The organism is Chitinophaga sp. CF418, assembly GCF_900142925.1.
In the GTDB taxonomy this organism is placed as follows: domain Bacteria; phylum Bacteroidota; class Bacteroidia; order Chitinophagales; family Chitinophagaceae; genus Chitinophaga.
The window spans coordinates 154,165-211,835 of record NZ_FRCN01000009.1 but is presented as its reverse complement, the minus strand read 5'-3'; the positions used below and the strand labels follow the sequence as shown (position 1 = coordinate 211,835).

Annotated in this window: 38 protein-coding genes (2 of these 38 only partly in view); 12 read left to right on the top strand and 26 right to left on the bottom strand. The window is 46.9% G+C overall.

Annotation, left to right across the window (positions count from 1 at the left end; translation table 11 throughout):
• The 6 genes from F3I09_RS20320 to F3I09_RS20295 form a co-directional block, all read left to right on the top strand.
• On the top strand, positions 1 to 426 hold the 3' portion of the coding sequence (locus F3I09_RS20320; RefSeq protein WP_149696876.1) for a Crp/Fnr family transcriptional regulator. The gene continues 150 nt to the left of window position 1, outside the view; 426 of the gene's 576 nt are visible here — the last part of the coding sequence; the start codon falls outside the window, past its left edge; its stop codon occupies positions 424 to 426.
• Positions 427 to 547: 121 nt separating this feature from the next.
• Positions 548 to 1,069, top strand: coding sequence for a YceI family protein (locus tag F3I09_RS20315; RefSeq protein WP_149696875.1), 522 nt, complete (start codon positions 548 to 550; stop codon positions 1,067 to 1,069).
• 30 nt (positions 1,070 to 1,099) lie between these two features.
• Entirely contained in the window at positions 1,100 to 1,318 is a 219-nt protein-coding gene (locus tag F3I09_RS20310) for a 4-oxalocrotonate tautomerase family protein (RefSeq protein ID WP_149696874.1), read from the top strand.
• 5 nt (positions 1,319 to 1,323) lie between these two features.
• Positions 1,324 to 2,058 carry an SDR family NAD(P)-dependent oxidoreductase gene (locus tag F3I09_RS20305; protein ID WP_149696873.1) on the top strand — a complete coding sequence of 245 codons (735 nt, stop codon included), beginning with the start codon at positions 1,324 to 1,326 and terminating at the stop codon, positions 2,056 to 2,058.
• 1 nt (position 2,059) lies between these two features.
• On the top strand, positions 2,060 to 2,515 hold the full coding sequence (locus tag F3I09_RS20300) for a nuclear transport factor 2 family protein (protein WP_149696872.1): 456 nt from the start codon (positions 2,060 to 2,062) through the stop codon (positions 2,513 to 2,515).
• A 9-nt stretch (positions 2,516 to 2,524) separates the two neighbouring features.
• The gene (locus F3I09_RS20295) at positions 2,525 to 3,607 is read left to right on the top strand and encodes a nitronate monooxygenase family protein (protein WP_149696871.1); all 1,083 of its coding nucleotides are present in this window, start codon (positions 2,525 to 2,527) and stop codon (positions 3,605 to 3,607) included.
• A gap of 68 nt (positions 3,608 to 3,675) precedes the next feature.
• Here the strand turns inward: F3I09_RS20295 and F3I09_RS20290 are convergent, their stop codons facing one another.
• On the bottom strand, positions 3,676 to 4,572 hold the full coding sequence (locus tag F3I09_RS20290) for an alpha/beta fold hydrolase (RefSeq protein ID WP_188133886.1): 897 nt from the start codon (positions 4,570 to 4,572) through the stop codon (positions 3,676 to 3,678).
• A 117-nt stretch (positions 4,573 to 4,689) separates the two neighbouring features.
• Positions 4,690 to 7,077, bottom strand: a complete 2,388-nt coding sequence (locus F3I09_RS20285) for a discoidin domain-containing protein (RefSeq protein ID WP_149696869.1) — start codon at positions 7,075 to 7,077, stop codon at positions 4,690 to 4,692.
• A gap of 535 nt (positions 7,078 to 7,612) precedes the next feature.
• Between F3I09_RS20285 and F3I09_RS20280 the strand changes: the two genes are divergently transcribed.
• Positions 7,613 to 8,065: a DUF2059 domain-containing protein gene (locus F3I09_RS20280; RefSeq protein WP_149696868.1), complete on the top strand. Its 453-nt coding sequence runs from the start codon at positions 7,613 to 7,615 to the stop codon at positions 8,063 to 8,065.
• A 59-nt stretch (positions 8,066 to 8,124) separates the two neighbouring features.
• On the opposite strand, the gene F3I09_RS20275 is transcribed toward F3I09_RS20280, so the two are convergent.
• The gene (locus tag F3I09_RS20275; RefSeq protein ID WP_223233312.1) at positions 8,125 to 9,357 is read right to left on the bottom strand and encodes a CehA/McbA family metallohydrolase; all 1,233 of its coding nucleotides are present in this window, start codon (positions 9,355 to 9,357) and stop codon (positions 8,125 to 8,127) included.
• Positions 9,358 to 9,830: 473 nt separating this feature from the next.
• A complete protein-coding gene (locus F3I09_RS20270; protein WP_149696867.1) occupies positions 9,831 to 10,571 on the bottom strand; it encodes an SDR family NAD(P)-dependent oxidoreductase in 741 nt (246 codons plus the stop codon).
• A 124-nt stretch (positions 10,572 to 10,695) separates the two neighbouring features.
• On the opposite strand from F3I09_RS20270, the gene F3I09_RS20265 reads away from it, so the two are divergent.
• Positions 10,696 to 11,082, top strand: coding sequence for a helix-turn-helix domain-containing protein (locus F3I09_RS20265; protein WP_149696866.1), 387 nt, complete (start codon positions 10,696 to 10,698; stop codon positions 11,080 to 11,082).
• 16 nt (positions 11,083 to 11,098) lie between these two features.
• On the opposite strand, the gene F3I09_RS20260 is transcribed toward F3I09_RS20265, so the two are convergent.
• Complete coding sequence (locus tag F3I09_RS20260) at positions 11,099 to 12,175, bottom strand: M48 family metallopeptidase (RefSeq protein WP_149696865.1); 1,077 nt, start codon at positions 12,173 to 12,175, stop codon at positions 11,099 to 11,101.
• 7 nt (positions 12,176 to 12,182) lie between these two features.
• Positions 12,183 to 13,151: a YjgN family protein gene (locus F3I09_RS20255; RefSeq protein ID WP_149696864.1), complete on the bottom strand. Its 969-nt coding sequence runs from the start codon at positions 13,149 to 13,151 to the stop codon at positions 12,183 to 12,185.
• Between the two features lie 147 nt (positions 13,152 to 13,298).
• Here F3I09_RS20255 and F3I09_RS20250 point away from each other — a divergent pair, with 147 nt between their 5' ends.
• Complete coding sequence (locus F3I09_RS20250; protein WP_149696863.1) at positions 13,299 to 13,976, top strand: alpha/beta fold hydrolase; 678 nt, start codon at positions 13,299 to 13,301, stop codon at positions 13,974 to 13,976.
• 92 nt (positions 13,977 to 14,068) lie between these two features.
• Here F3I09_RS20250 and F3I09_RS20245 read toward each other — a convergent pair whose 3' ends face one another.
• The 5 genes from F3I09_RS20245 to F3I09_RS20225 all read right to left on the bottom strand — a co-directional run bounded on the left by F3I09_RS20245 (position 14,069) and on the right by F3I09_RS20225 (position 18,902).
• On the bottom strand, positions 14,069 to 15,175 hold the full coding sequence (locus F3I09_RS20245; RefSeq protein WP_149696862.1) for a metallophosphoesterase: 1,107 nt from the start codon (positions 15,173 to 15,175) through the stop codon (positions 14,069 to 14,071).
• A 64-nt stretch (positions 15,176 to 15,239) separates the two neighbouring features.
• Positions 15,240 to 16,223 carry an aldo/keto reductase gene (locus F3I09_RS20240; RefSeq protein WP_149696861.1) on the bottom strand — a complete coding sequence of 328 codons (984 nt, stop codon included), beginning with the start codon at positions 16,221 to 16,223 and terminating at the stop codon, positions 15,240 to 15,242.
• 34 nt (positions 16,224 to 16,257) lie between these two features.
• A complete protein-coding gene (locus tag F3I09_RS20235) occupies positions 16,258 to 16,665 on the bottom strand; it encodes an NUDIX domain-containing protein (RefSeq protein WP_149696860.1) in 408 nt (135 codons plus the stop codon).
• Between the two features lie 15 nt (positions 16,666 to 16,680).
• Positions 16,681 to 17,421: a LytTR family DNA-binding domain-containing protein gene (locus tag F3I09_RS20230; protein WP_149696859.1), complete on the bottom strand. Its 741-nt coding sequence runs from the start codon at positions 17,419 to 17,421 to the stop codon at positions 16,681 to 16,683.
• Complete coding sequence (locus F3I09_RS20225; protein WP_149696858.1) at positions 17,418 to 18,902, bottom strand: sensor histidine kinase; 1,485 nt, start codon at positions 18,900 to 18,902, stop codon at positions 17,418 to 17,420. The genes F3I09_RS20230 and F3I09_RS20225 overlap by 4 nt, the downstream gene beginning before the upstream one ends.
• Positions 18,903 to 19,107: 205 nt before the next feature.
• Between F3I09_RS20225 and F3I09_RS20220 the strand changes: the two genes are divergently transcribed.
• Both F3I09_RS20220 and F3I09_RS20215 read left to right on the top strand, forming a co-directional pair.
• Complete coding sequence (locus F3I09_RS20220; protein WP_149696857.1) at positions 19,108 to 20,010, top strand: ABC transporter ATP-binding protein; 903 nt, start codon at positions 19,108 to 19,110, stop codon at positions 20,008 to 20,010.
• Positions 19,980 to 23,495, top strand: a complete 3,516-nt coding sequence (locus F3I09_RS20215) for a M1 family aminopeptidase (protein WP_149696856.1) — start codon at positions 19,980 to 19,982, stop codon at positions 23,493 to 23,495. The genes F3I09_RS20220 and F3I09_RS20215 overlap by 31 nt, the downstream gene beginning before the upstream one ends.
• A gap of 63 nt (positions 23,496 to 23,558) precedes the next feature.
• Here the strand turns inward: F3I09_RS20215 and F3I09_RS20210 are convergent, their stop codons facing one another.
• Positions 23,559 to 26,444, bottom strand: coding sequence for a gliding motility-associated C-terminal domain-containing protein (locus tag F3I09_RS20210; protein ID WP_149696855.1), 2,886 nt, complete (start codon positions 26,442 to 26,444; stop codon positions 23,559 to 23,561).
• Between the two features lie 193 nt (positions 26,445 to 26,637).
• On the opposite strand from F3I09_RS20210, the gene F3I09_RS20205 reads away from it, so the two are divergent.
• Positions 26,638 to 27,057 carry a hypothetical protein gene (locus tag F3I09_RS20205; RefSeq protein WP_149696854.1) on the top strand — a complete coding sequence of 140 codons (420 nt, stop codon included), beginning with the start codon at positions 26,638 to 26,640 and terminating at the stop codon, positions 27,055 to 27,057.
• A 229-nt stretch (positions 27,058 to 27,286) separates the two neighbouring features.
• On the opposite strand, the gene F3I09_RS20200 is transcribed toward F3I09_RS20205, so the two are convergent.
• From F3I09_RS20200 to vgrG, 14 genes are all read right to left on the bottom strand, one after another.
• Positions 27,287 to 28,846, bottom strand: a complete 1,560-nt coding sequence (locus F3I09_RS20200; RefSeq protein WP_149696853.1) for a M81 family metallopeptidase — start codon at positions 28,844 to 28,846, stop codon at positions 27,287 to 27,289.
• Positions 28,847 to 28,974: 128 nt separating this feature from the next.
• Positions 28,975 to 30,354, bottom strand: coding sequence for an ATP-binding protein (locus F3I09_RS20195; RefSeq protein ID WP_149696852.1), 1,380 nt, complete (start codon positions 30,352 to 30,354; stop codon positions 28,975 to 28,977).
• A 130-nt stretch (positions 30,355 to 30,484) separates the two neighbouring features.
• Positions 30,485 to 32,053: a DUF4157 domain-containing protein gene (locus tag F3I09_RS20190; protein ID WP_149696851.1), complete on the bottom strand. Its 1,569-nt coding sequence runs from the start codon at positions 32,051 to 32,053 to the stop codon at positions 30,485 to 30,487.
• A gap of 24 nt (positions 32,054 to 32,077) precedes the next feature.
• A complete protein-coding gene (locus tag F3I09_RS20185) occupies positions 32,078 to 32,860 on the bottom strand; it encodes a ParA family protein (RefSeq protein WP_149696850.1) in 783 nt (260 codons plus the stop codon).
• 11 nt (positions 32,861 to 32,871) lie between these two features.
• Positions 32,872 to 33,858 (bottom strand): WD40 repeat domain-containing protein, encoded by a 987-nt coding sequence (locus tag F3I09_RS20180; RefSeq protein WP_149696849.1) that lies wholly within the window; start codon positions 33,856 to 33,858, stop codon positions 32,872 to 32,874.
• Between the two features lie 18 nt (positions 33,859 to 33,876).
• Entirely contained in the window at positions 33,877 to 37,914 is a 4,038-nt protein-coding gene (locus tag F3I09_RS20175; protein ID WP_149696848.1) for a DUF4157 domain-containing protein, read from the bottom strand.
• A 3-nt stretch (positions 37,915 to 37,917) separates the two neighbouring features.
• Positions 37,918 to 39,753 (bottom strand): contractile injection system tape measure protein, encoded by a 1,836-nt coding sequence (locus F3I09_RS20170; protein ID WP_149696847.1) that lies wholly within the window; start codon positions 39,751 to 39,753, stop codon positions 37,918 to 37,920.
• Positions 39,753 to 42,968, bottom strand: coding sequence for a hypothetical protein (locus F3I09_RS20165; protein WP_149696846.1), 3,216 nt, complete (start codon positions 42,966 to 42,968; stop codon positions 39,753 to 39,755). Before F3I09_RS20165 ends, F3I09_RS20170 begins: the two co-directional genes overlap by 1 nt.
• Positions 42,969 to 42,993: 25 nt before the next feature.
• A complete protein-coding gene (locus F3I09_RS20160; RefSeq protein ID WP_149696845.1) occupies positions 42,994 to 50,184 on the bottom strand; it encodes a hypothetical protein in 7,191 nt (2,396 codons plus the stop codon).
• A gap of 98 nt (positions 50,185 to 50,282) precedes the next feature.
• A complete protein-coding gene (locus F3I09_RS20155) occupies positions 50,283 to 51,974 on the bottom strand; it encodes a tail fiber domain-containing protein (RefSeq protein WP_149696844.1) in 1,692 nt (563 codons plus the stop codon).
• A gap of 30 nt (positions 51,975 to 52,004) precedes the next feature.
• The gene (locus F3I09_RS20150) at positions 52,005 to 56,009 is read right to left on the bottom strand and encodes a baseplate J/gp47 family protein (protein ID WP_149696843.1); all 4,005 of its coding nucleotides are present in this window, start codon (positions 56,007 to 56,009) and stop codon (positions 52,005 to 52,007) included.
• On the bottom strand, positions 56,009 to 56,467 hold the full coding sequence (locus F3I09_RS20145; protein WP_106601302.1) for a GPW/gp25 family protein: 459 nt from the start codon (positions 56,465 to 56,467) through the stop codon (positions 56,009 to 56,011). Before F3I09_RS20145 ends, F3I09_RS20150 begins: the two co-directional genes overlap by 1 nt.
• Positions 56,468 to 56,491: 24 nt before the next feature.
• Positions 56,492 to 56,755, bottom strand: a complete 264-nt coding sequence (locus tag F3I09_RS20140; RefSeq protein WP_223233311.1) for a PAAR domain-containing protein — start codon at positions 56,753 to 56,755, stop codon at positions 56,492 to 56,494.
• Between the two features lie 48 nt (positions 56,756 to 56,803).
• On the bottom strand, positions 56,804 to 57,671 hold the end of the coding sequence (gene vgrG / locus F3I09_RS20135) for a type VI secretion system tip protein VgrG (RefSeq protein WP_149696841.1). 923 nt of this gene lie beyond the right edge of the window; 868 of the gene's 1,791 nt are visible here — the last part of the coding sequence; its start codon lies beyond the right edge, outside the window; the stop codon is at positions 56,804 to 56,806.

The window sequence follows — 57,671 nt, the reverse complement described above, 5'->3', positions numbered from 1 at the left end:
TATTTTGTGCTTTCCGGCTGTCTGAAAGCATTTTTCATCAATGATGATGTTAAGATGTATATCCTGCAGTTTGCCATGCCAACATGGTGGACATCTGACTATAATGCGCTCTATAGCCATACCCGTGCTACCATTAACGTTGATTGTATCACAGATGCTGAAGTCCTTTGCCTGAAAAGTGCAGATCGCGAAAAGCTCTGTGCTGAAATACACCAGGTTGAACATTTCTTTCGCTGGCGAACAAACAGGGGTTATGTAGCCTCACAGAAAAGGCTCCTTTCTTTTATGAATAATGACGCCAAAAAACGCTATGAAGAGTTGTTGACCCTCTACCCCGAATTATATAACCTGGTACCGAAACACCTGATAGCCGCCTACCTGGGCATTTCCCGGGAAACCTTGAGCAGGCTTTATAATGCCCGTTAACCCTCCCGACGTGATCTATGTCACATAATTAATGAATGTGATGTACGTCACGTAGCCACCTTGAAATTCCTTCCGTTCTTTGTGTTGTCAAATCAAACGTAAACAATTAAACATACACAAAATGGAAACGAAAAAATTTCAAATCGTAAACGCACAAAGTAATATTGACTGGATCGGCCGTAAAGTAACCGGCGCACATAATGGTACCATCGGAATTAAAGACGGTACGTTGATCCTTACTGATGGTAAATTATCGGGCGGTAATTTCGTCATAGATACTGCCTCCATCAAGATCCTGGACGTGACAGATCCTGCTACCAACGCACAATTTGCCGGCCACCTGGCTTCAGACGATTTCTTCTCAATTGACAAATATCCAGAAGCCTCCCTACAGATCACAGCTGTATCAGGCAAGCACGTTGAGGGTAACCTGACCATCAAAGGAATCACTCACCCTGTTAGTTTTGATGTAACTGTCAACACCGACAATGGCGACACAGTAACTGCGTACGGAAAGCTGGTCATAGACCGTACCAAATATGGTATTAAGTTCCGTTCCGGTAACTTCTTCAAAGATCTGGGAGATACGCTTATCTACAACGACTTCGACCTCCAGGTAAGTCTTACAGCTAAAGCTGTTTAACAAACAATTCTCACCTAAAAACGCAAAGACATGCCATTTGTAAAAATTGAGCTGACCCGCGAAGGCGTCACTCGTGAGCAAAAACAACAACTGATCAAAGGTATAACCGACCTGATCACCAATGTACTCAATAAAGATCCTCATCTGACCCATATTGCCATACAGGAAGTAGAACTGGACAACTGGGGATATGCAGGCGAGCAGATATCTGTTCTCCGCGAGAAAGGAATCACAGCAGATAAAAAATAAGAACAATGAAAAAGCAAACTATAATAGTGACCGGTGCATCATCCGGTATTGGTAAGGAAGTAGCTAAATACTTCCTCGAAAGAGGCGATAATGTCGTCATTAACTCCACCACAGCTGATAAACTGGAAGCTGCATTTAAAGAACTTGGCGGAGGAAGCAACCTCGCGATGGTAACAGGTAGTGTGAGCGATAAGAAGACCGGTGAAAAGCTGGTGGCCACAGCGGTTGAAAAATTCGGTTCTGCAGATGTACTGATAAACAACGCTGGTATATTTGAAACCAAACCATTCCTGGAAGTGGACGAAGCTTACCTGGACCGCTTTCTGAACACTAACCTGAAGGGTACATATTTCACCACTCAGGCAGTTATTCCTCAAATGCTGAAACAGCGTGGTGGCGTAGTGATCAACATAGGTACCCCCTTGGTCCATCATGCCCTGGGTGGCGTACCTATCACTGCACCAATGTCCAGCAAAGCAGCCATCCACTCACTTACACTTCAGCTGGCGGCCGAATTCGGTAAAGATAATATCCGGGTCAATACCATCGCGCCAGGTACGATCCGAACACCTATGCATGGGGATAATGCTGATGAAACCGCGGGTCTTCACTTACTGAACCGTATCGGCGAAGTAGAAGATGTTGCTGAAATGGTTTATGCGGTAGCAAAAAGTAACTTCATCACCGGCACCATCATCAATGTAGACGGTGGCGCGGGCGCCGGACATCATCTGAATTGATATGAAAACATTATTGTCAATACTCGCTTTTATGGCCTGCATTCCGCTGGCCATAAAAGCTCAAAAGGCAAACACTATGGACACGCAAAAAGCCGATGTGGCAGCTATTACAGCTGTGCTGGAAAACGCTTATTTCAAAGGCATTTATGAGGGCAACCTCGATCTCCTGAAGCCTGTATATCACCCCGGAACATTACTTTTCGGAGATGTAAAAGGGCAACCTTATGCGAAAACACTCGACCAGTACCTGGATGGTGTGGCAAATCGCCAAAGTCCCAAAGATTCAGGGAAACCATTCAAGGGGGATATTATATCCATCAGGGCGGTGAACTCCATCGCGGTAGCCGAGGTGAAGGTAAAAATGTACGACTTTAATTACCATGAGTTTCTATCTTTCCATAAGATAGATGGCAAATGGCTTATCGTCAATAAAATGATCAGCGACGTCCAGGAATAATTTTTAATCATGTGGTATAATACAAAAGTAACGGAGATGCTGGGTATTGAATACCCTATCTTTCAGGGCCCTTTTGGCGGTCGTCTTTCATCAGCTGAATTGGTGGCTGCGGTATCAAATGCAGGAGGACTTGGCGGGTATGGGGCTTATACCCTCACGCCACAGGAGATCATTGAAGTAGATCAGGAGATCAAAGCGGCCACAGCCAAACCTTATAATATCAACCTGTGGGTGTCAGATACAGACGCTACCAATGGAACAGTCACGGAAGCCAGATATGAAGAGGTGAAAGCATTTTTCAGGCCATACTTTGAAGAGACAAATATTCCTTTCCCTGAAAAGCCCGCACCATTTAAAAGCAGGTTTGAGAACCAGGTGGAAGTCATCCTGGATGTCCGTCCGAAAGTCTTCAGCTTTGTGTTTGGCATACCATCAGCAGATATACTGGAACAGTGCCGTAAACGGGGTATCATTACCGCAGGTGCTGCTACTACGCTGGACGAAGCAATCGCCCTTGAAAATGCCGGTATAGACCTCATCATCGCATCCGGTTTCGAAGCCGGCGGACACCGCCCCTCGTTCCTGAGCGCTACAGAGTTGTCTTTCACGGGAACCTTCGTGTTGGTTCAGCTTATCAGGGAAAAGGTAAAAACACCCGTCATCGCCGCCGGTGGCATTGCGAATGGCAAAGGTATCGCTGCAGCAATGACACTGGGCGCCAGCGCTGCCCAGGTAGGAACCGCCTTCCTGGTCTGCGACGAGTCCAACGCACTGCCTGTTCACAGGCAAATGTTACTCTCTGATGCCGCGAAGTACACTACACTGTCAAAAGCTTATACCGGCAGGCTTGGCCGGGGGCTGGCCAACAGGATCACAAGAGAGACCGGAAACGAAGCCCCTTATCTCCCCTTCCCTCTGCAGTCCACATTTATGTCTTCCTTGAGAAGTGCTGCTGTTCAACAGCAAAAATGGGATATGGTATATTTCTGGGGAGGGCAGATAGCCCCCGTGTTGAAACATACAAAAGCCAGCAAATTGATGCAATCATTAATAGAAGAAACTTCTGCCTGTTTCAGCGAGCTGAAGGCCTAATAGCACACAGGCAGATAGTCAACCAGATGTAAGGCAAAAAGGCTACTAGTGTAGTCTTTTTGTCGTTTTTAAGGTTTATTACGGGTAGCGCCTATTTCTCCGATAGCTGCTGTCAGTAAAGTATTGAATCCTGAAGGATTTTCATTCATCGGATAATGTCCAGTTCCGTGAATAGGTAACAACACATATGTTATACCTTTTTTCGTCAATGCAGCAGTATCTGTAGGCGTGTAATCACTGTTGATCAGGTAGATCGTCTTTCTCAAAGCAGCCAGTTTATCACTTCCCGGATAGCTGTCTCCCCTCTCCAGGCAGTCAATGGAAATAACAGTATCTGCATTGGCTATATCATTCAATACCCTTGCCTTTACCAGTGTATCCGTTGTGGGTGAGAATAAAAACTGGCTGACGTTGGGCAATACTACTGCCTTATAATTCTGCCGGGCGCCCTTATAAAAGTTAGCAGCCGCAGTATCAGGCTGAGTTGGGTCCCATCCTGCATTCTTGAAATTGTCTACACCAACTAATCCGATCACCCGGTCTTTATTATGAAGCGCCGCTTCGACGATAATATTTCCACTCATAGAATGTCCCACCAGGATAACATTCTTTAAATCCAGCTGTTGCATGACCGCAGAGAGGTCTTCACCATATGCCTCTACCGTCCATTTTTCCCTGTTCTTTCCGGAGGTCCCGAAACCCGGTAGGTCTACTGCCACCACCCGGTATTTTGGCTGGAAGAAGTCAAACTGATCTTTCCAATAGCCTTTATTGATACACCAGCCGTGCACAAAAAGCAGGGTGGTATCTCCTTTCTTACTGTCGTCATAGCTAATATCCACTCCATGGTTGCTTATCTTTACCAATTCACCAGCGGCCCCTTCCTTTTGAGGCCCTGTCTGATGGCAGGAAAATTGGATGACTGATAATATTGTCAGTAAGGTTACAGGCAGATAGTGTTTCATAAACGTATGCTTTCTGATGTTTAGGGGCAATTTAATGAAAATCCGGTCCCGCATAAAATAAGAAGACCGTTCGCCGATGGCGAACGGTCTCTTTTGAAAAGGATCTATTCGTTATACTTATTCTACAACAACCTTCTTACGGCTGTCTCCTATAGAGATAATGTAAATTCCTTTAGGCCAGTTGGAAACATTTACCTGCAGCTGGTTAACGTTAGCGTTAACTTTCGCCTGGTATACTACCTGACCGCCAATGCTGTAAACCTTCAGTACAGAAGACTGAGCAGCTCCTTTCAGCTGAACATTCAACACGTTTGTTGCAGGATTTGGAGATACATTAACAGAGAAAGTATTTTCAATGCTTTTCGCAGGGGCAGCCATTGCGAGCCTTCCTGCAGCTGCATCACCATAAACTTCAAATTCCCAGATAGAGAAGCCATATGGAGTAGATCTCTTCAGGCCGTGTACCCTTACATAACGGGCATTAACAGCTGCAAAAGTCAGATCTTCTGTACCACCAACGCCGGCTGTTACAGTTTTCTGTACAGTCCAGTTGATAGTATCATTGGATGTTTCGATAGTGTAAGATGTTGCAAAGGCTGTTTCCCATTTCAGCACCACTCTTGAAACATTCTGCGCTGAACCCAGATCAACAGCTAACCATTCGTTATCTGTATAACCGGAAGACCAGCGTGTAGATGTAGCGTTACCGTCAACCGCACTGGCAGCAGGGAAATCTGCTGTTTCGATTGAAGAAGCCCAAACTCTTTTATTGAGAGCAAGATTATTGGATGCAGCCTGCTGTACAAAGTTGATCCAGTTGAAGTTAAATTCGTTTGAATCAAAAACAACACGCAGTACTTTCTGACCGGCAGTCAGTGCTGGTGTAGTTACATTCACAGTAGCCCATGTCTGCCAGCCAGCAGTATTTGGAACTGTAATGGTACCAGAGATGTTCTGTCCGTTCAATTCAATATGGAATGTTTTTCCGGCAGCAGTCGCAGCTACTCTTGCCTGCAGTGTATATACGCCTGCCTGTGCAACGTTCACTGTATACTCCAGCCATTCGCCAGTCTGGATAGTACCTACGTTATATCCGCCTTCAGTAGCAGCCTCAATATCCACACCTTCTGCAGTACGGTACTGACCCTGTGTATTGGTTGCTGTCAGATCATGGTAAGCTACGCCTTCTCCACCATCATCAAAGTTCTCAGCTTCGATCTTTCCAGGAATTGCCCATGCAGTTCCTCCATGAGGAGCCTGCGGAGCTGCGCCATACACTTCCACCTCAAAAATGGAATAACCATAAGTGGTAGCTCTTGAAATACCATGAATTCTCACGTAACGGCCAGATCCAGATAAACCAGTCAGGTCATTCACCAATGTGGTATTACCACTCACCGATTTTACCGGAGTCCAGTCGCTGGTATTTGTTGATACCTCTACCTGGTAAGCAGTTGCATAAGCAGCTTCCCACGTAATTTTCACCCTGTTGATATCATAGCTGGCGCCCAGGTCAACGTATAACCATTCGTCGTCAGTGAAACCAGAAGACCAGCGTGTAGCATAGTTACCGTCAGTAGCATTAGCTGCTGCCAGGTTCTGTGTTGTATTTGCTTCTGTAGAAGATACAGTCACCTGCTTGCCAGAGGCCAGGTTCTGAGGTACTGGCGTACTGCCGTTACAAACATTACCCAGAGTGCTGTAAATAGCATTGATATCACCATATTCTGTAGCGATGTCCCAGATCATGATACCACCTGCAGTTGTTTTTGCCAGGTTGGATTTTCTGATATGTTCAGCTGTATTATTATCTCCACTGTAAAATGGCACACCCAGCATTCTTTTGCTTTGTGCTACACCACGTGACGTCCAGTAAGCAATAGAATTTGTAGCCAGGTTGTCATCACCATAACACATGATATTCACCAGGTCCAACATGGTAATATTATCGTAGTTGTTCCCGTTATTCTCGGCGCTTTCTGATACTGCTGCCGTAAATAACTTACCCATTCCATGGAACTTGGCTCCAAGAACAGTGGCTACGTTATTCCATTTAGTCTTTGTAGTCGGATATTCCCAATCCAGGTCAATACCATCCAGGTTATACTTGGTGATCAGGTTAGCACAGGCATTTGCCAGGTTGTTGACATAAGTGCTGTTATTTGCGATCGTTTCAAAAGGCGTATTGCTGGGTGAAGAGCTAAGCCAGCCGCCAATTGACAAAAGCACTTTTACGTTAGCAGCGTGTGCTCTGTTTACAAGATCAGTCAATACGGCCCCATTGTCCACACTGCCGATGTTACCATCAGAACCTGGTATAGCAAACGCATAGCAAATATGGGTATACTTGCTATAGTCCACTTTTGAAGGACTGTTGATATAAGCGCTACCACCAGCTACCCATGACGGATAATATCCTACGATATTATAGCATGATACCTGGGCAAAACTGGCTCCAGAAAGCAGTAGGAGCCCTGCAAGAAATAAGTGTTTAATTCTCTGCATAATTAGAGTTTTTAATGATTATATGAAGGATAAATCTTCAATGAGGGAGCGATGCCATTGGCAAAATACTTGTAGTCATAATAAAATGCATATCCGGACGGCACCATGAAAAGATCAAGGTACTGTCAACAGTTTGAATACTTGAATGGCATCAATGTAAACGTCCTGTGCTGAAAGCTACAGGCCTATTGTAATGGCAAGGAACATTTGCAAATTGTAATGGATTTTTAATTGGTTATTCTGATAGGTTTATTGCCGGCCAGCTAATGTTATATTTTGATAATATAAAGATATGTCTAATTCGTATGTCCGCCAATAGATATTCATTTTTTTTTCAGGAACAGGCATGCGAATCCATACTGCCGGATACATTGGATTGATAATTAACCTGATAAGGCTATACGTCTTTAATACATCATCTTATGAACCTCCAGGATGCCCGCAGTATAAGTACCTTCATATTACGACATACCTTTGTTTTCCTTTTTTATTCTATCTTTCCATTACCTATATCATCTCATTTTAAAACATCAACATGAAAAAAATTCTCGCCGTGCTGATATGCTTGTCCTTTATTAACAATGCATTTTCTCAGACAACATCCAAAGAAAAGAAAATAAAGGAAATGCTGGAATTGGTTGGCTCCGGTAAAATAGGTGTACAGGTAGCACAGCAAATGCTGACTAATTTCCAGGAGCGGTTCACGACTGTACCGGCTGAATTCTGGGACAAAATGAAAGCAAGCATTAATGCAGATGACCTCATCAATCTCACCGTACCTGTATATGCGAAGTATTATACTGAAGAAGACCTGGACCAGATAGTCGCGTTCTACAAAACACCAGCTGGCCAAAAAGTAATAGCGGTAACGCCGCAGATCGTGCAGGAATCAATGCTGTTAGGCCGGGAATGGGGACAAAAGCTGGGTGAAAAGATCCTAAGTGAGATGAAGGCTAGCGGTTATGATCCAGAGAAAGTAGAGCAGTAATATAACTAAAGCAGCCGCACCGAAGGCGCGGCCGCTTTATATTTCCCCGTATAATATCTTTAAAAGTTAGGATCGAAATTGAAGAAGATCGGATTAGAGAGCCCCACCATATTCCCACTCAGCTTCATAGACTCCGGTACCTGCGGATAAGGAGTAGCCGGGCCTTCTACCGTCACACGGTAATAAGTTCTACCCACTGTAGCCGGGGTATCTGTAAACTCAGCAACAGGATTTTTACCTGTCACTTTTAAGCTATCGAATTTATTACCATTCTTCACGATGTTGATAGTATAAGTCTCTTCCGGAACAGTTTTCCCTGTCAACTGAATACGGAACTTAACAGGTTTACCGGTCGGTTTAGTGTTATCCCCCATCATCATATCCATTTTACTATCCTGGTCAAGATCTGCGTAGAACTCAACACGTGGCGCATATGGATTTGCGCTTACTGACACCCTCCCGTTTGTCAACGCATCCACAACGGCCTGTGGAGTCCGCGCAGTGGCATATACCCAGGTAGTAGGCGTACCTACATAGTTTGCTTTCGCCTGTACGCTGTTCTTTGTTTCTTTATCGGGTGAATCAGGAGTGCCATGATGCGCATCACTTCCTCCCCTGCCCGTCAGTTTGCGGCCGGATGAAAGCATGTCATCCCATATCATGATTGCATTTTCATTCTTCGACCAGATGGCGGAGTTCCATACTTCAATAGACTCGATCATATCATAGGAATACCCGAAATGGTCTTTACCACTGGGATGATTGGCCGACAGATGAACACCTAACTGCTTTTTTACGGCGCCTATCACAATGTCGCGCTGATCGCGGACGTCGTATAAGCGCTGATGATCGTATGGTTTTGCAGAGAACACGTTACCATGCCCGCGGGTGGTTGTCCACTCTGCACCATACAGCAACAATACGGAGTCCGATTTGAATTCAGGATCTGCCCATGTGTTATGTGCAACATCTCCCTCCACGTGATTATCGTGGTCAGTGATGCAGATGTAATCAATACCTGCAGCTTTGGAAAAGGAAATGATCTTTGAGATAGGATTATTGGAAGATTCCTTACTATGCCGGGAATGCAAATGCAAGTCCCCTTTTAACCACACACCACCTTTCAGGCTGGCTACAGGCGGCAGATTGTTAAGTTCCGCAGGCGCCCATGGACTGGTATGAGCTGACTGCCCCAGTGCAGCATTAGTGAAGCAGCTTGCCATAGTTACCAGTAATCCGGTACAGGCAACATTCTTCAGCAACATTTTTTTTCTGTCATTCTTGAACATCATATTAAAATTATTATGGTGGCATTAAAAGCTTAGCGCATATAGGGAGAAGAAACTGACATCTGCGCCGCAAAGGTATATATCGGCAAAAGTTGAGGGTGTTAAATTTAGATCAAGAGATCATTAAATGTGATAGCCGGTTTGGCATTACGGCCGTTAACATTAAATAACAGTTCTTAAACAGGGTCTGGCATAGTTTTATCATTATTAAAGCTGAAAAGGAGGTTTAAACGGACTGCAGACGCTTAACTCAATATTCATCACGCTAATTTAAACTTCACAACATGAAAGCTTTAAAATATTTCGCCATAACAGCCATACTTATTTCCGGATTAAGCAGTTGCCTTGTTGTCCGAGATAGGCCGGGATATTATCAACCCCGTCCTCATTATCATCATTATCATGGACACGGACATTACAGATACTAGCAAAAAGCCCCTCACTTCAGAGGGGCTTTACTTTATAAATACGATACATCAGGAAACAGACAATCCTCCGTCAACAGGTAGTATTACACCTGTTACCCACGAGGAATCGGCAGTTGCCAGCATTGCAACATGCGCAACTATATCGGTTACGTCCCCTCTTCTTTGTAAAGGAATAGATGTTCTTTCACTTTCGTGAATGGCCTGGATGATTTCCAAAGGCAATCCCGCATTGGCCAGAACAGGTGTATTCGTAGGCCCGGGCGCTACTGCATTTACGCGGATCCCCAGCGGAGCCAGTTCCAGCGCCCACGTTTTTGTCAGCATATTAATACCCGCTTTCGCTGCCGCATAAGCGCTGATTTCCGGATAGACCTTAATACCATGACTGCTGCTGATGTTGATAATATGCCCTTTTGTGGCTGTCAGGAAGTCAAGACAACCAGAAGTGAGCAATGTGGGAGCGATCACATGCGTCCGGTACATAGACTCCATTGATCTGCTGCTGATACCTTTCAGCGGCGTCAGTTCCACATGGTCGGCGTTATTAATAAGTACGTCCAGTTTTCCACTCCAGTTCATGCGGATAAACTGTAATATCTTTTGCTCGTCACCTTCTATTTGCGTGTCGTATTCCAGTGTATTCAGCCCTGGCAGCTCATTCGCCAGGGTAACAAGCTTTTCTTTATTTCTACCCGTTATTAAAACCTGCCATCCTATGGAATAAAAATGCCGCGCTATTCCCTCTCCAATACCGGAGGATCCTCCGGTGATCAAAATGTTCCTATTCATAAACTCACTAATTTTGTGCAAAGGAAAGCAGCAATCAGGTGTTTTTAAAGAGCTTACCTCAGTGTAAGTGAGTGTGACCAAGGTTGGCTTTACCTACTTTCGGGCTTTTTTAAAAAACGGTTTTATGGCTTATAACAGAAAAATGACATTAGACTGCGACTCCAATCCAAATGCAGATTGTGCATTGGAAGCCGCATTGTCAATAATAGGTGGGAAATGGAAGCTGAAGATCTATAAGGCGCTAAGGAATGGTGGCAATGTAAGATTCTCGGCCATACACAAATCATTACACGATATATCGGAAAAAACGCTGGCTGCACAACTGCGTGAACTGGAAAACGACGGTATTGTTACCAGGACCAGCTATCCGGAAATACCACCCCGCGTAGAGTATGCATTAACAAAACTGGGCGCACAACTTGAGCCGGTATTCGAATCTTTGAATAACTGGGGGAAAGCATATGTGAACGGCCGCTCTGCTGCCGTGGTGGCAAATGAAGGATTTGAGTAAGGAGCTTCCCAGCGGATCACTCATGATATCGCTGATGTAACTGCCTGAATATTTCCTCCATCTTTTCATTATTCTTAGCGCTGGCTGGATGAGCTTTAATATCCTGCTGTACATAACGGACACGGTTTTCTGTCAGCGGATGCGTACTGATAAACTCAGGGATCTTCAATTGATGATCCAGTTTCTGTAATTCCTGCATCAGCTGTACCATACCCTGCTGATCTACCTGGTTGCGGCGCATGGTTTCCAGACCGGTAATATCGGCCTGCTCCTCATACTGACGGGAATAGGTAAGGCTATAAATAGAGGTCGCATTAGCATATAAAGTACCTACCACACCACCTGCGTCACTGAACATCGCTGACAATAGCAAACTTGTGCTCAGATCACGGCATAATTTACGAACAGAATGACGGCGGGTAACATGCGCCACTTCGTGGGATAATAATGCCGCCAGTTCCTCTTTCGTACGCAGTTTCTTCAGTAGTCCGGTATAAATCATCACATAACCACCGGGAAGTGCATAGGCATTCTCGATAGAACTGGGCACTACCGTGAAAACAAGAGAGTCGGACGCATCCCACTTCATCTGGGCGGCAAACTTCGTCAGCAGTTCACTACCAGCGGTATCTATCTTCTCCTGCATGCCATTACGTGCTGCAATACCAATCTCCTTATCGAAAGACCTGGGCAGTTGGTCAACCACCTTGTCTGCACACCAGGGCAGTATAAAGAAATGGCCGGCAAGCAGAATACCAATGAGTATTAACAACGCGATCAGGCCTACTTTATAACCACCACGCAGTGCCAGCCCATGTAGACCGGCACCGCGTGTGTATTTGTAATTTTTAAGGAACTCTTCTACAAAAACCGGGTCATTCACTTCCAGCGTACCAGCTTCTTCTCCCGCATAGGTAATACGGATAAAATTGCGGTCACTTACCTGTACAGATATCTCACTAAAGAACCATCGCATTTCCCGGGGAGGCATGCCCTCCTGGGTATAATCCAGCAACAGACTTCCAGAGAATACCTCCACATTAACAGGAATGGCCTTTGCTACCTGGTGATTGTAATACTGTCCCTTGTACATATTTTTATTAGATAATATTCAGATCAAACATATCCACGAGATCCTCGCCTGTTGCATTTCTGTATTCTTCTTCTGTCTGTGCAAGTTCTGACAGCTCGATGTCTCCTACTATTTCAACATTTGATAACAGGAATTCCACGGTACGTGTCTGCACCCAGGCGAAAGCGATACCGAACGTAAAAATAAGGAGGATGAAATTTACGATCAGCAAACCAGCAAAATTGCTGCCGGAAGCTGTAGAACGAAATGTGAAAGTCTTACCATCCTGAACGAGGCGCAGGTTATCGATGTAATAACGGAAGATATCTGCCTGCCACCAGAAGGAATAGATACCCAATGTCACAATAGACAGGAGATATCCTTTCAGGTTCATAAAGAAAAAGTCTCCACCGTCTCCATCATAGCGAAACTCACCACTGCCGAAACGGATATTACTCATCACATAGTTACGGATCTTGATAATTGCCCAGGAACCATAGATACCAAAAGTAACAATCGTCAGCAGTATCTCTTTAAGAAACAGCTTCATAAATGGTTTCCTCTCTCCACGGTAACCGAAACGGATCCCTCTCCAGGATGTTCTGGACCAGTGGTAACGGTTTGCTCCGTGGATCGCTGCCGGTACAACAAATAACAGGAAAACCAGGTAAAACGCCATCCCTACGTAAGGCATTTTAAAATAAGCAAAGACATTCACAAGAATGATCACTGCCAGAAAAAGTCCCATAGCCTTCAGAAACCCTTTGAACATCTCTTTACCCGTACCGTTCCAGGCAAGACGGGAACCATCCAGCTCAGTGGATGAGTAGAGATATTGTAATTTCTTCGCCTTTGCCCAGGGATAATACAGGCCGAGCGTTACAGTTGTAAGCAGCCAGTTCAAAAAAAGAATGCCAAAATAAGTACCACCGTCACCGTGAAATGTCAATGCGGGGGTTTTAATTACAGTGCCCGAGGGGCCATACTGTTGTTCCATGTGTAGGGGATTAAGTCTAGGTTAATAATTAATAACAACAAATATATTAAATACTTTTATATTTCTCTTAACATATTGCATTAAGCAACAAAACATCTTTTCCTTTGTTTTTGAAGCAGTTATGACAAAATCTACTAACTTCATTATATGAAACCATCCTTGTTAGTACTCCACGGCGCCATTGGTGCATCCCGTCAGTTAAGAGCAATAGCTGCGCAGCTGTCAACACAGTATGAAGTACATCTTTTTGACTTTCCCGGTCATGGGGGAAAGGAACTGCCCGAAGGTCCATTTTCCATAAAACTCTTTGCAGAAGCTGTGCTGGAGTATATAGAGGTGCATCACCTTCAGCAGCTGACCATTTTTGGCTATAGCATGGGAGGTTATGTAGCCATGTACCTGGCAAAACATCATCCGCAACAGATAGCAAGGGTCATTACCCTGGGTACCAAATTCCACTGGGATGAAGCTACGGCCGCCAAAGAGATCAAAATGCTGGATATCGCTGCTATCACCGCAAAAGTACCTGATTTTGCAGCTGCTCTGGCCGATATGCATGCCCCGAACGACTGGAAAGTAGTGCTGCAACGTACAGCCGATATGCTGACTGATATGGGCAGGGACAACCCACTGAAACCCGACGACTACAAAGACATAACAACCGATTCTCTTATTATGCTGGGCGACAGGGATAAAATGGTGACCCTGGAAGAGACGATCGCCACCTACAAAGCCCTACCCGATGCAAAGATGGCCGTATTGCCCGGTACCCCCCATCCGGTGGAAAAGGTGACGCCTTCATTGCTGGCCTTTTTTCTTAGTTAAAAGACAATAAATTCACCACTTTCGGTGAGTCTAATAAAAAGTAAGGGCTGTCCATCTACTGACGGACAGCCCTTACTTTTTATTAAACTACTTTACTTTCCTATTTCAATTGTAAAAGTATCTTCCGGCGAAGCAATGACGTCATCCCCTGATAGATTACTGTGAGGTACCGGATAATAATTACCCGTCAGGGTCAATCCCTTATCCGTTCTCTCCAGCGAGATCTTCAGGAAACCATGTTTGTCATCACAATAAGCTTCCAGTTCTACGTTGTCAAACAGTGGGTTTTCATTGGTGAACCGCTCATCTTCCAGGGAAGCTATTGCATGCAGCTCGTCATATCCCCCACCACCGGCAACAATAAAACACACAGGCCTACCCTCCGCATAGTTCCTTTTAAAACGCTGATAGTTATGTACATGGCCACTGAAAACAATATCCGGCCTGATACCCGTTTCTGCAAAAACTGATTCCAGTAATGTGATCATAGGAATACTGGCCCCATGGTTTACATCCGAAGAATAAGGCGCATGATGTATACATAGTATCAATGCCTTCTCCGGCCTTTCCTGATCGGCAGCTTTCAGCTCTTCTTTCAGCCAGTTTCTTTGTTCTTCGGTGACGATCCCGAATTTAGGTACATTGCTATGCATTCCGATAATGTTCGCAAGCGGTGTGTTTAGTGTCCAGTATACATTGGGCTGAACCATACTTTCCCTCTCCGATCCACCACTGAATGCCACCTTATGGGGACTCGTATCACAAAATACAGTCATGAAGGCATCCAGGCTGTTATAAGGAGCCACATCCGGATTGACATCACTATCATGATTGCCTGCTATGGCAAAGATAGGCCCCGGGTAAAGTTTATAAGGATCAAAGAACTGGCGCTGATACTGTGACGCCTCCCCATGGTTGTACACTACGTCTCCCAGATGATAAAGGAACTGTGGCTTGTCATCTTTTGACACGGTGTACTGCCTGACCATTTGTCCCACTACCTTTTCCTGGAAATCCGGGCTACGCAGGCTACCGGTATCGCCCACCATGTGAAATGTCATTTTATCGCTACTGATATCAGGAATGACACGCTGTATAGATAAACGGTAAGGATAAGCGCCGCTCGGCTTCGGCAATGCCCTGAATTTATAGGAATCGTCCGGCTGGTCTTTCTTTAGCACAGGTGTTTTATATCTCATGACAATATCAATAGTACAGGGTAAAGATAAGCGCAAAAATGACTACTAGGTAGTAGTGAGATGATTAATAATGCCCTCTTATCTTACTATGAATCTGTTCATCATACAATTTCCTCAGCTGTGTATGGGTAGAAGATGGCAATGGCTGTAAGCCGGAAGCTGCCACATTACTGTTCACCTGACTGATCTTTGATGCACCTGGAATAACGGTCGTTACCTCCGGATGATCCAATATCCAGCGAATGGCCCACTCTGCCATACGCTCATCAGGCAACAGCGTCCTGATGCTGTTTGCCAGCCTCACCCCTTCCCCGAATTCAACACCCGAAAAAGTCTCTCCTGTATTAAAAGCCTCACCGTTTGCATTGTAATTGCGGTGATCTTTATCTCCAAAAACAGTATCTTCTTTAAATTTCCCGCTCAGCAGTCCGCTGGCCAGCGGTACACGTATGATCAGCGCCACTCCCTTCTCTTTTGCTTTCGCAAAAACCTCCTCTGCCACATGCTGTCTGAACAGATTAAAAATGATCTGCAATGATGCAAGCCCTTCCTGTTCCAGGCATATCAATGCTTCTTCAGAGGTCTCCACACTGGCGCCGAAATAACGGATCAGGCCTTCCTGCTGTAATTTTCGCAAATGATCAAACACCTTCCCTGAGCGCATTTCCTCAGTCGGTATACAATGTAGCTGTTCCAGGAACAGTTGGGAAAGGCCCAGATGCTGCAGCGATTCCTCCGCATGACGTTTCATCGCGTCATATGTAAAGTTCTGCGGCCAGCCATTACTTGCATCTCCCCTGCGTCCCAGTTTAGTGGCAACGAAAATCTCTTTGCCTGCTGATTGCAGAAATTTGCCAATGATGGTTTCACTCACACCCATTCCATATACATCCGCCGTATCTATAAAATTGCCGCCGGCAGCTGTATATGCCTGCAGTATTTTTATGGCTTCTTCCTCATCAATATTTCCCCAGTCAGCACTTCCCAGTTGCCAGGTACCGAGTCCTACTTCCGCTACCTGCACGTCTTTAAATGGTCTGTAATTCATAACTTATAACGATTTGTAATTGTTGCGCTGCAAACTAATCTATAAAACCTTCCTGCTGTAGTTTATCCAGAATGGCGATCACACCAGGGGCCTGTGCCTCCTGTCTGGAATAATCTGCTACTGAAAAGAAACGTACTTCTCCTATTTCAGCCGCCGGTTCAGGTATAATATCCCGGTGTAACCAGTAGCAGTCCTGTTCCATGATGATGCCTTCTTTTTCACCAAAAGCAGGTGCAGTAACATGCGTGTAATACACGAGCTCCTGTTCCGTCATACTAACATTCAGCTCTTCCGCTATTTCCCTGCATAAGGCCCCGGTCTCCGACTCTCCCGCATCCACCTTACCTCCGGGTAAATAAAAACATTGTTTATTCCTGCTATAAGCCAGTAAAAGTTTCCGTTGCTGAACTGATAAAAGCCCAACTGTTTTAAGCGCCGTCATTTGTATGAATAGTATTCAGGTTCCCTGACCGTTCAGCAACTGCTTCACCACATGTTTGTAGTTCTTTCCCAGTGGCAGCTGTTTGCCATTCTTCAGGCTAATAATATTTCCCTCAATATAGCGCACAAATTTCTTATTGAGGATATAAGATTTATGAGTGCGGATGAAGGTATCTGCAGGTAGCTGGCTCTCAAAGCTGCTCAATGTTCTGGGGGTCAGCAGGAAACGCTGTTCATCCCATACCTTAACATAGTTACCCAGACTCTCGAGGTAGTATATATCTTCCGGGTCCAGTAAGATCTGTTTCTTATCAGACTTAATGTAGATTCGTTCAGGAACAGCTGTTGTAACCTGTGGCGGTGCCGCTGCCAGCGCTATGGTTGTAGCTTGTTGCCTTAGGGTGTAATCAGATAGTGCCCGGTTGGCGGCCTTCAGGAAACGATCAAAGCGGAAAGGCTTCAGCAGATAGTCGCATACATCCAGGTCAAAGCTCTCCAGCGCATGTTCTTCATAGGCAGACGTGATGATAACAAGTGGACGTTGCTGCAATGTTCTCAGAAAATCCAGCCCGTTCAACTTAGGCATGCGAACATCCAGGAAGATAAGATCTATAGCCTGCCCGTTCAGAAAATCCGGCACTTCCATAGCCCTGTAGCACTGTCCGCAGTTCTCCATGAAGGGAACGTCCTCCATATATCGCAGAATAATATCGTGAGCCAGTGGCTCATCATCCACTATTAAACATCGCAATCTCATGAGAGGTCCAGTTGCATTTCAGCCTTAAATGTATGATTTTTTACAGCGGTTTTCAGGGAATGCCGGCCTGGGTACAACAGCGCCAGCCGCTTTTGCAGGTTGCCGAGCCCTATGCCTGCATTGCCGGTAGTACCTGGTTCGAAGGAGTTCTCACAGCTGAAATACAGCTGCCGCTCAGTACAGGTAAGATGCAGGTGCAGGAATGCGGGGCCATCTGCCGGCGCTATACCGTGCTTAAAGGCATTCTCAATAAAGACGATCAACAGCATAGGCGGTACCGGTTGAGCATCATCATTGACGTGCTGTGCGAACTGCAGGTCCAACTGCATTTTCAAACGGATCTGCTGCAGCTGCATATAGTCGGCTATATACTTTATTTCCTCTCTGATAGGGACAGTCGCCTCATTTCCTTTATAGATCACATAGCGCATCAACTCCGACAACTGAAGGATGCTTTCCGGCGTTTGTTTTGACTGTTGCAGACTTAGTGCATACAGGTTATTCAAGGTATTAAAGAAGAAATGAGGATCCAGTTGTTGCTTTAAAAGGTCAAGCTCCGCGCGCGTCTTTTCCTTTTCCAGCGATACGATACGGTTGTTTTGCTTCGCCCATTGCAGTGCCAGTACAATAGGCAGTGTTAAAAATATAACAGACAATCCGCCAAAAGCATTCTCCAGTAAAAACGGATTTTCTGAAAAGATCCCTCCTAAAAGACTATTGACAGGCAATAAAGCTAATAATTGTCCCAGCACCGGGTAAAGAAAAGCCATCGCCGCAAATACACTCATCACATAAAGCACAATGCCCCTTTGCTTCAAGACCCTGGCCACCAGGAAACGGCTATTAATATAGTACAACAGGTAACCACACAAATACATGAACATGAACTGGGCAATAAAACTCAAAAAAACACCCGGCCTTGTGACAATCTTATACAGGTCAAACTCATAACCGATCAGTAGTTGCTCCTTTGTGTGATAGCGCGGATTATCCAGGCTGGACACCGCCATAGCCGAAAGCGTAATAGCAATGAGCAGCAGGCTGACCAACACTGCTTTATCAAGACTGATCTTATTGACCCATCTCACATGGCGGCCTCTTTGCTGATAATAAACAAGTGCTGACAATAACAATTCCAGCGAAATACAACAAATAGCGACTGTGACCAGAGAACCCACCGGACGCCCACCCAGCTTAAAAACAATACAAAAAGCAGTAATAAGGGGCAAACAAACAACATAACAAAGCAGCCAGTACAAAAGATACCGCCTCCGTGACAATTCCTGCAGCCATTGCATTCTGTTCCAGGAGAATACAAAGGCAGGTATTTGTATCATTGCCGATATGAGTACGTGAATAACGAACACGCCCCACGTAACCGGCCGAATCTCCAGGATGCTGATCCATATCAGCATGCCTCCAAACAGCCATACATCCAGGCGCTTCACCAGCGCCCCTTGTCTTTTAGTTAATTCATTCATATTGCAAACAAATAAAAGAACACTTATTCAATCACCCGCACAAATATTAATGACGAAAGCAGTATTTTTCATGATGTACGTCGACGGTAGCGAAAATAATTCAATTGCAGTCGTTTGTCATCTTCCGTCACAGTTTCCTCATTTATAGTTGACCACACTTCCACCGAAACCTAGTTTGCATGCATATTCAACTACCCAGCTATATATGCACAGACTACAAATAAAACACCTCACCAAAAGTTACAGCAATAATATCAAAGCGCTGGACGACATCTCACTGGATATTTCCAATGGCATGTTCGGATTACTTGGGCCCAATGGCGCAGGCAAATCATCTTTAATACGCACGCTGGCTACTTTGCAGTTACCCGACAGCGGACAGGTCTTGTTCGACGGCAAAGATATCCATCAGCATCCCCAGGAGCTGCGAAGCCAGCTGGGATATCTGCCCCAGGACTTTGGCGTCTATCCTAAAATATCCGCGATGGCATTGCTGGACCATTTTGCTGTACTGAAAGGACTATTAAATAAAGCAGAAAGGAAAGAGCAGGTACTGGCCCTTTTACATCAGACCAACCTCTATGCGGTCAGAAAACAGGCCGTCAGTACCTTCTCAGGGGGAATGCGGCAAAGGTTTGGTATTGCACAGGCATTGCTGGGTGCTCCTCAGCTGATCATTGTTGACGAACCTACTGCCGGTCTGGACCCTCAGGAGCGCAACCGCTTCCATGACCTGCTCAGTGAGATCGGGGAACAGGTGGTTGTATTGCTCTCCACACATATCGTGGAGGATGTGCATGACCTGTGTCCTGAGATGGCCGTATTGGCCCATGGGAAGGTCATTTTACGGGGAAAGCCGGCCTCGCTGACTGATGCCCTGGAAGGGCGGATCTGGCGGAAAACGGTCTCTAAAGATGCGCTGTCGCATTTCCAAACAGACTTCAATATTATTTCCACCCGCAGAGTAGCAGGCAGCATACAATTGCATGTGCTTGCCGATGATTGCCCCGATCCCGGATTCGAACCGTTTCATCCCGGGCTCGAAGATGTTTATTTCTCTGCATTATTTGGAGCGCAATGTCGCGGAAAGGAGGGTGTGATATGTTAAGCGCCCTGTCTGGATTTGAAGTACGATACCATTTCCGGCAGCTTACCTTCCAGATAGCTGCTCCGCTATTCCTTGGAATGGGAATGCTGGGCGTACACGGCAACTTCGGCGGCAGTGATGTACACGCCAATGCTCCCTATGTCATCACATATATTATCAGTATCCTTTCCCTTTTCTCTATTTTCGTCAGCACCTTATTCTGTGCGAATGTTGTTCTGCGGGACACCACCTACGGAATGGATGCTGTATTATTTACTACAGCAGTAAGGCGCTTGCCTTATTTCACTGTCCGGTTCATGGGATTAGTACTGGCTGTGCTGCTTGTGCTCTGTTCCTCAATCGTGGGTATGCTGACAGGTGCGCTATTGGCAGATAGTTCCCGCCTGGGCGCCTTTGATCCCAGTTACTTTATTCAGCCACTTTTTGTTTTTGGGATACCCAATATCCTGTTCGTTTGCAGTATTATATTCTGCACAGCAGTACTGACCAGGGATGTCCGCGCTACCTATGCTGCAGGAGTACTGTTATACATTCTTTACACTGTCAGCGCCATACTTGGCAACTCTCCGCTTTTTGCCAGTTCAGCGCTGAAAACGAATACACCCGGCCTGTTTCCATTATTAAGCGATCCATTCGGATTGGCCATCTTTTTCGGAGATACCCGTTCCTGGTCAGTGTTACAACGCAACCAACAACCCTTCCCCCTGGGTGGCACATTACTGCTGAACCGTCTGCTATGGACGGCATGCTCCTGCTTATTGCTGGTTATTACCTACAGCTGCTTTGCATTCCGTTTACAACTCCCGGTAAAGGCCATCCGGTCCCGAACAGACGAGAAACAGACGTCGGCGGTGCCTTACAGTCAGCAACAGGTAATCTCCGAAGGGTTCTTCTATGGCTGGAACAGCTTTCGTTCTCAGCTCAGGCTGGAAGTAATATCGGTGTTTAAACATATCCCTTTCCTGCTGATGGTAGCAATGTGGGCCTTTATTTTCTTCGTCGAATTGAAGGATTCGCTTTTGAACGGCGCCTATGGTATTTACTTTTATCCGGCCACCAATATCATTGTGGAATCACTGCTACCAGTCCGTCCCGCCATGTTACTGATCATCTTCTACGCCGCTGAGCTTTCAGCCCGTGAACGTAGTACAAATACACAGGCATTATTATATAGCACGCCTGTTCCCAATGGGAGTATCTGGGCTGCGAAATGCAGCGCACTGGCATTATTAATTGCAACACTGATCACCGCAAATATTATAATAGGAATAGTAATGCAGATCAGCAAAGGCTATTGGCATATTGACCTTCTTCTGTATGCATCACTATACTATTACAGCGGGTTTCCACTACTCCTGTTTGCAATTCTTGCACTCTTCATTCAAACGTTAACAGCCAACAAATACCCGGGAATGCTCCTGAATCTATTAGCAGCCGCCATCATTATATTCGGCCGTCAGTTTGGAATGGAGCACTACCTGTTACGTTACGCACAGACACCCCGCATGAGCTGTTCAGCTATGAGCGGGTTCGGGCACTTCGCACATGCCTTCAACTGGTACATGCTATACTGGTCGGCTTTGGCAACCTTCCTTTCTTTACTGACCATCCACCGCTGGCAAAGGAGCCGGTATATTAAGCGGAGATGGCGGCAAATAAGGGTTAAGCTGGTATGGTTGGCACCCCTGGTTATTTTCCTGTCCACAGGCGCTTTTATCTATTATAAAACCAATATTGAAGGCGGCTATAGAAACCATAAAGCACAACTGGACTGGCAGGCGCGTTATGAACAACGGTACAGACCATTGGCTGATCTTCCCCAACCGGTCATTACTGCTGTAAAAACAAACGTAGACATATATCCGGAAGAAGGGAAATACACGGTAAACGGTACTTTCAAACTCAGGAATATCTATTCTCACCCTATTTCGAAGATCTGGGTAAGCACAGATCCGGAGGTAACTTCCTGCAGTATTTATTTACCGGGTGTAGCCCATGAAACGCATGACGAAATATTCAAGCAATACTGGTATGAGCTGCAGACACCCTTACTGCCAGGCACCGAAATTACACTGCAATTTTCCATGGAAGTGATCCGTTCTGGCTTCATGCCATTCAATAGCGAGCATATAGTCACCGATAACGGCACTTACATTGAGCTGGAAAAATATCTTCCCTGTCTTGGATACAACGACAGGTTTGAAATCAGTGACCAGGCCAACCGGAAAGTCAATGGACTGCCTGAACAAGCGCAGCCCTTACCTGCAGACAGTACTTACCACCTCATTGATTTCGAAACTACAGTTTCCACCACCGCCGGGCAATATATTGTAACAACAGGCACACTACAAAGGTCCTGGTCAGCCAATAATCGTCATTATTTCCACTATAAAACAGCTGCTCCTGTCAACTACATGTTTGCCCTCAGCAGCAGCAGGTATGAAATAAAAAAAGAGACTTATAAAGGCATGGACTTCAGCATTCTCTTTCACCCCGGGCAAACTGCCAATCTCCCGGTTATGATGCGGGCCATGAAAGATGCCATAGACTATTGCACACAACACTTCGGTCCTTATCCGCATAAACAACTGATACTCGCCGAAATACCGCAATACAAAGGTGCTGCAACAGCTTACCCTGGTGTAGTGTTCAGTGCTGAAAACATCAGTTTCCAGGGTAATTTCAGCGATAGCAATAGGGTCAATCATGCGTATGGTATCATTGCTCATGAAGTAGCGCATCAATGGTGGGCAAACAAACTCTCTCCTGTAGCTCAGTCAGGAGCTGCATTGCTTACAGAGACGCTCGCACAGTACACAGAAGCCATGCTATTGGAACACGCTTTTGGTAAGCCGTTTATGCGGGAATACCTGCGTACTGACAACCAGTTATACTTCTCTCTCAGCTACACAGATGAACAAGAGCAGCCATTGGTCAGAACAATCGGACAACCTTTTGTGCATTATCAGAAAGGCAGTCTGGCCATGTATACACTAAAAGAAACACTGGGAGAAGAACGGATGAACAATGCCCTCCATCGCCTGCTGGATAAACACGCCTACCCGGGTACAAAAGCTACTGCGGATGACTTGATGAATGAGTTATGCCAGGATGCATCTGAAAGCGAAATAAGGCTCATTAAGGATTGGCTGGAAAAGGTGATCGTTTACTCACTGAAAGTCGAACTAGCGTCCTGTAAACGGATGCCAAACGGGCAATACAAATTGCAGTTAAATGTGGGCGTAGACAAAACAGACCGTAACAATGACCGCTCACTGCCTCCGGATGAAAACATAGACATTGCCGTCTTTGATGGCGGGATCAACACTCATAGTATTCCCATATACCTGAAAAAACATCATTTCTCCGGGGCCATGACCAGTCTGACACTTACAGTCAACAAACCGCCTAAAACGGTCGCTATTGATCCCTATTGCTATCTGCCGGATGCGAATCAATCGGATAACCTGGCAGAGGTGAAATAAAAACACGAAACCGGCCATCCCCATATTTTTAAACATGAGAGATGGCCGGTTCATATATACTCATTATCGTATCAGGGTAAATGCCCCTTTCTGCATCAGTTCTTTATTCTCCTGGCCAAAGAAACTATAGTTAATAATGTACACATACGACCCTCCCGGCTGTAACTGATCCCTGAACTTACCATCCCAGTGATCAGACACATTATTGGATGAGAATACCAGTTGCCCCCAGCGGTTAAAGATCTGGATATTGTATACCGCCACACCCCTTGTCTTTACAACAAACCGATCATTCACGCCATCTTTGTTCGGCGTAAAAGCAGTAGGAACATACAGTGAATTATTAAAGGTGACAAACACCGTTACTATATCTGTTTTACTACAATTTTTATCTGTCGTTGTTACAGTATAGGTAGTGGTTTCCCGTGGAGTGGCTATGGGATCAGCGCAACTGAAACAACTCAGGCCATTGGCCGGTGTCCAGGTATAATCAGTTGCATTGACAGCATGCAGTTGTACAGACTGACCGATATTGATAGTTGTATCGCTGTTGGTGATAGCTACCGGTGGAAGCGTAATATTATCAACTGTAACGGTAGACTGCTGTGCACAATTCCGCTGATCAGTCACTGACAGCTCATATGTCCCTGCCTGCAGCCCCGTAATATTAGCATTGACTCCGACATTATCCCAGTAGTAGCTATAAGGCGGTGTACCGCCTATTACCACAGCATTCACTTCACCATTTCTCTCGCCGCAATATTCATCCGTTTTATTATACGCCAGCTTTAGTTCAGCCGGTCCTGTCAGTTCAACCGGCACATCCACATTACAGGAAGCATTACGTACATTCACCACATAGCTGCCGGCAGATAAACTGCTGAAATCAGGACTGGTCTGATAACTTCCTCCCTTCAATGCATATTCAAATGGTCCTGTGCCACCGTTCACCTGCACACTAATGCCCCCATCTGTATCGCCATAACAGGTAGGCGGCGTTGTCACAACGCTTGCATCCAATGTCTTTGTGGGATCATTCTTCACATCCGCAATACGCGACAACCGGCAGCCGGCATTGTCCTCCACCTGTATGGCATACGATCCGATATCCAGGTTATCAAATACATTGTTATTTCCATTGTTGCTGCTACCGATATAGTATATGTAAGGAGCAGTTCCACCAGTCGCAGTTATTTCAATTTTACCCTTCGCGTTTATACAAGAAACATCCGTCACCGTGGCCGTCATATTCAATACCTGGTTGTCATTGATCGTTACATCATCAGTTACCGTGCAACCGGCATTGTCCTTCACCTGGATAGTATACAGTCCGGCATCCAGGTTATCAAATACGTTGTTGTTTCCATTACTGATACTGCCGATATAATATGTATAAGGAGCAGTTCCACCAGTCGCGGTTATTTCAATTTTACCCTTCGCATTTAAACAGGTAACGTCAGTCGGTGTGGCCGTCATATCCAGTACCGGGTTGATATTGATCGTTATATCGTCAGTTGTGGTACAACCTCCATTGCTTACTTCCACCTGGTAAGTACCGGCAGCAGTTACATTGATTTGCTGAGTGGTTGCACCTGTGTTCCACTTGTAGCTGCTGAAGCCACTACCTGCATCTAATACGGTCGTGCCGCCCGCACACATGCGCTGGTCAGGCCCCAGATTTACCACCGGTGGATCAAGTACTACAATACTTCGGCAGTAAGTGGTCTGTGTAGCCAATGTCTCATCCATCAGCAAGTTAATGGTATATGTCCCCGGCGTGTTATAAGTAACATCCGGCGGATCTTTTAACGTGGACGAGGCTATACTGGAACTGTTACAACTGTTAAAGACAAACCTTGACAAGGTATTACTGGTAGCGTTGGTAATGAATGCATACAGGTCATTGCCTTCCCGGAAGATAGGTGAAATAGAATGCGGGAAACTGAAGTTGCCCCCTGAATTCAATGAGGTGGCAGTGAAATTGCTGGTGATATCCGATGCAAAATCCAGGCGGGTCAGGTCAGAGGACCCCCCGCATACCACCAGGGCAAAGATCTTTCCGCAGTCATGGATGATGGAAATATCCCTTGGCCCGTTAATAATACCGCCTCCACCGCCCAGGTTCATACCGGTAGGCGTATTCGCCAGGGAATTACCGAAGTCAAGGCGGGTGATCGTATTACTGCCCTCATTCGTTACAAACACATACCAGTTACCGTTATCCTGTGTGGCAAAAATCCCTGTGGGATTACTCAGGTTACCCAGGTTTCCCAGGTTCACCGCCGTAGGCATATTACCAACAGAATTACCAAAATCAAATCGTGTAACGGTATGATTCAGAATATTTACTGTAAATCCGTACCAGTTACTTCCCTCTTGTGTAATGTATAGGTCATGCGGATAGTCCATACCGCCCATATTACCCCAGTTCGTAGCCACAGGCGCATTGGCCAGGGATGAACCAAAATCCACCTTCACAATGGAAGGCGATATCTCAGCTGTTCCCCCCACCGCTATCACATGCCAGCCATTGATATCCTGGATCACCTGTACCCCCTCGGTGTGATTGGGAATAGCTCCTCCCAGGTTACCAAAGTTGTCTGAACTGGGTGTATTCAGGAAACTATTGCCAAAACTATATCGCACCAGCTGTCCTATGTTATTGGTAATAAATGCGTAATAATTATTCCCGTCCTTTGCCATAGACAGAAAAGTAGGTACACTCAGGCTGCCGCCAATATTGCCCAGATTAGACACTACAGGAGTACTGAACAGGTTACCCGAACAGAAGTTCCAGAAATAAGTGTTTCCCCCGGTTGAAGTGTTCTGAATTTTTACAGGCGTATTCACACAGACAGTGTCGGGGATATTAAAACTTGCCACCTGGGCGGTTACAGGCAGGCAAACAATGGTAAACAGTACCATCATAGGTAATAAACGGGATGCCATGGGTCTATTGGGTATATTTGCTAATTATCTTTGAAAACCGGGGGCAAAATACAGAAAAATACTCATTTGATACTCACAAATACCGCCAGTGCTGGCATCATGCTATCATAAGTGTTTATGTGACGTTATAAGCACCATAAAAGATGCTGTCTGGAAAAAGCGATACATTTACAGTAGTATAAAGTATGTTATTATGCCAAAGGATTATTTCCTGGAGATGATCGAAGAATTAGGCAGGGTTTTAAGGGCTGTTATCAGCGCAAAGAAAAGCGAGCCGGCGAGAGCCCTGCAAGAAATTAATACTGTATTTACCTCGACTAAATTCAGAACGAAAGACTTCTTCGACAGTCTGAGCACCAGCGAACTGGAAGCATTTATAAATGAGAAGGACGTCCATTATACCACACTTGATGTACTGACAGATCTTTTATTTGAAGAAGCAGATATCAGGCTGGATACGGGCGATTATGCGACCGTAGAACTGCTCTTAAATAAAATTGATTTCCTCATCTCCTATATTTCAAAAAAAGAAATGGAAGCGAAAGTACTTTCTTTAAAGCGCGGTCCCCAAAAGGAACGACTACAGTTTCTGCGCACAAGCCTGCATAAATAACAAACCTCCATAAATAAAGAGACCTATAAATAGCAATAGGGAGAGCGAAAGTAGCACCCGGTTTCAGATGGAGATGGCGGGCCTTCGGCTCTCGGGTGACACGACCAATGCTGTTCAATCTATATCCAAACCCCTATTCGCTTGACAACGCCCAATCGACATCCGGAGAGGCGCCGACCGACATCCCATACTGAAACCGGAGCTACTTAGCGTAAATAATATAACGAGGTTATTTCAGCTTATCTGATGATGGCACCAGCCTGGCCGAAAGATCAGGCTCCTTCATATTCCTGTCCAGCGGGAACATCGGACGCTCAATCCTTTTATAGGGTAGACGCTGGAGGTCCTGGTCTACCCCACCCGGCGTTAACGCCAGTATCCAATCAGCCCTCATGTTATACAGTTCCGGCTCCAGGTAACCGATCTTCACCACCACAATATCTGATTTCCTGGGATTCAGCCCGAGTCTGGTAAAGTCATTTTCTTTATGATAGGGCTTACGTTTTTGAGTGACGATGACGTGCACACTCCCTACTTTCACCACCACTTCCACTTCAGCGTCCTTGTCTCCTTTTTCGATAGATTCTATTGTACCTGCCAGCCTTACCGGTGGCGCATAACGCGCATCCACAGCAGCACCGGCATAAGCATCTATATGACCTCCAACACCCACTTCCATCGCCTTTTTCACCAACTCAGGACCGGGAATAGAAGCATAGATCAGCGAAGGACCACTCTCAGACTGGAATTCCTTACGTTTCAGGATCTCCGTTAAAGTCCAGGTCACATCACCGGCCCCGCCCGCAGTAGGATTATCACCGGAATCGCTGATAAAGAAAGGATGTTTAGAGCTGGCAATAGCCTTGTTCAGACTTCCTTCCAGATTGTCAGTAGGTGCTACGAAGGAATAACCAAAGCGCGCATCCCAGAAGCTTTTGGCCAGCTGTTCCGCAGTACGGGTCACTTTTTCTTTATCATCGCCGGTCACCATTACCACGGCATGATTACGCGGTTCATCTGCCCAGGCATAACCTACCCAGATAGCTGCGTCAATGATGCCGGGTTGTGCAGCCGCCGGCGCTACAGCCTTATAAACGGTCTTTGCAGGCTCTATACGGGTACTTGTCTTTTCTCCCGGAAGAAGTACAGGAATAGGTATCCAGGCTTTAAATGCAGGCTTGCCTTTGCCGCTTTCTATCCGTGTCAACAGGTGCTGTACCGCCCGCTGCTTGGTTTCCATCGCATCTTCATGCGGCGCCATCCTGTAACAGGTGATCAGATCAGTATTTTCCGCCAGTCTCCAGGATACATTGCCATGCAGGTCCATAGAGGTGGAAATGATAGTCTTCTTACCAATTACCTTACGGATACGGGTAATGAAATCCCCCTCCGGATCGTCCAGTCCCACCACACTCATAGCACCATGGATATCGAAGAACAAACCATCATAAGGGGCATTCTTCTTCAATGAATCCAGCGTCTGTTTCACCAGCGACTCATACGCCTCGCGGGTCACCGCTCCTCCCGGCAGAGATTTGCCAATCAGCGCAGGCACCCATACCGCCCGGTGACGCAGGGGCGAGTCCACACCAAAGAACGGATAAGCAGAGAATACCTCTGTTCCGTACTTCGCATGGAATGCTTCTTCTTTTGTCAATGCAGGGGAAAATGTACTGGACTCTATCGCCAGTCCGGCAATAGCAATACGGGGAAGAGACTTCGTTTGTGCATACACAGTGGCACATACCAGTGAATAACACAACACCATTAGCAGAAGAATACGCTTCATATATAAGATTTTAGCTGATAATTTCCGGGAAACAGAGCAGTCAAATTAGTCAAAAACTCCCTCATTTTGTAATGAAGGTTTGGCTGGCCCTGATGCTATTTAAGCATCCCCCGGAATCTTATCCGCCTTTACTTATAGATCTTGCCTTCCTTGTTAAACTCCCTCACCAGTCCTTCCTCCAGGTCAACAGCAGACACCGGCGAGATACTTCCATCCGGCTGCATATTCTTCAGGAAACAATACTGCGCAACGTTGATAATGGATGCACCGGAGATCTCATGCGTGGCAGAGACCTTCTCAAGTATCCCTTCCTTCTCCATCATATGGTCCGGCAGGATCATTTTCCAGAGTTGCAGGCGCTCTGCCTGGTTAGGCATCGGGAATTGTATTATAGACTGGAAACGCCTTGAGAAGGCGGGGTCAATATTGTTCTTAAAGTTGGATGCCAGTATTACCAGGCCGTTATAGTTTTCTATACGCTGCAGCAGGTAAGCAATCTCCTGGTTAGCGTATTTATCGTGTGCATCCCGGATGTTGGTACGTTTTCCGAATAATGCGTCCGCCTCATCAAAGAAGAGTATCCAGTTCTTGTGTTCCGCCTTATCAAATAAATGGGACAGGTTTTTCTCTGTTTCCCCAATGAATTTGGATACCACCAATGACAGGTCAATACGGAATACGTCAAAGTCCTCCTCCATATTATCCGGATCTTCCGCAGGGTCACGTTTGCCCAGCAGGCAGGCAGACAAGGTTTTACCTGTTCCCGGCGGACCGTAGAACAATGCCCGGTAACCGGGCTTCAGACGCTTATTCGTAGCTCTCAGTTTATCTTTCAGGCGTAGCCATTTCTTCAGCTCATGCAGCTGCTCCATGGTTTGCGCATTTAATACCAGGTCGGGCCAGTCCAAAGGCGTGGTAATACTTTCCGCCGGAAAGTCGTTCCCGAAACGCGGTTTCGCATAGGTACCGGTCAGGAACTGGTCAATGTACTCCTGCGACATCACGAGCTTTCCACTCATAGCCGGCTCTCCTTCTTCCGGCTTTTCCACCCACAACACCTGCCGTTTGGCAAAGATGTGCGTTTCGCTCAGCAACTGCATTTTACTGATACGTGCAGACAGATCTGTGCCTGCCAGCAAAAACAGCAGGGTGTCGCCGGTAGGTAGTAACCCACGGAACTGCGTTCCCTTCACACAACCTATCAGCGGAAAATCTCCCTTGTCCACCAGCTGTTCATGGATAAGCGCTTCAAAGAACACCGCATTGATATGGGGAGCTAAGGCCATGATAAGCAATAATTGCGCATCTTTATCCAGTTCATTGTCATGGATGAATTTTGTCAATGGTGCATCGGGCCAGGAACTGCCTGGTTGAATACTCTCGTCGGGGATCATAGGTGTAGTGCCGGTTTCGGCGCCAAAATATTGGGACAACCGCTTCCGCATTTCGGTTTGCAGCCATGAAAGGTATTCCTGTAAAGCTGCTGCATTCTTGGTATTGTCAATCATATATGTATTGCTATTTCAACTGCTTATCTGGTCCGCCTGTTTTTCATCGTGATTGTCCAGGCTGGCCAATAGTAAGTTCCGTTGAACAAAAAAGGCGGCTTCTGCCGTATGGGTAACAGTTTATAAATTATCAGGGGGTTGCCGGAACAACAGGATCGGTTACATCATCCGTAGCCGTTTTGCTTGTGCTGTGCATATCATCGACATAAGCCTTGAACTCCTCTTTCCACTGCTTTTTCAGTTCTTTGAACTCCTTCATGGTAACAGGCGTGTCAATCACTATCTCCGGGAAAGGATGTGACTGTACATAGCTCATAAAATCAGTACCATGACTTCCCTCATGAAAACCAAGTGATTTATGTCCGGCGTCTTTATCGGTTTTTATATGTCCTCTGCCATAAGCAGAATCATCAGAAGAAGTAGCGTGCTTTCCATAGATAGTCTGAATGGTCAGCTTCTTCGAAATAGTAACGCTCTCTATCCTTTTCTTTTTATCGTATTTCAGGGAGAACCCTACGTTGATATTGCCGTTTGTCTTTGCCTGATCGGCAGGTACCTTATCTGCTTTGGTAGCCTTTCTGTCTGGCTTTACCACTACTGTAAAATCACCGATAGGAAATTTCGCAATCTTTGATTTCTTGTTTGGCTCTACTCCTTCCGGCAATGGCGTGGAGATTTCGCGCTGTACACCCGGCGCGCTATGTGCTGCCGGAGCATTAGCTTTCCTGCTTTCAACAGCAGGCGCTGCTCCCTGTTGTACGACGTGTGTCAGTTCGTGCGCCAGGAGATGTTTACCTACGGAAGAATCTGTATCATATTTACCACTGTTGAAATAAACATCATTTCCATGTGTGAAAGCCTGCGCACCTAATTCATTGCTCAGTGCTGCCGCTTTCTCACCGGTATGGATGCGCACATTACTAAAATCAGCGCCAATGGAATTATTCATCTCATTACGCACCTCACGGGAAAGTGGTGTGCCGTCCCCCCGCTGATCTTTCAGCTGTTGCGCGAGTTGATCATTTCCTTCACGTGCACCACCGGAGCTATTCTCCTTTGCCATTAAGGAAGGCGCTCCGCCTTTCTTTTCCTCCTCCTTTTCTTCTTTCAGCACTTCATCAGCAGCAGGCTTCTTCTCAGGCTCTTCCTTCTTCTGCAGCTTCTCCTCTTCCTTACCCATGTCGCCTTTTTTCTGTACGGGTTTCTCCTCTTCTTTTTTATCAGGTGCTGACTTTTTCTGCAGCTTCTCTTCCTCTTTACCTTTATCCTCTTTCTTTTGTACTGCTTTCTCTTCTTCCTTTTTATCGGGCGCTGACTTCTTCTGCAATTTCTCTTCTTCTTTACCCTTGTCATCCTTCTTCTGTACAGGTTTCTCTTCCTCCTTCTTGTCATTCATACCCTTCTTCTGTACCTGCTTCTCTTCCTCTTTCTTTTCAGGCATGGCCTGTACTGCAGATATTTCCTTCCGCTGTACAGCTGTACCACGGGCGGGTTGCTTATTCACCACTTTATCTGCTACAGAGTCCGCTTCTTTCTCATACTGATCTCCCGGCTCACCGACACTCAGTTTAGGCTGAAAGAAAGCATCTTCTTTTGTTTGTATGGCTTTTGAAGCAGGGCTGAAGAAAGGGCCCTCCTTCTGATCTGTTTTCTCGGGGTTACGATGTCTCCGATAGCGACGGCTACTGCTCGTTTTCATATCTATCGATTTAAATGATGGGGGCTATTGTTCAGCCATTGTTAAAAGGCGTTCTGCTATTTCTGTAGCCAGGGCGCGATAATCTTTTGCGCCATTGGCAGTATTGTCGAATGTAAATATATCCTTTGCCTGTTCCTGTGCTTTTGCGAGCGATATATTGCTGCGGATGCCTGATTCCAGCACCTTTCCGGGATACATCTCCTGCAACTGTGCACGGATCTGTTTATGCATGCTTTTATGCTCGTCAAATTTTGTCAGGACAAGGCCCAGTATTTCCAATCTTTTGTTGAGTTGTTTTTTGATCAGCTGCACATTCTTCATGAAGCGCTGCACTCCCTTAAAAGGCAGGAACTCTGCCTGCAGCGGCATCAGTACATAATTGCTTGCAGTAAGGGCATTAACGGTTAACATCCCCACTGCCGGAGGACAATCGATCACTACAATATCATACTGGTCTTCCAGCTGACCTAATACCTGGTTCAGTAGCTGTTCTCTGCCATATATGCTTACCAGTTCCAGTTCAGCGCTGGCCAGTTCCAGGTTGGCAGGTATCAGTGGTAAAACGCCGGTATTTACAACGGCTTGCTGCGTATCCACCAGTTCACCACTGGCGGCCTGTTTGAGCAACTCATAGATACTTAGTTCAATGTCATCGGCTATACCCATAGACTGGGTGAGATTTGCCTGGGGATCCAGATCAATCAGTAACACATCCTTTCCCATCCGTTGCAGGGCAGCTGCAAGGTTCAGAGCTGTGGTTGTCTTACCAGATCCACCCTTTTGTATAGCAATAGAAATCGTTAGCATTTTACCAATAATTACGTTAGATATTCCGTAATATCCGTCAGGACGACCCTTCCATCGGCACTTCCGGATATCAGCATTTTTCCATCGGCACTGAACCCAAGCGCCCTTACTTCCCTTTTATGGATATCTTTCTCCATTAGGAATTCACCGGTTTCAATACTTCTGAGAAATACCTTACCTCCCGATCCTCCAAAAGCGAAAAGACGGGAAGAAGGATGAAACCTGAAGGCCGAAGAACCCGGAAATTCTTCATTCATATTCTCAGACAGCACTCTTTTCATCTCCGGCAATTCCCACATCAGATCAGCATATGGCAGCAGCCCGATCACAAGCAGATACTTTTCTGCTTTATCTGTCTCCATATAACCGGCCTGTATAATACCTCCAGGATACTGCTCTTTGCGTTTACCGGATTTAATATCATACACAGAGAACTTGTCCTCATTATTTCCTGTTATGATCACAGCACTGTCTTCCTGCAGAAAAGCAGCTACCACAGGTTTGTTGCCATAGGAAACTTTTTCCAGCTGGTCCGACATCCCGTAATAATCCCTGAACAACTCCGGCGATAAACCTTCCGTATGCTCATAGCCTTTATAGTCACTATAATTGAACACCTCTATATCGTCCTTATCCAGTATAGACAAGTCTCTTCCTGTCACCATTAACAGGTCTTCATGTGCTCCGTAACGTACCTTGTAAGGTTTATCCCATGCCATTTCCCTGGTCAGGTACATATCTTTCAGATCGAAGAACCTGATATGATCTTCCGCTGTCAGATACGCCAGTGTGCTGCTATGCCTGTTAAAAGAAAGACTCACTATACTTGATACATTGCCAGCTTCCTCTTCTGCCACACATTCCCAGGTATTCGTATCCCAGATAGTCAGACTGGGATTACGGTCTGCATCAACGATCTTACCCACTGCCAGCCATTTTCCATCTGGACTGACAGCCATACTCAGTACAGCTTCCTTATTCTTAAATGTCAATTCCATAACTAACTATTCTTTTTATTACAGGAATGGTTCCTCTGCTCCTGCCTTACCGCCTGAGCCTCTTATCGTCTTCGCACCCGGCGTGTTGTCCTCTGCGATCGAACTTATAAAGTTCGGCCCAACGGACATCTCATATCTGTCACCACTCATCTTTATGTTATGCGCCTCTGTCACTACACGCAGATTAGTATCTTCCCGCAGCTGTTTTTCTCTTGTACTATCATTACTATCGCGACCTATCGTTGTCCATAAATTACCAAGATCATGGATGTGATCCACCTCATATGGGATCTTGTACGGATCATAATTATTATAATCAGCCCCCTCATTGATGATCATAGCACCTATCGTAGTATCTGTCGGGTCATGTTTTGACAACACTTTCCAATCTTTATCATCACCGGCGATTGCCTTCGCCTTGGCCGCCAATACCTTATTGATCATAGCTTTCTTCCCCTTCACCGGATCAGCATTGATCTCATTCCTTCTGCCTTTCCAGTTATGCATATTGTCATACAGCCATGGGCGCACACTCTTCGATCCGGCGGTACCCCAGCTTGCAGGGAATTTCCTGACCGCAGGAACAGTATCTGAATACTCAGTTATTGATCCTTTTGAAAGTGCTATACTGATCGTAAATACCCTTTCACCAGGCAGTCTGTCTTCAGGCTTCTTCTTCCTGAAGTTCTTATTAGACAGCAGATTCTTCACGTTTACCATATGCACCTTATCCTGGTCTTTCTTTATCTCAGTGATCTTGTATATTTCTCCTCCAAAATTGAAATATGCTCCTACCACAAAGCCCGGAGGAATTGCAGGGGTTGTGTCCATGCCACTTCCCGTTACTTCATCCGACTTCTTCATTCTCTGAATATACAGATAATTCCAGTGATCTTTCTTATCAATAACGTTGATCGATTTAAATGTTTTATTGTGTGTTTTCTCTACATCAGCTGCCACTTTCTCCGCCTCTGTTTTAGTCAACTTTTTATCACCGGCAGCGGTTTCCTTATCTTTGGCGATCAGTGCTTTTACACCTTCTGCCAGTTGCTTTTCGGCATCCTTATCCTGTTTCTCGTCCTTCTCATCTCCAGGTTTTATAATGGCCTTTACTTTTACTGACTGCTTATTCGGCATGCCTGCCATGGTACCGGTTACCATCCAGAGATCAGTGCCCTGTGCAGCAAAGCTGATACCGCTCACATTGAACTGCTTCTTAATACCATCCAATGTAGCCATCAATTCAGTACGTGTCATTGGTTTATGACCCTCCAGCTCTTTCACTTTCTTCATGGCCGCAGCGAAGTTCTTCACGGCATCAGGATCTGCTTTACCTTTGCCCTTATCCTTGTCTTTTCCTTTTCCACCACCTGCTCCCGGAGCGCCACCGGCTGGTGTACCACCCGCACCAGGTTTACCCGGTGCAGCAGGCGGAGGCGTTCCTTTGGCTGGCCCGGCCTGCGCAGCACCGCCATCAACGAACTTACCTTGTTTTTCCTTATCTCCTGCACCACTCTTCTGTGGTACATGATCATCAACAAGATCTGTCATGAACTTGGTACCATCAAATTTCGCCTCACTGAAGCTCACTTCAGGCACCTTACCAGAACCTAACACATATTCCATATCTGCTCCGATACCAAATTCTCCCGGTAACGGATATTCAAGCGCTCCGATCGGCCAGGTCCATTTCTTATCTGGTAATGGTGACCACCACGGACTATCCAGTTCTACGAACAGATCTCCGCTCAATCCAAGGAACGGCTGCGCCGCTATCTCCATATGACCTTTGAAGAAGAACTCTCCAGGATCACGATAGCCAATAGTAGGTCTTGCATCTACATAACCTTTCACACCGGCATCTGCATTGACGCCCACACCTACCTTCAGATCATGTCCTGCCAGTTCCAGACCTGCACCACCTTCTGCACGAAGACGCAGACCTGCATAAGCGGACATATTCAAAGAACCGGAGAGCGAGATATTCTTCGCTATATCAGGATTATTCGAATAAGTACCCGCTACCTCGATGTTGTATATCTTCGCCGGACCTACCTTCGCCATCGCGATCAGCGCCATATTGGCAAATACAAATACATTGCCTATCACCGGTATGCCGTAAGCCGCACGGGCTTCCAGCTTGAACAATTCTTTACTGTAATCTCTCTGCTGGAAGAGAATGATCTCTTTCGGCGGAGCAATCTTACCGACTACGGTCACAAAACCCTTACCATCCACGATCACGTTCACACTACCGGCAAACCATTCTGTCATATTGAAGGTCAGCGTACCCATACCGGCCATACCACGAGGACCTTTACCCTCTGCTGCTGGCACCTCAGCAGGTAGTGCTGCTTCTTCTGCAGAAACAGTTCCCACTTGTGCTTTTGCAAAATTGTCTGCCGTCTTCTTATCTGTCATCACCAGCATCAGCGAACCACTCAACCTGTCTCCGGAGTAGCCCACCATTCCCTTTACATCCAGCACGCCTTCCTGGAACTTCGCTGCTATCTCTCCGGAGAAGCCTTTGAAGCTCACACCAAATGCGCCTTCTCCGGTCATCTTATCTTCCATCAGCGTAATGGTCAGATTGCCTTTAGCCACTCCATGTATATCCAGCTCCGCAGTTGCGCTCACCGATGGTTTCATGTTCGTAAAACCAATATCCATAGTTGCCTCTGCGAAACCGCCTACCTTCACCTTTACTGCATTCAATGCAAATGTGAAAGTACCGTTCTCGAAGGTATTCGTTGCTTTTGACAACACATTTTCTACATCCATGCCCGTTAGCCAGCCAAGCGCTTTACCATTCTTACGCAGCCACTGAGGGATGGCCTCCGGCGCATTGCTTTGTCCGATAGTTGCAAAGCCGCTTACCTCCCCGTTAGCCAATCTTACGGCCAGCATCGGATTGGCAGCGCTGAATAGTGGCATGTTCAATGGCAGATATGCATTCTTCAGACTCTCCATCACACCTTCCTTCTCTCTCACTTTGATCACACCCGCACCAGCTACCTTACCTGCATTGATATTAACATCCAGACCTTTATGGCCCGCTCCTTTGATTGCTTCAATAAGGTTCTTCGATGGATTGAATCTACCTGAAGAGATATTCACCACTTCACCCGGAGCACCACCAGGCGCTCCCGCAGCTGCTGGTTTTCCGCCCGGAGCACGTTGTATGGTATCTACTGCCTTAGATTGTACATCAGGAGTTTCTTTTTTATCTTCTGCGGATGTATCGCCCGCTGCGCTGCCTTCCGCTTTCTGTACAGCAGGTACTATCCCCGGATCAGCTTTCTTCTGAACAGCTGCGCCCTGTTGTACCGTATGTGTCAGCTCATGCGCCAGCAGATGCCTGCCGGTACTGCTGGTTGCATCAAATTTATTATCATTGAAATAAATATCGTTTCCATGTGTGAACGCCTGCGCCTGCAGGTCGTTGCTCAGCGCTGCCGCATCAGTACCAGTATGCACACGCACATTACTGAAGTCTGCCCCTATAGACGATTCCATCGCCGTCTTCGTATCAGAAGGCAATGGCGTGCCGGAACCTTTCGTTTTCTGTAAACGGTCTTCCAGCCCACTGCTGGCTGTATCTTTTGCATCATCGCCGTTTCCTTTTTTCTGTATATCATCCGGCGGGTCGCCCATGCTATCGAAAATAGGCTTGCGTTGCAGTTTCTTCTCTTCTCCGGATATCTCTTCTTCTTTTCCCTCCTGCTCTTTCATTTGCAGGGCATCCGGTTGTGCGGCAGATGAGGGTGTATGCCCGGAAGGGACTGTGCTCACGGGAGCCGGAGCTACAGTTTTGGCCTGCACAGCAGCAGGTTCGCTCATACGCTGTACTACCTTATCTGCTACCTGGTCAGCTTGTTTTTCATAGTGGTCATCAGGTTTTCCAATACTCAGTTTCCGTTGAACGAAAAAGGGTTCTTTCGCCGTCTCCTTCTCCCCGAAAAAAGCACCACCTCCCTCTTCCTTTCCAAAAAAGGAATTGCCGGCAGGCTGCTTCGCCTTACTGCTCGTGCTTTTATTATCGGTTGCTTTTATCATAGATCAGATCCACACAGTTTTTATCAGCCATGGCATCCACGATAATCCCACTACACTAAAGCCCCATGGCAATTGGTTTAACAACATATCATACGCCTGCTGTGTTACATACAGCTGCCACTCTTCCTCTTTCCATTCCAGCTTTCCTTCCCTTAACAGGAAGTTGCCACGCAAACCATCGGGCGACGTATTTCCCAATGCGTTCCAGTGAGAGATCACAGCGGCTAACAACTCATTGGCTTCCGTTTTCTCCTCATCCGTAAGCGGTATAAAGCGTCTCACCGCTTCTGCAGGCAGGATGCCACACAATATTTTAGGTAATACCAGATCATACTCAGGAATTTCTTCTTCTCCATATGCCAGGTATCCCAACAACTGCACTGCTCTGTGTTTCGCAGCTTCATCCTTGAACTGCTGTCCCTCTCTGAGTCCCAGTGCATCAAAACAAAAAGACAGGTAAGGGTGCAGCAATATCAGGCCTGCGTTATTAATGTAATAAACTGATCCGGCTGCAGGCGGTTCGGCCGATGTACGCTCTTCATCTGCAGATGAAGACAAAGCCCGCTTCTCCTGAGGATCGGCGTCCTTATTTACAGACCGTTTTGCAGCTGTTGATTCTTCCCTCTCTGCCGCTTCTCTTTTCGCCCTTTCTTCGGCTGCTGCTTTCTCTTTTTCTTTTATGGAGGATGTTTTGTCTTTCGTTACCTCTCCTTCTGCTTTCTCCCTGCGTGTCTTCTCATCCTGGCGCTCCTGCTCACGGCTGGCCCTGGCAGTTGCCTGCTGTTGCTGGTCAGTATTGTCCTTTACAGGATCATCCTGCCGCTCCTGTACACTATCCTCTCTATCCCGCTTTTCTACCTGTTTATGCCGCTCCTCCTGCTGCTGTCTGGTAAACAGCTGTTTTTGCAGGGCGGTGATCTCAGGTACATATTGCATGGCAAGTGTTGTTGCCGTCTGCCGCAATAAAACAGGTGCTTTCACTGTTTCTGTGGTCACCTGCTGCAGAACATATAATAAACAGGGTGCCACATCTTCTTTTGCCTGACTCACCAATTGCTGCATCAGTTGCTGAAGAATTGCTACGTTGCTCATCGTACGTCCAGGTACTATTACCTCCCCGATCAGCCAGATGAGAACGTTCTCATGATAGGTTGTTCTGGCAGGCAATGCAGGAATGATCTCCTGCTGTACTGGCACGATTGCATTAACCACTTCCCGCAGCTGCGGATGATAGATAAACGTTTCCCATTCGCCTGTTAACTGCAACACCTGCCGGTAAGCATCGGCACTATATGCCAGTATCCAGTTCTGAACAAAGGCCGGAGAGAACTGTAACACCAGTCTCCTGATAGCATATGGATGCTCCATGAAAAATACCCTGCACTGTTGCAAAGCATATGTCTCGGAAGATAATACCGTAAGTACACCTGCTTCCCATTCTGAGTGCTGCCATTTCACGGCGGAAGATGGCAGAATACCTCTCTCCAGGAAATATAACCAGCTTTCATAGTATCCCTGTATCAGCGGGATCCTTTGCATACCTCCTTCCAGTGCCAACTCTGCCTGCATACGCTGGGAATGCTTGCGGAGATAACTGATGATCATATCCGGTAGCTCCTTACGCAATGTTTCCAGATCACAGGAACCCAGATCTATTTCCAGTTTATCTATCTGTAATAATGTATCCGGATCTGCCCAGCTGTCCAACAGCGCTGAAAGCATCGGTTCCAGCTCTGTTGTACAACGGGTGCTCAGTGTTCCCTGCAATGCAAAGGCTTCCTCCCTGGAAGGCAGTTGCACTTCCAGCAAAAGTTTTCCGATGGCATGTTGCTGTTCCATTAAGCGATCAATCCTTTATAAGTGTTTACTGTTTTTTCATTCTCTGCAGTAACAATACCGGTGGTATTCCATACCTCCTGCCACTGTGCCAGACCATCCCGCTGTGCGGTGATAGATTCAGCTGCGGTCTTTACCAGTTTTCTGGCTATTGCAGGTACTTTCTCAGGTGATTCAACTATCAGCCTGTCGATATAATAGGCAGTAGCATAAACAAGCATCCTGATCACCTGCGCTTTTTGCGCAGCTTTCAGTTTAGTGAATCCTGTCTGCAATGTTGTCTGCAGCTTCTCATAAGCCACATGCAGTGTCTCAGGTGCTCCACTGGCCAGCAGGAAGGTTTTGGTATCTGCCCAGCGATTATCTTCCGCCAGTGTATCATCTTCCTTCGGCATTTTGTTGACAACGCTGCGGTATCCAAGTATACGTTTATTAAACGCAGTATCAGTATTGACAAGCGATCTCGCATTCGCGTTCGGGTCCGTAGCCGTATCTGTATCCACTGCGGGTTGCTTACTATCCGGCACGTAAGCACTGATTTGAAGCCTTGCAGACGAGTCCTTGCAATCCTGAACATCTTCAAACGTGTACTCTAAAAAGTAAATACCCACCTGCGGCTCATCCACTTTCAAGGTTGCATGTTTTTTGTCTTCTTTCCAGGTAACATCAAAACTTAAAGGATCAATAGGTTCCTGGTTGTCGTTCTGTTGTAAAATGAGGCTGAAGGCGCCGCCATAAGGAGTGGCTTCCAGGCCGATCTCATTTGTGCGGGAGATGTCCCAGTCTACAGTATCCTTACCGTTGCTGGTCAATTTCACATTACCCAGCGGACAGATAGTGATCTCCTTTGAAAACTGGCTTTCCATACCTTCACGGGATGCTGTTAATACAACGGTAAACACTACTCCCCGCTTCCGCTCCAATTCAAATGCTACTACTTCGCTGAGATTTGTAGTGTCCTTATCTGTTATAAACACGCCTTTATAGTCGAACAGTTCCCAATGATAAGCATCTGCCCGCAGCGACTGGTTCTTCAGCGATATCGCGACAGCCTCGCCTCCGGACGTCTCTTCCTGTTTAACAATGCTAAAGCGGGCTACCGGTGGAGACTCCTGGAGTATCAGGTTGATAGCAGGCTTGCTGGAACAACAGATATAAGGCAGGCAGAAATCCGCCACTACTTCATATCCCTCCAGTTCTTTCGCCAGACTGATAGCAGCCGCCTTCTCTTCTTCCTTACTGCTGAGCAGCAGGTTCACCAGCCTTGACTTATCCTCTTCCGAAAGGGAAGCCACATTGGTCTTTGCACATACCAGTACCAGGGTGCCACCTTTAGGTACGCCGCCATTGTGTTCAAGTCCCGGGTGCTGCTCCGCAAAACGGTGAAATAAGAGGCTGCCTGTCAGTTCTCCCTTGCGGCGAACATATTCTTCACACACGGCATAGAGAGACGTTAAATGCGCCCGGCAGCACGTTTTATCTTCATCGTAACAAGTACCTTCCCTGCTGCAGATCTCAGTAAGTTTCTTTTCGAGATCTACAGGCGGCTTGCCAAACAGGGTTACCAGCGCCTCAAACATATCTCCGATATCATTCCGGTCGAACTCGCGTCCGAAGATCACCGTTTCAAAATTATCAGAACAGGTACGTGCACAACGGATGTCATTCACGATCTTCTCCAGCAGGACGGTCAGATCACTGAATTCCGCTGACCTTTCCCGGATTAGCTTATCCATATCTTCATCTTCCCCCAGGTATACCACCTTAACATCAAAAGGCAGGTGCAGATCCCTGCGCAGGTCACTAATAGCATCCTGCGTTACCTGTACCGTTTTACCTGTATGTCCTTTAATGCGGAAAAAGTCATACCCATCCATATTGGCCAGCAGGAACTTCCTGTCCTTTTCGTCAGTAATGCCGGGAATGTTGAAGGTGCGGCGATTGCGGGTCGCTGCTGCATTCCAGCGTGCCGATAGTTCGGATGGATTCTTATAATAGAAAGGAATGGCCCTTTCCGACAATAATTTATTGATACCCGCATCCGGCGTAAAACATACGCCGAAAGAAGGAAAATCCTCATCATCAAAACGTGTATGCGCTCTGTCAGCCAGGTATTTCAGACGTTCCATCAGCAGCCGGGGTTTATCCACTGCATCAATGCCCAGGTCCGCAAAAGGAGGCCTGTAAAGTCCCATACGGTAATTTATCTGATCTGTGCGGATGCTATGCAGCGCTATATATCCACGGAAGCGGTCCTTCTTTGGCATCAGGGACAAATAGCTGAACAGGTCTGTGGCAACAAGCTCCTCATAGGTAGCCACCAGGTCCCTGTAATAATCATACAACCAGGGGAACTCTTTGCCACCGCTGTCTTTAACATCTTTGCGCAGCTTTGCCAGGTTCTCTGCGAGGTTATCGAATGGATTGGCCAGGTCCAGACCGAGTTTTTCCTTCAACAGTTCATACACAGATTTAAAGGCAGCTCCGATCAGTGGTTCTGCAGCCTCACAAACATCGTTAAAGCCATTGCTGACAGCAGACCAGCTGGTAAAGTGCTCGAAGGAGATATGCGGCCCTCCTTCACTCGGCGTATAACCAAAGCGGTTGATGACCGGGTCTTTATCGCCTGCATCTGTAGCATCATTGATAAACCAGGCATCCAGGTCTGACTGCTTGAAGAAGCTTTTGGGAATCAGTGCAGCTTCAACTTCCAGGCTCTTTTTGCTTTCACTGTTCTCATAACCATACAGACAGTTGTCTTCGGTTGATTCATCACTGCGCACAATAAGGACGATCAGGTACGGCGTGGTATCTTTCTCCCTCTCCGGAGAGCCTGGATCAGTGCCCGACAAACGGTAGATAAGCTCATTGTGGTTATCTTCCGCAGTGGTGAGCACCATGACAGTGGCTGTACGATCCAGCACCGGTACGTCAATATCTTTCCCATCCTTTTTGAAGATCCCTTTATAAATGATCTCTTCCTCCAATGAAAAGAGCTGCCCATCCGAAGTCACTGCTGTACCTGGTTTCAGGCTGACAGTACCTGCCGTTGCGTTCACATCTACATCAAGACCATAAAAGATACCTGATCCTTCCAGGTAAGTACGGGTATCCTGGTCCTCCGTCCCTGTAAAAGTGACAATACCAGTCAGGCTGCTGCTCTTCAGCTGCTGCCCCTTTTTGAAAACCGGGTAAGAGGTAGAAAAATCTATTTTCATTTCTGAATAATTTATTTATTTGACATTATCCAAGCATTGCCTCGTCAAGTATGATCAATGGTTTATCATCTCCTCCCTCATCATCATACAGGTATGCAGCCGGATATACATTTTTAAGTTCTCTTAATATTTTATTCAATGCCTGCAGACTATCATCATAATCGCAGCTCTCTTCCCTGGACATTGCACCCAGCCATTGCTTCCAGGCCTTTTCAAACTGCAGCATCTGCTGCGGGCTTATCCAGACAATGTTAAGCCGTATATGCGATGGAGCTTCCCTGCGAAGGGTATCCTCAAAGAATTGCCTGAAGCGGGCCAGCCGGAAACGTTGCGGCCATGCCGGCAAAACAACGGTAGACCAGAAAGAATAGGGATCTGCCAGGAAAGTACGGTCACAGAACGCGGCGTTTTCCTCGTCTATTTCTTCCCCGTCATCACAGCAAAGACATACATCATTGCATACAGGCAGGAGCGCATCTTCCGTTTTGCATACGATCGGGATCACCACCGTACTGACTTTATCTCCGGATGCACTCTCCAGCAGCGTCTTCATTTCCGAACGCACAAACGTCAGATCACTCAGCAGATTGATCATCTCTTCCGTTGCTTCCAGCGAAACTGCAGCAATCTTCTCATCCTTCCTGTACCAGGAAATCGTCATGGTGGAAACCTGTCTGTCAACAAACACTTTATCATCGTCAGCGGCTTTCTTCAACGCATCAGTATAAGCAGTGGCATTTGCAAACACAGATTCACTGATAATACGCAACACATACGGGGTATTCCTCTCCCGCGGAGACCAGTTCAGCTGCAGCTGTAATGCTTCATAAGACTGCTGCTGTCCGCGCGGACGCATCAGGATATGTTCCAGCAGATGCAGCCCTTCAGCGCTGATTACGGTTTCTACATGCTCCATTGCTGCATTACGCGCAGAGATGCTTGTATAAGAAAGCGGATGTTCCGCCTGTATTCCTTCCGGATTGACCAGTGTAATACCAAAAGGACCACAGGCATCTTCGTCCCCACGCTGATAATTACGCAGGTCCAGCAGCAGCCCGGTAGCATCTCCCAGCGCTGTTTTAGCTTCTTCCGGCGTATCATAGACATGTGTTGACTCCCAGATAGTGGTATAGTCGTAACTGATCTTATTGCCCACCAGCAGCTGCTCTATATTGTTGATCTCAAAAGCATACCCTTTACCACTTTCCACAACAGGGAACATCATGGCATTAAAGATGCGGGTAGCGCGGTCATTCTCTATATCTTCACCGCATATCACCTCAGGCGCTACGGCAATGATCTTTCCATCCATATCTTTCAGATAAAGGGTATAGGCGTTCTCACAAGCCGGCATCTGCTCGTAATAATACGAAGCCTCAGACCTCGCCATTTCCAGCAGGTAGACATAGAAATACTGCTCTGCTTTCTCTGCCAGCGCCGGAGAATTATAACGGGTCACCGTCTGCCACATCACCTTATTATCTTTGCCAAACAACTGGTAGTAATACAGCCTGACCGTAGATACCTCCTCTTCGCCTTCTCCTCCTTCCGCTGCAGATTTCCAGAGATTCGCGAAAGAAGGAATTTCCTTATAGCTCATCCACAACTGGGAGAAATTGATCTTTTCCGGTTGATCAAAATACCAATCCAGTACACGCGGGTCTGTATTTCCTTTTTCATCCGGGTTTACAAACCAGCCGTAGAGCCTTCTCTTACAGTAAATATCTGCCTGCAGCTCCATACGTACTTCCTCTCTTCTTTCCATACCCTGGTACCAGCCCGTATGCTGCGCCACGCGATATACATTATCATCCACCATACGGAAAGCATAACGGCAACCGGCAGCATAGTCAGTATAAGGGAAGAAGTTCTTATTGTCAGGATCAAGATTGTCGAGGAATGTCTGTAACCTGTCCCATGCATCCTGTTCACTCACATCTTCTTTTTCTCCCACACACTTCTTTGTCACATGTTGAATGTCCAGCAGCACCTTACCCAGGTTGAGGGTATAATAACAACCTACGGTTTCATTATCCAGGCAGTAGTTCCCGCGGAACAACAGCAGCTGCAGGAACTCCAGCAGATCAGCCATAGCTGCATCCGGATCGGGATAAGTGTGAATGCTCTCCCACTCGTAGGTATTTGTTTTTGTATTGTAGATATGGAATGCGAAGGATCCATCCTCTTTACGGTATATACCATGCCTGCGCGCAAATTGCCGCCTTGCCTGGATCGCAGCCGTATAAGCCTCATAACTGCCTGGTGTGATCTTAGCCACGGCCAGGGGCTGCCCCTTATCATCATTCAGATAAAGATCTTCCGTAGCGGCTGTCCAGGCACTGTAATTTTCAATCGACAGTGAACGCTGTAACAGATCCCAGCTCTCAGTCTGAAATGCTGCGATGGCAGCATCTGCTGTAGCATAAGCGGTGATACTCTGCCAGAGCAGGAGGTCATTGCGGCGTAACTGGTAGTAATACCGGCCATTCTCTCCCGTCACTACAGATGTACCTTTCTCCAATACTGTGTATCCCGGCAGCTTGCGATGATAACGTTGCAGTAATGCAAGGACAGTCTGTGTTCTTTCTGCGGCGGAATCAAACTGCGGACAATAACGTGCTATACGGTAATCACGATCCCATAAACGATAGCCGATCACGGCATTTTTACCACCGCTCTGATACAGGTCCGTGCGCACATCTTCTTCCTTTGCATATGACGTTAACAGGTTCAGTTTAAATCCGGCCCATTTCGCAAGCCTTTTACCTGCTTCTTCTCCTTCGAACTCGCTATCATACAGGTGAGGATGCACCGCTACTTTGTTATCTCCATCCAGGAGATAAACACGGTAACCGCCTTCTTCCTTGAACACCTTGTAGTTACTTACTGTAGGCGCCAGTTTATCAAGTATATATGTCAATGCATCTTCTGCCTCTTTCTGCTCCGGCTTCTCATCCAGACCTTCCAGCGCAGTTTCAGGATGCCAGCAACAACAGGACAGCCATTGCCAGCTGTAACGCCAGGCGCCTGTAAGCTTCACTTCAGTCACTGTCTGACCATGGTCCTGCAGGAAGCGGAGCGTACGCTCTATTGCTGCGTCCCTGGCCTCTGTAGTGGTATATTCGAATGGATGTACCGCCAGTACATCTTTTTTGTCGCTAATGATCTTAAAACTGTAAGTACAGGCTTCGAGGCATGTCTTTATGTAGTATAACCGCTGCTTACCAAACTTCACCGTGTTATAAAAAGCAGTACGTACCTCGTCATAACTGTTATAGAAATGCGGTTCCTGTAACAACAGACCTTCACTATCGCTGATCTTAAAATAATAACGATACAGGGTCCTGGCAGACCATCCGGTGCTTTCCTGTAAAGCAGTCACCTGCTGACGCAGCAATAGCAGTACGGCATCTCTTTCCTCTCCTGAAGAATACCATTTGCCTTGTTTGGCAAAAGGCGCTCCGTCTTTCGTAAAAGCGAGATAACCATATCCGCTTCCAGGCCACTGATCTGCCTGTACATCTTCTGCTTTTGCAGTCAGTACCCAACCAAGGAAAGCAGTTGCGGCAGCCTCCTGGCTATCCCATACAGGAATGCTCTGCAACAGGGGAGTACTGCTCTTTTCATCTTCCCAGAGGAATCCGTAAGCATTTACCGCGTCGCCTTTCTCCACCCAAAGTGAATCCTGTGCTGCTTTTATCAATATTCTTTCCAGCAACTTCGCAGCAGTGGCATGATCGCTTGTTTCAGGACTTTCTGCGAGTAATTGTCCGGCATCATCATGCACCTGCACCACATACCGGCAATTATCCAATGTATAAATAGTTACCCGCTGCGGATCACTGGCATGACGGATGACGTTGCGGGTTGCCTGTGCCACGGCTGCTCCGTCAGGAACAGGGCGGGCTGTGCTCAGCAGGATCTCAGGCAGGCCTGCCTGACATTCAAGATCTTTAAAATGATAGATAGCAGCAGATACAGTAGTTACTGCACCGCTTACCGTCAGCCACAGACGGCTGAACAGGTTCACATATTTATCCCGTGCCAGCCGTGCAGCATCTCCCGTAGGGAAATCAGACATATGCACAGACATCACGGTAATGCCCTGCGTGCCCTCTTCTTCACCAGCCTCCTTACGGACCACCTCCAGATCAAAGCGGCCGCCTCCCCTGTGTACTACAAGGTAGTTATCTACATTGGCAGCCAGTTCTACAAACTGCACAAAAGCCACGGGCAGTTGCGCTTTATCTTTAAAAGGGATCATACCCTGCCATACAGGCTGCCCCTCATTGGTCATCAGCCAGTTGTACAACTCAGACGCTTCACGCTGGTATACCAGGTAATGCTTACGGAAGTACTCCTGCAGTTCTTTCATCTTCTGCTGCGCAGCTTCCTCCGTGCCATATGCCTGCGGATGATACGCGATCTGTACATTGTTATGCACAATAACGATCCTGTAATTACCCGCAGCCATCTCTGGTTCTATTTCCCAGGCATTGTCATCCTGTAATATCTCCAGGCAGTCATATCCGTGTGAAAGAGCTATTTCGTTTGTTTCAAAACCTTGTTTGCTTTTCAGCAGTGTCTTACCGTAATCGTCCGGCAACAGGAAATGGTATCCTTCCTGTGTTTGCGGGTACACCTTGTACTGTCCATTATCGTTGAAGAATTGCACGAACCATTCCATTACCGCGTCTCTTTCTTCTTCGGTCGTATACTCAAAAGAATACTTGGCAGCAATCCATTCATCCGCAGTCAGCGGAGACTGTATATAGAAACCAAACACGCCTTCTCCCGGACATCCGTAAGGTCTGTAATTTGCCTTTACTTTACCAAGCGCCAGGAAATCTTTGAAGACGCGGTCAATATTTTCTTTACTGTGCAGGCTCTCACTTACAAATAAAGGAGTGGTCTGACCAGGGATGGTACAAAAGAAACTTGTCTGTTTTTCAGCATTAACAAGATCAAAATTATTCAGTGAGGCGGAAGGAGATTGCCGTATCCCCATCAGCCCAGCCACTCTCTTTTCCAGTCCACATACCGGAAAACCTTCATCAGGATGCTTATAATCAAATGCGAGGGCGCGGTTGGCGCTGGTCTCGGGGTAAGCAGACAGGAACGCTGCCTTGTCTGCAATATTACGTGCAGGGTCATTCTTCTTACCACTCAGATTATACATCATCAGTGCATAATCAGTAAAGTCTTCAGAAAACCTTGCCAGCAGATGATTCAGGAACCGCTCCTTTCTTTCATTGTATTGATCTGAAGTTTCGTACAATGCAGTGAGCATTTCTGTATCTCCCGCATCATTATACACCAGGTCGAAACTGTAAATATCATCCTTACGGTTGTTGTTACGGCTGTAACTGCCAGAGAGCGTAGCCAGGAATACTACATCCAGTGCGGCCTGCTCTGCTGCTATTCTTGTACTGAAGGAAACAGTGCTTTCCAGCAATACATTATTAGCAGCATCTGTCAGCTGAAAGTACCAGTTACTGTCATCTTCCCTTTGCTGTATAACACGTATTACACTATTGTTGGTGCACTCGCTGATAATACGGCGGATCATTTCATCACGCAGGTACATAGAGCTGTACACCTTACGCTCAGTACCGGAAGCATCCGGCTCATACGCCAGCTGCATACCGTTATACGAAGTGCCCGTTGTATTCTGCGGCAGCTGTTTCTTATAACGCAACAGGGATGGCAGCTGTGGAATACCGCTGATATCAGCCGGGAAATAAGTATGCTCACCTCCTTCTGGTGCAGGGCGCAGTGAGAACAGCTTCCGTATACTTGACAACTGAGAAAAATAGTCAGCCAGTAACCTGTCGAAGAACAAGAGATAAGCCTGCAGCTGTAATGCCTGCGCCTTCCTGGCGGCAGTTGCATCGCCCGGCACCTCGTTCTTACCGATCAGGTAAACCTTCGGAAATTCATACTGAACGGAAGTATATTGCGCGAGGTCTAACTGACGGCCCTTTGGCACAACAGTGTCCAGCGCTTCCCTTTGCTTGGGGAATTTATTATAGTCGGAAATAGTTTTCTTATATCGTTGGTTTACGACTTCCTTATTTGCATTAAACGGCAGTTTATTGCGGAAGAAGATCACGTTAGAAGTCTCGGGAGACAATACAGGACGATGGTCCTTTGTCAGGTGTAGGCACCATTCTTCCCCTTCCTGTTTGATAGGATTACCATTTATATCTGTCATGGCATACCCGTCTTCATCTGAGCTGCTCATCAGCAGGCGGGTTACACCTGCCACACCGGGCACCTTCATGATAATACGGTAAAGATCTGAAGCATGCAGCTCCGTCATCCTTTCCAGACCTTCCAGTTCCTGCACATCGATGAAACCATTCTGTTGTAACGGTTCATCTTTGATAAAATCATAAGGACGTCCCTCGAAGATCTCTTCCATGCTTCTGCCCTTATCCAGCAGCTGTTGCAGACTGTAGAAAACAGGCGCGGGCGACAGGAAATCCTGTATGCTGCTGTAAATATTCAACAGCACGTCATCGGGATCATAATTCGCCGCCAGTTCAATATGCAGACAAAGACTGATAGGCTCTTTCTCCAGCACTACAATATCAGGAAAGTCTTCACAGAGATTACGATGTGCATGCAGACGTGTGTCTATCTCCGATAATACGGTGTCCATAGGGAACACGTCATTGCCGCAGGCATCCTTCTCATAAGCTGCAGCATACACATCATCGGGTTCGATGTATACACGATATAGTCCTTTCAGGGGTATGGATGAAAGGCCTTCTGACAGCCGGGTATTATCAAGATCGCCGGTATTGCAGTCGTAGGTCAGGGAGTAAGCCTCTTCTGTTTCCGTCTCGTTGATGGGCGACAACCACGCATTACGTACGCCTTTGATATCGATGAGCATGCGGCGGATATCTGCAATGGTCAGGGGATTATTTCCCAGGATCTGTGCAGCGGTATAAAAGTTATCTTCCCCGGCCCCTGCAGAAGCGGCAACGAGGTCTTTAAAAGAAAGTTTGGTACGATAGTCCAGATCCGTCAGCACGTAACACAGGGCCTCCAGCATCGTGATGCCGGGATCGTGCAGGTTGTGGTCTGTCCATATCTTGCCTGAAAGATCCGCAACATGCTGAATGCCCAGTTTGCGCAGCGTGGCGAAGTCCAGGTATTCCGGGAACCCGCTGTCTTTATCTGTAGTTATATATTTGAGATCAGGCATTTTAAGATAGTGCTTATCGGCCCGCCGCAGCGGGCTCCGTGTTTGTAGCCCCCGGTGCGAACCAGGGATGGTATAATGTATCGGTGATCAGGACCTGTTTATTTACCTTCCAGGGCTTCCAGGCGTTTCTGCAATGCAGCGATCGTTTCCTGCTGTTCCTGTATAGCCTTGGTCAATACTGCTACCATATTGGCATATGCCAGCGTCTGGGTGCCATCGCCGTCCGTATTCACCAGCTCAGGGAAGAACTCTTCCACCTGGTGTGGCAGGAAGCCTATCTGTGCTTCAGCCGGAGGACAATTCGCCTTCTGGTTGAAAGTGAAAGTAACGGGGTTCAGTTTCTTCACCTTGTCGATCACATTGCCCAGTTTCACAGGATTGCTCACCTTACGTACATCTGTATCCAGGTAAAGACCAAAGGCACGCGCCTTGCCCTTTACGTTCAGGTCAAAGCCCGTTGGTGTGAGGCCGCCAATGATAGTCTTACCTTCTGCGGAGATCGTCACAAGATCATCGCCCTGGTTTATTTCCAGTTCATTGCCATTGCCATACTCACCGCCTTTCTTAAACACAAAGCCTTTTGAAGCATCTGTGAGAAATGCGCCCCAGTCATTGTCCGCACCCAGCAGCATGTAATTGCGCTTTTCATTGTTAGGGCGGTTATTGATGATACTGAAACCCGGATTGGTATTGTCGAGACACATCAGGAAAGCACCCGCACTATTGGCTTTGGTGATCTCCACATTCGTAACAGGCGTTTCTGTTCCGATACCCACACGGCCATCCTGTTTGATGGATACCAGTGTTTCGCATGCTGGTTTGCCAATATTCTTCAGATAGTTTTTGCTTTCTTCCAATCCCTTGCGGAAATAAAAACCATCCTGTGCATTAGTGGTGAAACTGGATACTCGCTCGTCCAGCGTTACATTCAGGTAGTTCTGATAATTATACTCTGCTTTATGGATCCAGACTGCCTGTGGCACTACTGCCTGTACAGGATTCAGTAACAAACGGGCAGACCCCTGGTTATAGATGTCAACACCCGCTTCAGGAGCAGTAGTGCCAATACCTACAGCGGCGCCGGCATCAGGTGTAGTGATAAACACCGGCTTTGCAGACGTTACCTCTTTAGGTACATTCTCTTCTCCATCTGAAGGTACCGGTGGCGGTACTATAGAGGTGAAGAGGAATCCTTCAGTATTAGTCGTAAAGACAGCTTTATCATCCGCCAGTTTTTCAGACAATGATTGTGTACTGTCACCAGCGGCATGCTGGATCACGAATTCAGGCGACTGTGCATTATCAGGGCTGAAGAGGAAATCCGCCTTCAGCTCATCCACGTGGATATGCACCCTTGCTTTAGGATCTTCAGTACCCATGCCTATCTTGCCAAACACTTTGGCATACATGATAATGGGCACTTTATCTTCATTGCGGATGATCTCCCAATCTTCATCGGAAGCATCTATATCCAGCATTTTCCAGTTGGTACAATCTATTTCCGGATTATCTGTGGAGCAGTGTCCTTTGCTTTTATCTGCTTTTGTATTATCACCGGTACTTCCTTCACAGCCGCAAGGCTTATCGCCTGCGGGGGTACAGGTATACAACGCATTGTTGTAGATCACTACATCGCCTTCGTAATAGCAGATACCAGCCGCCCATTTGCCGAAAAAAGCATCATCCCTTCTTACCAGCGTAGAGTCTATCAGGTTAAAGAAATCCTGCGAGGTGGGTATAGCGCCGGTCTTAAATTGTGCTTTCAGCGCTGCTCTGGTTGTTATAGACATGGGAGTATCTTTTAGTTTTTTATGAATGATTTATTTGATCCTGAATACAGCTTGCTGACTGTTGCCGTTACAGGTATCGTTAGTAATGATTGTATAAGTTTGTTCGCCGCCTATCAGTACAGACCATGGCGTATCAGCGGTGACAGCCTTTACCGGTGGCCCTTCAACGCCTCCGCTTTTCACGAACATCGTAAAGTCAGTGACATAATCCACGTACTCACGATTTTCGATGAACTGTAATACGGATGACATCATAAGCGTACCGCCAAATACGATATTCTGTGAGCCGCTGTTGATCCAGGGCGACAGGTAAGCCTGTACTTCGCTGACCAGTTTCTTCTGATAGAAATTGGCATCTCTGCCAGCTCTCAGACGGATATTCCCCTTGAAGCTGATTTGCTGGTATACAGGGTTGATGACCTGCACTTTTGCAAATACTGAAGTGCGTGTACGCAGATATTCGCTGACCCTTTCCAGGATGATGCGGCTTACTTTAGGACTGAAGCGCTCGTCTGCAGGATAATTATCTATCTGCGGAATCACCGCCAGCGTCACCCATCCGGGCGATTGTAACTGTGTGATGTTGCCCTGTTCATCCCGGCACATCTTACTATGCGGAATGCATTTGATCTTGGATATCTCCGGAAATGCATCCAGTATGATGCGCTCGTAGTCAAAAACATTGATGGCCCTTCCTTTGTGGCGCAAACGTTCACTGACACGGGTATAGAACTCATCAGCCGTTTCTTCTTTCCGTCCTCCGAAAGAGGAATAGGGCTGGGTAATCTTCGTGATCATTGCATCAGGCACAACCAGGCCACTGATAGTCTGTGCAGCCAATGCAGTATTCACACGTGCAGGATCATTCTCCTGGCTGCGGAACACCGCCTCTGCTGCCTGTGCCATGATAGCAACACCTTCGCATACAGCCGCTGAATACTGATGTGTGGTGATACGTAACCAGTGCAGGCCGGAAGGCAATACGGTATGAGTCGTATCCGCATCCCATGGCAGTGCAAGGGTTACAATGCCCGACACCAGCATCTCTTTGGTCGTATCACTGATGATCTGTGTATTTTTTTCCAGGGCTTTCCATTCATTACCTGACATATAATGCCATTGAATATCGGCCCTGCGGATATCTGGATTCGCAGTAAACTCCGCCAGCTGGAACAACAAGGCTACGTTGGTTCCCGGCACAGCCTGTTCCAATCCTATATAGAGCGTACCCTCATCTTCATACACAGGCATGAAGTTGGCAGTAGCACCGGAAGACAAAGTTTTATAGTTACCCTCTTCGTAAGGATATTGATGCAGCAGGGTGACATCAGCACCGGTAGCAGTTGCATCATAATTCAGAAAGAACCCTTTAATAGTGGGCGTATATGGCGGTAGGGGAAGCGCTATTAAAGAACCGATATTATTACCCACAAACGTGTTCATCTCCCCGGCAAGACCTTCAGTACCATCAGCGCTGGTATTTGCACTACCAGCTAAAGCTCTCAGATTAAGAAAATCTGCATCAGAAGAATCCTTTGTAATGAGGTTGGCTTTACCCAGGGAGAGACCTGTCTGTACATGTGTGCCAGTAGCCGAAGTTAAGAGACCGCTTGCCTTCGCCTTTATATCGTCCAGTCTCAGGTTACCTACTTTCAGCAACTGAGAGCCCAGGATGCCCGGGTACTCATCGTGTTTGAAATTATTAACCAATTTCAACCGCAGGAATCCATACAGTGCGGCATTGCTATAAGGGAGCAACGGAGCAGGCTGCGTCAGCAGTGGTATATTTTCTACCTCAGGTACATCGATCTCCCTCACCCGCTGTACATGATGAGCACCATCCTGATCGAACAACAGTGAACCTTCTCCTCCAACAATACCTTTCCACTCTCCATTATTCAGTCGTTCCAGGTCTGCCTTAAAATAAGTATTGTTGATACCCGGCAGGTTATAAGCGGCATAATGTTTTTCAAAGTCATCAGGATATCCCTCCCACTCCATATGCAGCTTCAGGTCCGTTAACCGTTTTCTGAACACCTCATCACTGCCTATGTAGAAGTTGCTGCCTACTTTAGGTATACTGGTGAAAGGGAGGAACTTACCATTAGGATCAAGCGGTCCCTCATCATTACCGATCAGCAGGTTCTTCACATTAGTCACATGTACATTGATAGTGGTATTCTGAATAACCAGGTTACTCAATATATCATACCACGGTGCGGCACTCTCTGCCAGGTAATAATGCAGGCTGTGATTGAAGAGAATACGCAGCAGCGGATCATTTACGGGATAAGCAGCCTTTACAACATCAGGCGCCGGAACGATCAGTGCCGGTGCATCGGCAGCCAGTACAAAGTTCAGGGTCAGCTTGTTGTTGTCTACAAGTGACGTGCTGATAGCCGGTGCAGGATACCAGCCTGCTTCGGTAGTACAATCTACCTGCAGTAGTCGCCTGCGTGCAATATCTTTTGCGTCCGGCAATTGCTGCGGACTAATATTCGTATAGGTAGCAAAATCACGATCGCCTGCTGCATCTTCCAGCCATATCTCAGTGATGCCGGCATTCTTCATTTTTGTCCGGATGCCGGCCAGACTGCCTTTATCGATACCCTTCTTCTGAAAGACTTTCAATATATCTTCATTCAGCAGATAGAAAGGTTTATCCAGTAAGGCGGCCAGCTGTGCTGCTTTATCCCCCAATGATGACAGCTCAATAATAACCGTCACATTACGGGTACCTTCTTTCAACAGCAGTACCGGCGAAGCGATTAACAATCCGGTGCTGGCAAAAGGAAAATGCGTAACACCTGCCTGCGGATTATTCTTGCTTACATATTCAGCTGCTCCCAGTAAAGGCCAGCTGTTGTAAGAGGGATTACGGAAACCTTCTCCCAGTCCGTCAGCACTGGCAGCAACAGGCGCCACATACACGTTTGCCTTATCGTCTTTGAAAAGCGTACGCAATTGGTTCACCTTCGCTTTGTTCAGCACCACATCTTCTTCCGTAAAGAAGCTAACATCTTTACCTGTAGCATCTTTACCGGCCTTCAATGCAGTATCTTCCTTCAGCAGGTAGTCAGGTAGTTGTTTAGCCAGTTCTGCAACCAGGTGCACATGATCAGGCGTAAGCGGTTTCTTTTTCAGTTGCAGTACCTCTTCGTAGAAGAAGTTCAGGTGCTGACGGCCGATGGTGTTCATCTGCGTTTTCACCTGTGCAAAGAGCTCCAGGAAAGCGTACAACAGTCCCACGTGAGGCTGATGCTTCTGCTGTCCCTTCAGCACCGCTTCAAAATCTTTTACGGCAAAATCCTGTACCTGCAGGATGCCTTTATAGAAGATGACAAACAGCTCATCCAGCTGTGTCAGTACTTTCTCTCTTTTACGGCGGGGATAGCTGCTCAGTCTTACCAGGTAAGCATCTTTAGCTATCAGCTTATCCATGGTCAGGTTCCAGCCGCTGTTCTGCCGCAGGATGGCGATGTTGTTCACCGCTTCTTCCGGCAGTGGATTTTCAGCGTCCACCATGGTATTGGCGATGGCGATAAGGCGGTATAAAGCCTTACTGAAATCCGATTGTACCAGGGCGCCCAGCATTCCGCTAAGTCCTGTAGCGCTGTCCAGCTGTGTATGCCAGCTATTCAGCTGCATCACCATATCCAGTATACGGAAGAACATGGACCAGAACTGGTCTGCCGGCAATTGCTGCGACAGGTCTGTCCTTGCCTTCTGATAAGCCGCATCAAAACCGGCAGTATCAAACTGCTGGATAGCAGCATACTGGAAAGGCGGATTGCTGCGGAAGAAATCCTGCCAGTCCCCGCGGGACGTCAGTGATGTATCAGCCTTACGGAATGGCTGGTCGGTGTCATCATAGTAAAGTACGTACCTGGCGTAGCGGTACAGGAATCCCAGTAACTGGGCTGTACTACGTTCGTCGATCTGCACTTTGTCTGTTGACAGCGCTTCCATTTTACGCTGCAACTGGCTTACACCATCGCGTACCAGGTTATTCGTTATGTTATCTGAAGCATTCATTATCTTATTGCTATGGCTGCATTTATTCCTTCTGAACGGCCTTCCTGTATATAGAAGTCATATACATAGTTGTACCGGGAATTAGTGGCCCTGATGGTATAATCAATATTGATGCGTAAACATCCCTGTATGGCGTCCCAGGAATCAGACTGGGATACAGTGATCTTATCGGCTTTTATTCTTGCTTCGTAGTATAGGATGGCATTTGTTACCAGGTCTGTAATGAAACCGATCAGTGTATTGCTCATGGATTCAAACTGGTAATCTGCCAGGTTACAACCAAACTGGGGAAGCATCACACGCTCGCCCAGGCTGGTAGACAAAAGAATATGCAGGCTTTGTTCAATATCCTCCCGCCCTACGGCCATTAAAGCGTAACAATCCTTGTCGTCATTGTCTTTGCGGAAGGTGGGGGGAAACGACCAGCCGCAGCCCAGAAAATCTTTTGCGTCGAGCATATACAAATCTTTTAAGTAGCTATGTTAACCTCCTATCATCACTGTAGGACATCCTAATACGATAGAGCCGCCATGGGCTGTCGTATCGCCCATACGGGCGGCAGGCTTGCCTCCTATCATGACAGTGGCAGAGCCTTTTACAATAACATCCGGCGGTCCGGTACACACCAGCATATCTCCCACCGTTGCTGCAGGCATTCCGCCTATCAGCACCGTAGGCACGCCCGGACCGGAAACAGGGCCGCCTACATGTGGCACTACTCCTGTTACCATGGGACAAACATGCATATCTGATATTCTTGCTGCCGGGGGCATTATCTGTATCTGTTTAATCTTTTAGTTAATCTTCACCATTCCACCTGTCAGTTCCAGCATGGCAGAAGAAGCGACCTTTGCTTTGGCCTGCCCGTTCAATTCCAGCGTAGTACTTGCTTTTCCGGAAATGGTGGCACCTTCTATTTTGATGTCTGTAGCGGCTTTCAGCGTGAAAGCAGCGCCAGCTTCCATCTTAATATCTTTGGGGCTTTTAATGGTAATACCTGCGGATTCCATTTTGATCATGTTACCATGCTGATCCTGGATGGTGATGGCTTTGTCCTTTTCACTGAGCTCAATGAAATTGCCTGCGGGCGTTTCCATCTTCATCACTTTGTTCTCATCATCAAACATGGTTTTCATCTTGCTGCGGGTTACAAGACCTTTGATATGATTGGTATCCTGCGCCTGTACAGGAGCCGGCTTGTTGCTGCTGTGCAGCATTCCCAGCACTACTGCAAAACGTGGATCACCATTTACAAAGCCTACGATCACTTCATCACCTATTTCAGGGCGGAAGAAGTAGCCCCTTTCCTTGCCGGCATCCAGCGATGCTACGCGGGCCCAGGTGCCTTTATCGTTATTGTCTGTCAGCGGCATCTTCACCAGGATGCGGTCTTCCCCGTCAGGGTCGCTCTCCAGCTGCACCACCACACCTATCTGCAACCCATGCACGGCAGGCAGCATACCTGCAGCAGGAGTTTCTATCAGTTCAGGTTTATGATGGAACCATTCAGGAGAGATACCGAACTGTAAATGGGTCTGCCAGATGCCCTCCGCGTATTCATGACGTACGCCACTCACGTATACCTGGCCGTTAAAGCGATTGCCCAGCCCTTTCAGCTCAATGGTATCACCGGGTTTTGTATCAGGCGAGCCCTTTATCCTG

What these genes read in the sequence shown, in the direction of transcription:
- F3I09_RS20315 (WP_149696875.1), top strand. Translation starts at nt 548, where the DNA reads ATGGAAACGAAAAAATTTCAAATCGTAAACGCACAAAGTAATATTGAC.
- F3I09_RS20310 (WP_149696874.1), top strand. Translation starts at nt 1,100, where the DNA reads ATGCCATTTGTAAAAATTGAGCTGACCCGCGAAGGCGTCACTCGTGAG.
- F3I09_RS20305 (WP_149696873.1), top strand. Translation starts at nt 1,324, where the DNA reads ATGAAAAAGCAAACTATAATAGTGACCGGTGCATCATCCGGTATTGGT.
- F3I09_RS20300 (WP_149696872.1), top strand. Translation starts at nt 2,060, where the DNA reads ATGAAAACATTATTGTCAATACTCGCTTTTATGGCCTGCATTCCGCTG.
- F3I09_RS20295 (WP_149696871.1), top strand. Translation starts at nt 2,525, where the DNA reads ATGTGGTATAATACAAAAGTAACGGAGATGCTGGGTATTGAATACCCT.
- F3I09_RS20290 (WP_188133886.1), bottom strand. Translation starts at nt 4,572, where the DNA reads ATGAAACACTATCTGCCTGTAACCTTACTGACAATATTATCAGTCATC.
- F3I09_RS20285 (WP_149696869.1), bottom strand. Translation starts at nt 7,077, where the DNA reads ATGCAGAGAATTAAACACTTATTTCTTGCAGGGCTCCTACTGCTTTCT.
- F3I09_RS20280 (WP_149696868.1), top strand. Translation starts at nt 7,613, where the DNA reads ATGAAAAAAATTCTCGCCGTGCTGATATGCTTGTCCTTTATTAACAAT.
- F3I09_RS20275 (WP_223233312.1), bottom strand. Translation starts at nt 9,357, where the DNA reads ATGATGTTCAAGAATGACAGAAAAAAAATGTTGCTGAAGAATGTTGCC.
- F3I09_RS20270 (WP_149696867.1), bottom strand. Translation starts at nt 10,571, where the DNA reads ATGAATAGGAACATTTTGATCACCGGAGGATCCTCCGGTATTGGAGAG.
- F3I09_RS20265 (WP_149696866.1), top strand. Translation starts at nt 10,696, where the DNA reads ATGGCTTATAACAGAAAAATGACATTAGACTGCGACTCCAATCCAAAT.
- F3I09_RS20260 (WP_149696865.1), bottom strand. Translation starts at nt 12,175, where the DNA reads ATGTACAAGGGACAGTATTACAATCACCAGGTAGCAAAGGCCATTCCT.
- F3I09_RS20255 (WP_149696864.1), bottom strand. Translation starts at nt 13,151, where the DNA reads ATGGAACAACAGTATGGCCCCTCGGGCACTGTAATTAAAACCCCCGCA.
- F3I09_RS20250 (WP_149696863.1), top strand. Translation starts at nt 13,299, where the DNA reads ATGAAACCATCCTTGTTAGTACTCCACGGCGCCATTGGTGCATCCCGT.
- F3I09_RS20245 (WP_149696862.1), bottom strand. Translation starts at nt 15,175, where the DNA reads ATGAGATATAAAACACCTGTGCTAAAGAAAGACCAGCCGGACGATTCC.
- F3I09_RS20240 (WP_149696861.1), bottom strand. Translation starts at nt 16,223, where the DNA reads ATGAATTACAGACCATTTAAAGACGTGCAGGTAGCGGAAGTAGGACTC.
- F3I09_RS20235 (WP_149696860.1), bottom strand. Translation starts at nt 16,665, where the DNA reads ATGACGGCGCTTAAAACAGTTGGGCTTTTATCAGTTCAGCAACGGAAA.
- F3I09_RS20230 (WP_149696859.1), bottom strand. Translation starts at nt 17,421, where the DNA reads ATGAGATTGCGATGTTTAATAGTGGATGATGAGCCACTGGCTCACGAT.
- F3I09_RS20225 (WP_149696858.1), bottom strand. Translation starts at nt 18,902, where the DNA reads ATGAATGAATTAACTAAAAGACAAGGGGCGCTGGTGAAGCGCCTGGAT.
- F3I09_RS20220 (WP_149696857.1), top strand. Translation starts at nt 19,108, where the DNA reads ATGCACAGACTACAAATAAAACACCTCACCAAAAGTTACAGCAATAAT.
- F3I09_RS20215 (WP_149696856.1), top strand. Translation starts at nt 19,980, where the DNA reads ATGTCGCGGAAAGGAGGGTGTGATATGTTAAGCGCCCTGTCTGGATTT.
- F3I09_RS20210 (WP_149696855.1), bottom strand. Translation starts at nt 26,444, where the DNA reads ATGGCATCCCGTTTATTACCTATGATGGTACTGTTTACCATTGTTTGC.
- F3I09_RS20205 (WP_149696854.1), top strand. Translation starts at nt 26,638, where the DNA reads ATGCCAAAGGATTATTTCCTGGAGATGATCGAAGAATTAGGCAGGGTT.
- F3I09_RS20200 (WP_149696853.1), bottom strand. Translation starts at nt 28,846, where the DNA reads ATGAAGCGTATTCTTCTGCTAATGGTGTTGTGTTATTCACTGGTATGT.
- F3I09_RS20195 (WP_149696852.1), bottom strand. Translation starts at nt 30,354, where the DNA reads ATGATTGACAATACCAAGAATGCAGCAGCTTTACAGGAATACCTTTCA.
- F3I09_RS20190 (WP_149696851.1), bottom strand. Translation starts at nt 32,053, where the DNA reads ATGAAAACGAGCAGTAGCCGTCGCTATCGGAGACATCGTAACCCCGAG.
- F3I09_RS20185 (WP_149696850.1), bottom strand. Translation starts at nt 32,860, where the DNA reads ATGCTAACGATTTCTATTGCTATACAAAAGGGTGGATCTGGTAAGACA.
- F3I09_RS20180 (WP_149696849.1), bottom strand. Translation starts at nt 33,858, where the DNA reads ATGGAATTGACATTTAAGAATAAGGAAGCTGTACTGAGTATGGCTGTC.
- F3I09_RS20175 (WP_149696848.1), bottom strand. Translation starts at nt 37,914, where the DNA reads ATGATAAAAGCAACCGATAATAAAAGCACGAGCAGTAAGGCGAAGCAG.
- F3I09_RS20170 (WP_149696847.1), bottom strand. Translation starts at nt 39,753, where the DNA reads ATGGAACAGCAACATGCCATCGGAAAACTTTTGCTGGAAGTGCAACTG.
- F3I09_RS20165 (WP_149696846.1), bottom strand. Translation starts at nt 42,968, where the DNA reads ATGAAAATAGATTTTTCTACCTCTTACCCGGTTTTCAAAAAGGGGCAG.
- F3I09_RS20160 (WP_149696845.1), bottom strand. Translation starts at nt 50,184, where the DNA reads ATGCCTGATCTCAAATATATAACTACAGATAAAGACAGCGGGTTCCCG.
- F3I09_RS20155 (WP_149696844.1), bottom strand. Translation starts at nt 51,974, where the DNA reads ATGTCTATAACAACCAGAGCAGCGCTGAAAGCACAATTTAAGACCGGC.
- F3I09_RS20150 (WP_149696843.1), bottom strand. Translation starts at nt 56,009, where the DNA reads ATGAATGCTTCAGATAACATAACGAATAACCTGGTACGCGATGGTGTA.
- F3I09_RS20145 (WP_106601302.1), bottom strand. Translation starts at nt 56,467, where the DNA reads ATGCTCGACGCAAAAGATTTTCTGGGCTGCGGCTGGTCGTTTCCCCCC.
- F3I09_RS20140 (WP_223233311.1), bottom strand. Translation starts at nt 56,755, where the DNA reads ATGCATGTTTGTCCCATGGTAACAGGAGTAGTGCCACATGTAGGCGGC.